The organism is Pseudonocardia sp. MH-G8 (assembly GCF_002262885.1).
Classification (GTDB): Bacteria; Actinomycetota; Actinomycetes; order Mycobacteriales; family Pseudonocardiaceae; genus Pseudonocardia.
This window is the reverse complement of the sequence record NZ_NKYF01000024.1, coordinates 114,396-156,031: the sequence shown is the minus strand read 5'-3', so window position 1 is coordinate 156,031 and position 41,636 is coordinate 114,396. Positions and strand designations below refer to the sequence as shown.

General features: G+C 73.5%; 43 protein-coding genes (1 of these 43 only partly in view). 21 read left to right on the top strand and 22 right to left on the bottom strand.

From position 1 onward, the window contains the following. The first annotated feature begins 412 nt into the window (after window positions 1-412). Complete coding sequence (locus tag CFP66_RS35965; protein ID WP_094929800.1) at window positions 413-1,048, top strand: LysE family translocator; 636 nt, start codon at window positions 413-415, stop codon at window positions 1,046-1,048. 202 nt (window positions 1,049-1,250) lie between these two features. Here the strand turns inward: CFP66_RS35965 and CFP66_RS35960 are convergent, their stop codons facing one another. Then, complete coding sequence (locus CFP66_RS35960) at window positions 1,251-2,156, bottom strand: MerR family transcriptional regulator (RefSeq protein WP_094929799.1); 906 nt, start codon at window positions 2,154-2,156, stop codon at window positions 1,251-1,253. Window positions 2,157-2,227: 71 nt separating this feature from the next. On the opposite strand from CFP66_RS35960, the gene CFP66_RS35955 reads away from it, so the two are divergent. Genes CFP66_RS35955 through CFP66_RS35940 form a run of 4 tightly spaced genes read left to right on the top strand, consistent with a single transcriptional unit; the run spans window position 2,228 to window position 4,758 of the window. Then, complete coding sequence (locus CFP66_RS35955) at window positions 2,228-2,935, top strand: M50 family metallopeptidase (protein WP_233159992.1); 708 nt, start codon at window positions 2,228-2,230, stop codon at window positions 2,933-2,935. Between the two features lie 10 nt (window positions 2,936-2,945). After that, window positions 2,946-3,356, top strand: coding sequence for a nitroreductase family deazaflavin-dependent oxidoreductase (locus CFP66_RS35950; RefSeq protein WP_094929798.1), 411 nt, complete (start codon window positions 2,946-2,948; stop codon window positions 3,354-3,356). A 14-nt stretch (window positions 3,357-3,370) separates the two neighbouring features. Further along, complete coding sequence (locus CFP66_RS35945; protein WP_094929797.1) at window positions 3,371-3,808, top strand: heme-binding protein; 438 nt, start codon at window positions 3,371-3,373, stop codon at window positions 3,806-3,808. After that, window positions 3,805-4,758: a DMT family transporter gene (locus CFP66_RS35940; protein WP_094929796.1), complete on the top strand. Its 954-nt coding sequence runs from the start codon at window positions 3,805-3,807 to the stop codon at window positions 4,756-4,758. Before CFP66_RS35945 ends, CFP66_RS35940 begins: the two co-directional genes overlap by 4 nt. A gap of 3 nt (window positions 4,759-4,761) precedes the next feature. On the opposite strand, the gene CFP66_RS35935 is transcribed toward CFP66_RS35940, so the two are convergent. Continuing rightward, window positions 4,762-5,235, bottom strand: a complete 474-nt coding sequence (locus CFP66_RS35935; RefSeq protein WP_094929795.1) for a DUF1992 domain-containing protein — start codon at window positions 5,233-5,235, stop codon at window positions 4,762-4,764. A 50-nt stretch (window positions 5,236-5,285) separates the two neighbouring features. Here CFP66_RS35935 and CFP66_RS35930 point away from each other — a divergent pair, with 50 nt between their 5' ends. Beyond that, window positions 5,286-5,645: a cupin domain-containing protein gene (locus CFP66_RS35930; protein WP_094929794.1), complete on the top strand. Its 360-nt coding sequence runs from the start codon at window positions 5,286-5,288 to the stop codon at window positions 5,643-5,645. A 61-nt stretch (window positions 5,646-5,706) separates the two neighbouring features. On the opposite strand, the gene CFP66_RS35925 is transcribed toward CFP66_RS35930, so the two are convergent. From CFP66_RS35925 to CFP66_RS35910, 4 genes are read right to left on the bottom strand one after another with little or no spacing between them, the layout of a single operon-like run. Beyond that, a complete protein-coding gene (locus CFP66_RS35925) occupies window positions 5,707-6,510 on the bottom strand; it encodes a TauD/TfdA family dioxygenase (RefSeq protein ID WP_158228333.1) in 804 nt (267 codons plus the stop codon). A gap of 36 nt (window positions 6,511-6,546) precedes the next feature. Further along, window positions 6,547-7,332: an ABC transporter permease gene (locus tag CFP66_RS35920; protein WP_094929792.1), complete on the bottom strand. Its 786-nt coding sequence runs from the start codon at window positions 7,330-7,332 to the stop codon at window positions 6,547-6,549. Beyond that, window positions 7,329-8,267, bottom strand: coding sequence for an ABC transporter permease (locus tag CFP66_RS35915; protein WP_094929791.1), 939 nt, complete (start codon window positions 8,265-8,267; stop codon window positions 7,329-7,331). Before CFP66_RS35915 ends, CFP66_RS35920 begins: the two co-directional genes overlap by 4 nt. Window positions 8,268-8,313: 46 nt before the next feature. Continuing rightward, window positions 8,314-9,849 carry an ABC transporter substrate-binding protein gene (locus CFP66_RS35910; protein WP_233159990.1) on the bottom strand — a complete coding sequence of 512 codons (1,536 nt, stop codon included), beginning with the start codon at window positions 9,847-9,849 and terminating at the stop codon, window positions 8,314-8,316. Between the two features lie 183 nt (window positions 9,850-10,032). Here CFP66_RS35910 and CFP66_RS35905 point away from each other — a divergent pair, with 183 nt between their 5' ends. Then, entirely contained in the window at window positions 10,033-11,295 is a 1,263-nt protein-coding gene (locus CFP66_RS35905; RefSeq protein WP_094929790.1) for an MFS transporter, read from the top strand. Between the two features lie 51 nt (window positions 11,296-11,346). Here the strand turns inward: CFP66_RS35905 and CFP66_RS35900 are convergent, their stop codons facing one another. From CFP66_RS35900 to CFP66_RS35890, 3 genes are all read right to left on the bottom strand, one after another. After that, window positions 11,347-12,138 carry a putative protein N(5)-glutamine methyltransferase gene (locus CFP66_RS35900; protein ID WP_198961889.1) on the bottom strand — a complete coding sequence of 264 codons (792 nt, stop codon included), beginning with the start codon at window positions 12,136-12,138 and terminating at the stop codon, window positions 11,347-11,349. A 140-nt stretch (window positions 12,139-12,278) separates the two neighbouring features. Further along, window positions 12,279-12,881 (bottom strand): response regulator transcription factor, encoded by a 603-nt coding sequence (locus CFP66_RS35895; protein ID WP_094929820.1) that lies wholly within the window; start codon window positions 12,879-12,881, stop codon window positions 12,279-12,281. A 59-nt stretch (window positions 12,882-12,940) separates the two neighbouring features. Then, window positions 12,941-14,077 carry a sensor histidine kinase gene (locus CFP66_RS35890; protein WP_094929788.1) on the bottom strand — a complete coding sequence of 379 codons (1,137 nt, stop codon included), beginning with the start codon at window positions 14,075-14,077 and terminating at the stop codon, window positions 12,941-12,943. A 107-nt stretch (window positions 14,078-14,184) separates the two neighbouring features. Here CFP66_RS35890 and CFP66_RS35885 point away from each other — a divergent pair, with 107 nt between their 5' ends. From CFP66_RS35885 to CFP66_RS35875, 3 genes are all read left to right on the top strand, one after another. Then, window positions 14,185-15,516, top strand: a complete 1,332-nt coding sequence (locus CFP66_RS35885; protein WP_094929787.1) for a hypothetical protein — start codon at window positions 14,185-14,187, stop codon at window positions 15,514-15,516. Window positions 15,517-15,561: 45 nt separating this feature from the next. Next, window positions 15,562-16,677, top strand: a complete 1,116-nt coding sequence (locus CFP66_RS35880; protein ID WP_094929786.1) for a S9 family peptidase — start codon at window positions 15,562-15,564, stop codon at window positions 16,675-16,677. A gap of 289 nt (window positions 16,678-16,966) precedes the next feature. Beyond that, window positions 16,967-17,710 (top strand): FkbM family methyltransferase, encoded by a 744-nt coding sequence (locus tag CFP66_RS35875; protein ID WP_094929785.1) that lies wholly within the window; start codon window positions 16,967-16,969, stop codon window positions 17,708-17,710. 9 nt (window positions 17,711-17,719) lie between these two features. On the opposite strand, the gene CFP66_RS35870 is transcribed toward CFP66_RS35875, so the two are convergent. Together CFP66_RS35870 and CFP66_RS35865 are read right to left on the bottom strand one after the other, a co-directional pair. After that, window positions 17,720-18,310 (bottom strand): DinB family protein, encoded by a 591-nt coding sequence (locus CFP66_RS35870; RefSeq protein WP_094929784.1) that lies wholly within the window; start codon window positions 18,308-18,310, stop codon window positions 17,720-17,722. A 563-nt stretch (window positions 18,311-18,873) separates the two neighbouring features. Then, window positions 18,874-19,998 carry a thermonuclease family protein gene (locus CFP66_RS35865; protein ID WP_094929783.1) on the bottom strand — a complete coding sequence of 375 codons (1,125 nt, stop codon included), beginning with the start codon at window positions 19,996-19,998 and terminating at the stop codon, window positions 18,874-18,876. A 190-nt stretch (window positions 19,999-20,188) separates the two neighbouring features. Here CFP66_RS35865 and CFP66_RS35860 point away from each other — a divergent pair, with 190 nt between their 5' ends. Both CFP66_RS35860 and CFP66_RS35855 read left to right on the top strand, forming a co-directional pair. After that, the gene (locus CFP66_RS35860) at window positions 20,189-20,698 is read left to right on the top strand and encodes an SRPBCC family protein (protein ID WP_094929782.1); all 510 of its coding nucleotides are present in this window, start codon (window positions 20,189-20,191) and stop codon (window positions 20,696-20,698) included. Next, window positions 20,698-21,744 (top strand): LLM class flavin-dependent oxidoreductase, encoded by a 1,047-nt coding sequence (locus CFP66_RS35855; protein WP_094929781.1) that lies wholly within the window; start codon window positions 20,698-20,700, stop codon window positions 21,742-21,744. The genes CFP66_RS35860 and CFP66_RS35855 overlap by 1 nt, the downstream gene beginning before the upstream one ends. A gap of 25 nt (window positions 21,745-21,769) precedes the next feature. On the opposite strand, the gene CFP66_RS35850 is transcribed toward CFP66_RS35855, so the two are convergent. Beyond that, window positions 21,770-22,447, bottom strand: a complete 678-nt coding sequence (locus CFP66_RS35850) for a hypothetical protein (RefSeq protein ID WP_094929780.1) — start codon at window positions 22,445-22,447, stop codon at window positions 21,770-21,772. Between the two features lie 128 nt (window positions 22,448-22,575). Here CFP66_RS35850 and CFP66_RS35845 point away from each other — a divergent pair, with 128 nt between their 5' ends. Continuing rightward, window positions 22,576-23,901 (top strand): MFS transporter, encoded by a 1,326-nt coding sequence (locus tag CFP66_RS35845; RefSeq protein WP_233159988.1) that lies wholly within the window; start codon window positions 22,576-22,578, stop codon window positions 23,899-23,901. Beyond that, complete coding sequence (locus CFP66_RS35840; RefSeq protein WP_094929779.1) at window positions 23,894-25,162, top strand: hypothetical protein; 1,269 nt, start codon at window positions 23,894-23,896, stop codon at window positions 25,160-25,162. The genes CFP66_RS35845 and CFP66_RS35840 overlap by 8 nt, the downstream gene beginning before the upstream one ends. 9 nt (window positions 25,163-25,171) lie before the next feature. Here CFP66_RS35840 and CFP66_RS35835 read toward each other — a convergent pair whose 3' ends face one another. The 5 genes from CFP66_RS35835 to CFP66_RS35815 all read right to left on the bottom strand — a co-directional run bounded on the left by CFP66_RS35835 (window position 25,172) and on the right by CFP66_RS35815 (window position 29,679). After that, window positions 25,172-25,615 (bottom strand): L,D-transpeptidase, encoded by a 444-nt coding sequence (locus CFP66_RS35835; RefSeq protein WP_094929818.1) that lies wholly within the window; start codon window positions 25,613-25,615, stop codon window positions 25,172-25,174. Window positions 25,616-25,688: 73 nt separating this feature from the next. Next, the gene (locus tag CFP66_RS35830; RefSeq protein WP_094929778.1) at window positions 25,689-26,471 is read right to left on the bottom strand and encodes an IclR family transcriptional regulator; all 783 of its coding nucleotides are present in this window, start codon (window positions 26,469-26,471) and stop codon (window positions 25,689-25,691) included. A 52-nt stretch (window positions 26,472-26,523) separates the two neighbouring features. After that, window positions 26,524-27,420, bottom strand: coding sequence for a carbohydrate ABC transporter permease (locus tag CFP66_RS35825; RefSeq protein ID WP_094929777.1), 897 nt, complete (start codon window positions 27,418-27,420; stop codon window positions 26,524-26,526). A 1-nt stretch (window position 27,421) separates the two neighbouring features. Then, window positions 27,422-28,372 (bottom strand): carbohydrate ABC transporter permease, encoded by a 951-nt coding sequence (locus tag CFP66_RS35820; protein ID WP_094929776.1) that lies wholly within the window; start codon window positions 28,370-28,372, stop codon window positions 27,422-27,424. Further along, the gene (locus CFP66_RS35815; RefSeq protein WP_094929775.1) at window positions 28,372-29,679 is read right to left on the bottom strand and encodes an ABC transporter substrate-binding protein; all 1,308 of its coding nucleotides are present in this window, start codon (window positions 29,677-29,679) and stop codon (window positions 28,372-28,374) included. Before CFP66_RS35815 ends, CFP66_RS35820 begins: the two co-directional genes overlap by 1 nt. A 237-nt stretch (window positions 29,680-29,916) precedes the next feature. On the opposite strand from CFP66_RS35815, the gene CFP66_RS35810 reads away from it, so the two are divergent. The 5 genes from CFP66_RS35810 to CFP66_RS35790 are packed head-to-tail and all read left to right on the top strand — an operon-like array spanning window position 29,917 to window position 34,414. Further along, window positions 29,917-30,729 (top strand): SDR family NAD(P)-dependent oxidoreductase, encoded by an 813-nt coding sequence (locus CFP66_RS35810; RefSeq protein ID WP_094929774.1) that lies wholly within the window; start codon window positions 29,917-29,919, stop codon window positions 30,727-30,729. Then, entirely contained in the window at window positions 30,726-31,880 is a 1,155-nt protein-coding gene (locus tag CFP66_RS35805; protein WP_094929773.1) for a mandelate racemase/muconate lactonizing enzyme family protein, read from the top strand. Before CFP66_RS35810 ends, CFP66_RS35805 begins: the two co-directional genes overlap by 4 nt. Beyond that, a complete protein-coding gene (locus CFP66_RS35800) occupies window positions 31,867-32,745 on the top strand; it encodes a RidA family protein (RefSeq protein ID WP_094929772.1) in 879 nt (292 codons plus the stop codon). Before CFP66_RS35805 ends, CFP66_RS35800 begins: the two co-directional genes overlap by 14 nt. Then, on the top strand, window positions 32,742-33,509 hold the full coding sequence (locus CFP66_RS35795) for a creatininase family protein (RefSeq protein ID WP_143517470.1): 768 nt from the start codon (window positions 32,742-32,744) through the stop codon (window positions 33,507-33,509). The genes CFP66_RS35800 and CFP66_RS35795 overlap by 4 nt, the downstream gene beginning before the upstream one ends. Next, on the top strand, window positions 33,506-34,414 hold the full coding sequence (locus CFP66_RS35790; protein WP_094929770.1) for a dihydrodipicolinate synthase family protein: 909 nt from the start codon (window positions 33,506-33,508) through the stop codon (window positions 34,412-34,414). The genes CFP66_RS35795 and CFP66_RS35790 overlap by 4 nt, the downstream gene beginning before the upstream one ends. A gap of 2 nt (window positions 34,415-34,416) precedes the next feature. On the opposite strand, the gene CFP66_RS35785 is transcribed toward CFP66_RS35790, so the two are convergent. Continuing rightward, window positions 34,417-34,737 carry a metalloregulator ArsR/SmtB family transcription factor gene (locus tag CFP66_RS35785; RefSeq protein WP_094929769.1) on the bottom strand — a complete coding sequence of 107 codons (321 nt, stop codon included), beginning with the start codon at window positions 34,735-34,737 and terminating at the stop codon, window positions 34,417-34,419. 76 nt (window positions 34,738-34,813) lie between these two features. Between CFP66_RS35785 and CFP66_RS35780 the strand changes: the two genes are divergently transcribed. Further along, window positions 34,814-36,757, top strand: coding sequence for a heavy metal translocating P-type ATPase (locus CFP66_RS35780; protein WP_143517469.1), 1,944 nt, complete (start codon window positions 34,814-34,816; stop codon window positions 36,755-36,757). Window positions 36,758-36,829: 72 nt separating this feature from the next. Here the strand turns inward: CFP66_RS35780 and CFP66_RS35775 are convergent, their stop codons facing one another. From CFP66_RS35775 to CFP66_RS35760, 4 genes are all read right to left on the bottom strand, one after another. Beyond that, entirely contained in the window at window positions 36,830-37,711 is an 882-nt protein-coding gene (locus tag CFP66_RS35775) for a siderophore-interacting protein (RefSeq protein WP_094929767.1), read from the bottom strand. 109 nt (window positions 37,712-37,820) lie between these two features. Beyond that, the gene (locus CFP66_RS35770) at window positions 37,821-38,252 is read right to left on the bottom strand and encodes a Dabb family protein (RefSeq protein ID WP_094929766.1); all 432 of its coding nucleotides are present in this window, start codon (window positions 38,250-38,252) and stop codon (window positions 37,821-37,823) included. Window positions 38,253-38,264: 12 nt separating this feature from the next. Beyond that, complete coding sequence (locus CFP66_RS35765; protein WP_094929765.1) at window positions 38,265-39,131, bottom strand: SDR family oxidoreductase; 867 nt, start codon at window positions 39,129-39,131, stop codon at window positions 38,265-38,267. A gap of 27 nt (window positions 39,132-39,158) precedes the next feature. After that, a complete protein-coding gene (locus tag CFP66_RS35760; protein ID WP_233159986.1) occupies window positions 39,159-40,592 on the bottom strand; it encodes an MFS transporter in 1,434 nt (477 codons plus the stop codon). A 124-nt stretch (window positions 40,593-40,716) separates the two neighbouring features. Between CFP66_RS35760 and CFP66_RS35755 the strand changes: the two genes are divergently transcribed. Next, window positions 40,717-41,636, top strand: the beginning of a protein-coding gene (locus CFP66_RS35755) for an AAA family ATPase (RefSeq protein WP_094929763.1). Its footprint extends 1,759 nt past the window's final position; 920 of the gene's 2,679 nt are visible here — the first part of the coding sequence; it begins with the start codon at window positions 40,717-40,719; its stop codon lies off the right edge, out of view.

The window sequence follows — 41,636 nt, the reverse complement described above, 5'->3', positions numbered from 1 at the left end:
ATCCGATGCCTCAAACGCTACGTCGCCCGCGAGGTCTACACCGCCCTAACCCACAGCCACCAAGATCTTCAGATCACGGGTTGACTTCCATAGGAGCATCGGGAGGGGGGCGCGCCTCCACCCGCGAGTCGGGGCCTGGCGCGCGCGTGTCGCGCCGTCCGGGCCGGGTGTTCGGGCGGTCGGCGATCGCCGTGATCGTTTCGGGCCGCACGTGATGGTGGTGGACACCGCGCTCAGGTACGTCTCGCGAGCGGTGATCGCTCCGACCCGCACGTGAGCGTGGTTGGTGGAACCGTCAAGTACGGATCGAAGCGATCACCGCCGGGGCGGTGTGATCGCGGCCGGCCCGAGCCCGTTGATCGTGCCCGGCAAATCAGGAGGCGGTGCGCCGCCACCTGGCTAGGGTCGGGTCATGCCCTCGGTGGAGACCCTTCTCGCGTTCGCCGTCGCCTGCATCATTCTGGTGATCATCCCTGGTCCCAGCGTTCTGTTCGTCGTCGGCCGCGCGTTGGCGCACGGCAGGCGGGCCGCCCTCACCGGTGTGGCGGGCAACACCACGGGCGCCGCGATGGTGGCGGTCGTGGTCGCGCTGGGGTTCGGGGCGATCGCCGCCCAGTCGTCCACGGTGTTCACCGTGCTCAAGCTGGTCGGCGCCGCCTACCTGGTCTACCTGGGTATCCACACCATCCGAGCGCGCGGTGACCTGATCGCCCGGCTCGGCGAGCCCGCCGGCCCCGCCGACCGCCGGATGTTCTGGCAGGGCGTGATCGTCGGTTTCACCAACCCCAAGCTGCTGGTCTTCTTCGCGGCCGTCCTGCCGCAGTTCGTGGATGTGGAAGCGGGCAGCGCGACCACCCAGATGTTGGTGCTCGGACTGCTGTTCGCCGTCATCGCCGCCACCCTGGACAGCGTGTGGGGCCTGGCCGCCGGCACCGCCCGGTCCTGGTTCGCGACGTCGCCGGGGCGGCTGCGGTGGATGGGCGGGATCGGCGGCACGTCGCTGATAGTCATGGGCGCGGGTCTCGCCCTCACCGGCCGCAAGGACTGACGGCCGAACGCGCACCCGCTCCACCCGGAGGCGGAACGGGTGCACGTTCGCGAGCGTGCCGACTCCCGCCACAGGATCCGCGCGACCCGCAGTGCTCGAACGCCCGACTCGCGTGCTCCACACCCCGACTCGCGGAGGCCCGGGCCCCGACTCGCGTGCACGGAGGCCCTGACTCTCGGAGGCCAAGGCCCCGACTCGCGGGTCAGGGGTGGGCGCGCAGGGCTGCGCTGAACCACTCGAACGGCTCGATCTGCGCCGGGGCGCGTCCCCAGCCGTTCAGGATGCCGAGCAGGTCCCAGTAGCGGGACACCCGGCGGTCGGTGAAGGTGTCGATCGTGTCGGCCAGCTCGTCGCGGGCCGCCGCGTCCATGCCGGGCTCGATGATCCGGGCGAGAACGGCCTGGCCCTCGGGCGAATCGGGCGCGGTGCCGGCGGCGACGGCGCCACCGGCGTGCTCGACGACCGGCGCCGGGTCGAACTGCGGCGGCTCGGCGTCGGCCTGGGAGCCGGCGACGGCCATCTCCCGGGCCCGTGCGCGGAACGCCGGGTCGCTCACGAGCTCGGCGAGCTCCACCCACGCCTCCACCTGCTCGGTGGTCGGGTCGTCGGGCAGTGCGTTCGGGAGCGTGCGCATGTTCGTGGCGATGCCCGCTCCGGGTGCGTCGGGGTCGGTGCCGGCGAACGTGGCGTCGACGAACTCGTCGATCATCTGCTGGCGCTCGCTGGCGGAGAGCCGGGCGAGGTCGTTCATGAGTGCTGCCTTCCGTGCGGTGGGAGCGCCCCGGGCGAGCAGCGTGCACACGGCACGCTGGGTCCGAAGGGCGCGGATCTGGTTGTCGATGGCCTGCACGTGCGAGGCCGCCACGTCCTCGACGCTGCGCCTGCGCTCGAGCACGAGGCGGATGTCCTCCAGGCCCATGCCGAGCTCGCGCAGCGTGCGGACGAGGTCGAGCCGGGCGACGGCGCGGCCGTCGTACCGGCGGTAGTTGCTGGTGGTCCGGTCCGTCTCGGGCAGGATGCCTTCGTCGGACCAGAACCGGATGGTGCGCACCGGTACGCCCGAGCGGCGGGCGAGCTGCCCGATCGTCAGTAGGGTCGTTTCGGCCATGGGAAGATCCTCGACTCTCCAGCGGCTGGAAGGTCAACACGGAATTTCGCGAGCGTGCCAGACTTGCTCGTGTGGGGGACGGGGCGACGGCACTGCAGCAGGTCGTCGACACGGCCACGCTGCTGCTCGACGAGCGGCCCGCCGTGCTCCTCGCCGCGGCGCTCGCGCTGCTGGCGGTGCTGTGGTCGGCGTCGTGGCGCTGGACCCGCACCGTCGTGACCATCGCCCACGAGGGCGGGCACGCCCTCGTCGCGGTGATCGCCGGGCGCGGCCTCACCGGTATCCGGCTGCATGCGGACACCTCCGGCCTGACGGTCTCCACCGGTGCCCGCCGCGGCCCCGGCCTGGTCTTCACGTTCCTCGGCGGCTACCCGGCGCCGTCGCTGCTGGGGCTCGGCGGTGCCGCGCTCGTGGCAGGGGACCGGGCAGCCCTGATGCTCTGGATCGCGATCGCCCTGCTCGTGGCCACGCTGGTGCACGTCCGCAACTTCTACGGCGTGTTCTCGGTGCTGGCCACCGGCGCGCTGGTGGGAGCGGTCGCGTGGTGGGGCGAGCCCCGGCTGCAGGAGGGTTTCGCGGCGGCGCTGTGCTGGTTCCTGCTGTTCGGCGGCATGCGGGCGGTGCGCGAGCTGCAGCGCAGCCGCCGCAACTCCGGTGCCTCGGACGCGGACATGCTCGCCGGTCTGACACGCGTGCCACGCGGAATGTGGGTGTTGCTGTTCGGGTTGCTCGCAACAGCGACGGCGATCGTGGCGGCCTGGGTGCTGCTTTTCACATGAGGAGAGAACAATGAGCGACTTCAACCAGCAGATCATCGACGAGTTCCGCGCCAACGAAGGTCGTGTCGGCGGTCCTTTCGCCGGCGCCCCGATGATCCTGATCCACCACATCGGCGCGAAGTCCGGCACGGAGCGGGTGATCCCGCTCGTACAGTTCCCGGAGGGCGACGGCCGCACCATCATCGTCGGGTCCGCCGCGGGCGCCCCGACGCACCCCGCCTGGTTCCACAACCTGAAGGCCAACCCGAAGATCGTCGTCGAGGTCGGCACCGAGAAGTACGAGGTGGTCGCGGAGGAGGTCACCGGGGCCGAGCGCGACGCGTTGTGGGAGCGCGTGGTCTCCGAGGCCCCGGGCTTCCGCGACTACGAGGAGAAGACCGACCGCACGATCCCACTGCTGCGGCTCACCCGGGCGGCCTGAGGCAGGATCAGGGCATGCCCATCACCCTCGACCAGGCCCAGACCATCGTGCGCGCCGCCCTCGACCACGGCACCCAGCAGGGGTTCCAGCCTCTCACCGTCTCCGTGCTCGACCCGGGCGGTGCGCTCGTCGCGCTCGGTCGCCAGGACGGCTCCGGCTACCTGCGGCCCGACCTCGCCACCGCGAAGGCCTGGGGGCTGCTGGGCATGGGCATGACCAACCGCGCCCTCGCGGCCCGGGCCGCCGACTCCCCGGACATCTACACCTCGCTCGTCGGGCTCGCCGGCGGCAAGGTCGTCTCGGTGCCCGGTGGCGTGCTCGTCCGCGACGCCGACGGCGCGCTGCTGGGCGCGGTCGGCATCAGCGGCGACGCCTCGCTGAACGACGAGGCCGCCGCGGTGGCCGGCATCGAGGCCGCCGGCCTCGTGGCGCAGACGGGAGCCGAGGACTGACCACCACGACCGACCGCACCGCCGCCGGGCTCGCCCTCGCGGTCGTCTCGGCGGTGACGTTCGGGCTCTCGGGCCCGTTCGCGAAGGCGCTCACGGACGCCGGCTGGTCGGCCAGCGGCGCGGTGCTCGTCCGGCTGGGCGGCGCGGCCGCGATCCTGCTGGTGATCCTGGCGATCGTCCGGCCCGGCGTGCTGGCGGCGCTGCGGGCCGACGGTCCCGCACTCGTGCTCTACGGCGTGCTCGCCACGGCGGGCGTGCAAGTGGCGTTCTTCAACGCACTGCAGTACCTGCCGGTCACGGTCGCGCTGCTGCTGGAGTACACCGGTCCGATCCTGGTGATCGCCTGGGTCTGGGCCGTACGCAGGCAGCCGCCGAGCAGGCGCACGCTGGCGGGCGCGATCGTCGCGCTGTTCGGCCTGTCGCTCGTGGTGCAGGTCTGGAGCGGAGTCGCGCTGCAGTGGGAGGGCCTGGCCTGGGGGTTCGCCGCCGCCGTCTGCCAGGCCTCGTTCTTCCTCGTGGCCGACCGCGCCGGCAGTTCCACGCCGCCGCTCGTGCTCGCCGGCGTCGGGATGACCGTCGGCACGGTCGTCGTGGCGCTGCTGGGGCTCATCGGGCTGCTCCCGATCGTCATCGACACCGCGGCCACGGACGTGCTGCTCGCGGGCGTCGACGTCGGCTGGCCCGTCGCGGCCACGCTGCTCGTCGTGGTCTCGTCGGTGATCGCCTACCTGACGGGCGTGGCCGCGATCGCCCGGATCGGTGCCTCCCGCGGCTCACTCGTGGCGCTGCTGGAGGTGGTGGCCTCGGCCGTGGCGTCGTGGCTGCTGCTCAACCAGGTGCCGACGCCCGTGCAGCTGCTGGGTGGGGCGCTGATCCTCGCGGGCGTGGCCCTGACCAGCACAGCAGCGACGAAATCGGCCAGCCCGGCCGCACTCGCCGTCGAACCCTGAGGCTCACGGCCGCCGGAGGCGGCGCCACCAGGGGACGTGGGGTGGTTGCGGGGCCGGCGCTGCGGGTGCGGGCGGTGGGGCCGGGCGGTGCTGCCGCCAGCCCGCGACGATCGTGTCGGCGTCGACGAGGCGCACCGGCACCGCCGGCCCGGACGGGGCGCGCAGCCACTGCGCGATCCGCCGGTTCAGCTCGGCCACGGCGCCGCGGACGGACTCCTCGGTGGGCAGCGCGCGGACGGTGTCCGGGAGCCGCTCGGCCTCCTTGCGCAGCTGCAGCGGGGTGGGGAGCATCGCCTCCGAGGGAACGCCCTCGCGCGCGATGTATCTCTTGATCCACCAGTTCTCGTCGTCGGGGCCGTCGAGCCCGGGCAGCGGCTTGCCCTTGCCGGGGAGGTCGGCGAAGTCGCCGCGTTCCTCGGCCATGCGGATCTGCTTGTCGATCGTGGACTCGTAGCGGGCCCAGTACGCCTCGTTCATCCCACGCCTCCCCGGCCACCGACGGTACCGGGTGGAGGAGGATCTGCCGCGTGCCCAGACTGATCGAGAGCCCCAGCCGCGTGACGGCGGCCGGCGAGCCGCCCAAGACGATCGACGAGTACGTGGGCCGGGTGAACACCGGCGACGCACGGCTGTCGATGGCCCACATGCGCAGCCCCTCGGGCTGGTCGGAGCCGGGGCAGCGGCCGGAGTTCGACGAGTTCACCCTCGTGCTGCGGGGCGCGTTGCGCGTCGAGCACGAGGGCGGTGAGCTGACCGTCGCCGCAGGCCAGGCCGTGCAGACAGCGGCGGGGGAGTGGGTGCGCTACAGCTCCCCGGGCGCGGAGGGCGCCGAGTACGTGGCGGTGTGCCTGCCCGCGTTCGCCCTGGACACGGCCCACCGCGACTGAGGCCTGACGCAACGAACGGCACCCTCGTCAGCCAGGAAGCAACGAAAGTGCCGTTCGTCCCTCAGAAGGCGTCGGTCGTGCGGACCGTCAGGACGTGGAGCTTCCGTTCTCCTTGGTACGCGTCTCGGCCGTGCAGGTAGCGGTAGTTGTCCAGGACCAGGAGGTCGCCCGCGTCCATCCGGAAGGCGGCGGCGCAGTCCTGCGCGGTGGCGAGCACGTCCGCGTACTCCTCGAGGAAGGCGAGGTGCTCGTCCCAGCGTGGCTCGCGTGGCACCGGGGCGGCGTAGTCGCTGGCCCGCACGGCCCGGCGCCCGCCGCGGGTGTGCTCCACCATCCGACGCACGAGCGGGGTGGCCGGCACACCCCGCGCCGGGTTCACCCACGCCCCGAAGTAGTCGACGTCGCAGCCGGTGAGGAACGCGTGCAGCTCCGGACGGGCGGTGCGCAGCGCCTCGACGAGCGCGTAGCCGTCGAGCAGCACGGAGTCGCCGCCCTCGCGGGCCGGGGCCGTGCACAGCATGAGCAGGTAGTCCTCGTCCGGGTGGCGCAGGCGGACGTGTTGACCGTGGACGTCCACGACGACGTTCGCTCCGTCGCTGTGGATGCCCAGGCGTGCCGCGTCGACGCCGTGCTGGGCGCGGATGCCGAACAGTTCCCGGAGCCGGCCGCCCAGCAGCCGCGCCGCGGCGACGACCAGCTCCTCGGGGTCGTCGCCGCTGTTCGGCACGATCACCGCCCCGTCGCGCTCGAGCACGGCCCGCGCCACGCCGCCCTGGGCTCGCGCGGGCACGATCCCCAGATCGCCGACCAGCACCTTCAGCTCCGGCCGCACCGTCCCGCTACGCCGTCCGTCGTTCCCGGCCACGCCACCTCCTGGCTGTCGCAGATATGTGGCAGCAGCCTACGCGGCCCAGCGCCGCTCCAGGGCCCGGCCGAGCAGGACGACCACCAGCGCGACGGCGACGATCGCCGCGGCCGGCACGAGCACCAGCCCCGGCCGCAGGAACAGGTACGGGCGCGCCTCGTTCAGCATCGCGCCCCACTCGGGCGTCGGGGGCTGCGGTCCGAGGCCGAGGAACGACAGGCCGGCCACGGTCAGCAGGGTGTGGGCGAAGCGCATGCAGGCGTGCGCAGCCAGCGGGCGGATCGCGTTGGGGAGAACGTGGCGGGCGAGGATGCGCCGGTCGGTGGCGCCGATCGCGAGCGCGCCCTGCACGTACTCCGCGCCGGCCTCCCGCACGGCCAGGCCCATGGCCAGGCGGGCGAACGGCGTCCACCCGGTGACGAGCACCGCGAGCAGCAGCGTCGCGACGCCCGGACGCAGCACCGTGGCGAGCACCAGGCCGATCACCAGCGACGGCACCGCGACCAGCACGTCCACGACCCGGCCGAGCACCTGCGCGAGCGCTCCGCCGCGGTAGCCGGCAGCGAGCCCGACGGTGGTGCCGAGCACGGCGCAGACGGCCACCGCGAGCACGGTGAACCCGACCGAGATGCGGGCGCCCGCGGCGAGGCGGGCGAGCACGTCGCGGCCGAGGTGATCGGTGCCCAGCGGGTGCGCGGGTGAGGGCGGCGCGAACCGGTGGGCGAGGTCGTTGCCGAGCGCGTCGAGCGGGAGCAACGCGGCCACGAGCAGCAGCACGCCGAGCCCGGCGGCCACCGCGACCAGTGGCGGGACCCGCCTCACGACGCCTCCCGTGCCACCGGATCGGCGGCGAGCGCGACGGTGTCGGCGACGGCGCTGGCCACCACCGCCACGGCGACCACCAGCAGCAGGCCCGCCTGGAACACCGGCAGGTCCTGCCCCAGCACCGCGTCGTAGAGCAGCCGGCCCAGCCCGGGCACCGCGAACACGACCTCGACCACCACCGCGCCCCCGAGCAACCCGGCGAAGAACACACCGGACAACGACGTCACCGAGGTCAGCGCGAGCCGCGCCCCGTGCGCCCAGAGCACCCGCCGCTCGCTCACCCCCTTCGCGCGGGCGAGGGCGACGTGCGGCCGCGCGAGGACGTCGAGCATCTCGGCGCGGGTGAGCTGCGCGGCGAGCGCGGTGGGGAACAGCGCGAGCGTGAGCGCGGGCAGCACGGCGTCGGCCGGATCGCCCCAGCCGGTGGCCGGCAGCACCGGCAGCGCCACGGCGAAGACCAGGATCAGCACCGGCGCCAGGATGAACTCCGGCACCGCCACCCCGAGCACCGAGGCGCCGGTGACGACCCGGTCGAGCACCCCGCCCCGCCGGCGCGCGGCCTGCACCCCGGCCGGGATGCCGACGGCGGCGGCGATCGCGAGCGCCAGCGCCGCGAGCAGCGCCGAGACCCCGAGCGCGTCGAGCAGCTGCGGGGCGACGGGCGCGCGCGTGGCGAACGAGAGCCCGAGATCGCCGCGCAGCACCTGCCCCAGCCACGTCAGGTACTGCTCGGGCAGCGGGGCGTCGAGCCCCAGCTCGCGGGCGAGCCGTGCGGCCACGGCGGGATCGGGCACCGACTCGGCCGTGCGTGCCCGCAGCACCGCCCGCACCGGGTCCACGCCCGCGAGTCGTGGCAGCAGGAACACCACGACCGACGCAACCAGCAGCACCACCGGCAGCGGCGCCAGCCGGCGCAGCAACGTGCCGAGCACGGGTCCCCCTCAGCTCAGCTTTGTCCGTTCACTCCGCAAGCTCCGCTCATCCAGTGGCCGACAGCTCCGCGGTGACCAGTGCCTTGCCGGTGGGGTCGGCCGTGAAGCCGACGACGCCGCGTGCGGCCGCGCTGTCCTGGCTGTGCACGAGGTGCACCCCGACCGCGTCGGCCACGAGCTGCTGCGCGGCGCGGGCGAAGACCTCCTGGCGCTCGACCGGCTCGGTGACGCCCGACAGCCCGGCCACCAGCGCGTCGAACGCCGGCGAGCAGTACCGGTCGAGGTTGTAGGAGCCGTCGCAGGTGTAGTCGCTGGTCAGCACGCCTGCCGCATCGGGCACGTCGGTCAGGTAGCTGCGGGAGAGCAGGAACATGTCGTAGCTCCCGGCGAGGACCTCCGCCTCCTGCGTGGCGTACTCGCCCACCTGGATCTCGGCGTTGATCCCCACCTCGGTGAGCATCGCCTGGACCGCGGTGGCCAGCACAGGCAGTTCGGGGCGGTTCGGGTAGGTCCACAGCCGCACGGTGAGCGGGTTGCCGGGCCCGTACCCGGCCTCGGCCAGCAGCGCGGTGGCGGCGGCCGGGTCCGGGGGCGGTGGTGCCGCGGTCGACCCCCACGGCACCGCAGGTCCGAACAGGTCCGACGCCGGCAGCGCCGCGCCCGCGAGGGCCTGCTCGGCGAGCGCGGTGCGGTCGATCGCCTGCTGGACCGCGCGCCGGACCCGCATGTCGGCGAACGGCGCCGCGGACTGGTTCAGGAACAGGGTGACGGTGCGGGGCGCGGCGACGGTCTGCACCTCGACGCCGTCGGTGGCCGACAGCTCGAGCACGGCCGGCTCGGGCAGGCCCTGGGCGATGTCGACGTCCCCGGCGCGGAACGCCAGCGCCCGGGCGGCCGGGTCGGGCACGTACTCGGCGCGCACGGTGGCGAGCTGCGGCCGTCCACCCCAGTACGCGTCGTAGCGCTCGAGGCTCGCGGCGCCCGGGTCGGTGGTGGTCAGCCGCATCGGGCCGGTGCCCGTGCCGAGCACCGCGGGCGGCCCATCGCCCTGGTAGGCCGACGGCGCGAGGATCGCGGTGTTCGGGCTGGTCAGTCGCAGCGGCAGGATCGGGTCCGGGGCGCTCGTGCGCACCAGGACGGCGGCGTCGCCCTCGGGTTCGGCCACCAGCCCGATGCCCCGCACCGCGCGGGGCGGCGCGGCCACGCCGGCCACCCAGTTCAGCGCCGCGGCGGCGGCCTGGCCGGTCAGCGGGGTGCCGTCGTGGAAGGTGACGCCGGGGCGCAGCTCGAAGCGCCAGGTCTGAGGGTCCGCCCGGGCCCAGGACGTGGCGAGACGGGGGACGGGCTGCCCGTCCGGGCCCGCGGCGACGAGCGTCTCGGTGGCGCCGAGCTGGGTGAGGACGAACGCGTCGTCGGTGTCGAGGGCGTAGCCGGAACGCGGGGCGAACTGCATGGCGATCGTGAGCTCGCCGTCGGGCACCGGCTCCCCGGTCGGCTGCGGCGCTCCGCAGGCGGCGGCCAGCAGGACCGCGAGCAGCGCGACGACGGCGCGTGGCAGCGCCGGGGGACGGGCACGGAGCACGGGGGGCCTCTCGGCGGGGCGTCCGGACGATCGGACGCGGCGGGACCGGCAGCGGCGCCGGGATCGACTCGACCCAGATCATCTGATCGGGTGAGCAGGCTGTCAAACGTGTGCACGGACGTGCATGGGTGCGCTGGGGCCGGTTTGTCGCCCCTTGGCCGCAGATGCTAGTTATTGGCGATTATGGATCCCTCGACCGGACTCCGCCGCTGGCGCCTGCTCGGCGGGCTCGGCCGGCTGCCCCCGGTCATGCGGCTGCTGGTGCTCACGCAGCTCGCGTTCAACGTCGGCTTCTACATGGTCGTGCCCTACCTCGCGGTCCACCTCGCCGAGGACCTCGGGCTGGCAGGCGGAGTCGTCGGGCTCGTGCTGGGCCTGCGGACCTTCAGCCAGCAGGGCCTGTTCGTCATCGGCGGCACCCTCGCCGACCGGATCGGTGCCAAGCCGGTGGTGCTGGCCGGGTGCGCGCTGCGCGTGCTCGGCTTCGTCCTGCTGGCCGCGGCCGGCGGTCTGGTCGGCGTCATCGCCGGCGCGCTGCTCACCGGCTTCGCGGCGGCGCTGTTCTCGCCCGCGGTCGAGTCCTCGCTCGCGCGGGAGGCGGGCGAGCGCTCGGGCGAGGGCCTGGTGCGCGCCGACGTCTTCGCGATGTTCGCCGTCAGCGGCCAGGTCGGTGCCGTCGTCGGCCCGCTGGTCGGCACGCTCCTGCTGCTGGTCGACTTCCGGGTCTCGTGCCTGGTCGCCGCGGTGGCGTTCGTCCTCATCGGGCTCGCGCACCTGCACTGGCTGCCCAACCGCCCCGCGCAGCACGCCGGCGAGCCCGTGCTGGCGGGATGGGCGGAGGTGCTGGGCAACAGGCCGTTCCTCGCGTTCGCGGCGGGGTACGCCGGCTACCTCGTCTGCTACAACCAGCTCTACCTCGCGTTGCCCGTCGAGCTGGTGCGGGCGACCGGCAACCAGGCGGCACTCGGCTGGCTGTTCGCGCTCGCCTCGCTGCTCGTGATCACCGGGCAGCTGCCGACCACCCGCTGGATCCGCCGGTTCGACACCGGCCACGCCATCGTCCTGGGCTTCGCGCTGATGGCGCTCGCGTTCGTGCTGGTCGCCGTGGCGGCACTGCTGCCGACGCCGTCCGGCCCGCTCGCGCTGTGGTCGGCCGTCGGTTTCGTGGTGCTGCTCACCGGGGGCCAGATGATCACGCAGCCGCTGGCGCAGGACCTCGTGCCCCGGCTCGCGGGGGAACGCCGGCTCGGCGCGCACTTCGGCGTGCTGTCCTCGGCGGGCGGCGTCGCCGTGCTGGTCGGCAGCACGGCGGCGGGCACGCTCCTGGACCCGACGGTGGCGCCCCCCGCCCTGGCCTGGCTGGCCCTGGCCCTGATCCCCGTGGCGAGCGCAGCAGCGATAGCGATGCTGGCCCGCCGAGGCGCCCTCCACGTCCCCGCTGCCTGACCCGCCGCACCTTGGAGCCTTACTGAAGATTGTGTGCGCTCACCATTCGCATCATGGCTCCGACGTGCGGGGTGGGCGGGTGGCGATGACGGCTGTCGCGTCTCGTTCCTCGTCCCGGACGACCTGCGCGTGCAGGCCGGCTGCTTCCATCACCGCCGCTGTGTGCGGGGACTGGGCCCCGCTCGTCTCGATCAGCAGGTGCCCGCCTCCCGCGAGCCAGAGCGGTGCTGCGGCGATCACCCGTCGCTGCACGTCGAGGCCGTCCGCGCCGCCGTCCAGCGCGACCAGCGGTTCGTGCAGGCGCGCCTCGGGCGGCATCATCCCCACCGCCTCGGTCGGCACGTAGGGGGCGTTGGCCACCAGGACGTCGACGCGGCCGCGCAACGACACCGGGAGCGGCGCGTCCAGGTCGCCCTCGTACACATGGGCGCGGGGCACGTTGCGGCGGGCGCAGCGCACGGCGACCGGGTCGATGTCGGCGGCGTGCAGGTCGATGCCCGGGACTGCGGCGGCCACCGCGGCACCGACCGCGCACACCCCGCAGCACAGTTCCACGACCGCGGAGCCGGGTGCGGCGAGCGCCGCGGCTTCGCGGGCCAGCAGCTCGGTGCGCCGGCGCGGCACGAAGACGCCGGCCTCGACCGCGAGGCGCAGCCCGGCGAACTCGACCCAGCCGAGGAGGTGTTCGAGCGGCTCACCGGCGGCGCGCCGGTCGACGAGCGCGTCGAGCTCGGCGGGCGTGCGCGCGGCGTCGTGCAGCAGGCGCGCTTCGTCCTCGGCGAAGACGCAGCCTGCGGCGCGCAGGCGGCCGACGACGTCGGGGACGGCGGAAGGGGTGGACACGAGGGTCTCCAAGGGGGTCGCGAGGACGCTCCCGGAGCCGCCTATCCGGCGGGACGAGGGGGGAGCGCCCGATCGGGCCGTGCGTTGATCGGTCTCACCTCCTCGTGCTGTCGCCGATGGGGCCTGCGGACATTAGCCGGTCACGGCTCGCCCGCCCGGAGCAGGCCCGTCTCGTAGGCCGCGATCACGGCCTGCACCCGGTCGCGCACACCCAGCTTGCTCAGCACGTTGCTGACGTGGGTCTTCACGGTGTGATCGCTGACGACAAGCTCGGCGGCGATCTCCGGGTTGGACAGCCCCCGGCCGAGCAGGACGAGGACCTCGCGTTCGCGCTGCGTCAGCACGTCCAGCCGGTGCGCGGGCGGGTCGGACCGCAGCGTCGTTCGCACGGCCTGGTCGATCAGCCTGCGGGTCACGGCCGGGGCGAGGAGGGCGTCGCCCGCGGCAGCCACCCGCACGGCGTGGACGAGGTCGTCGCGCCGCACGTCCTTGAGCAGGAATCCGCTGGCCCCGGCGCGCAGCGCCGCGTAGACGTAGTCGTCCTGGTCGAACGTGGTCAGCATGACGACCTTCGTGGCCGTCTCGGCGCACACCGTGCGGGCGGCCGCGATCCCGTCCACCCGCGGCATCCGGACGTCCAGGAGCAGGACGTCGGGCCGCAGCTGCCGCACCGCGGCCACGGCCTCGACCCCGTCCGCAGCCTCGCCGACGACGTGCAGGTCGGGCTGGGCGTCGATGATCATGGCGAAGCCTCCGCGCACCAGCTCCTGGTCGTCGGCCACCACGACGGTGATCGGCGCCGTCACGGCGCGCCGTCCGCCGCCGGGAGCCGCACCTGCGCCCGGAACCCGCGTCCTCCCGGGCCGGGTCCGAACCGCGCGGTGCCGCCGCACGCCGCGACGCGCTCCCGGAGGCCGAGCAGGCCGTGGCCCGGTTCCGGGCGGGAGCGGGCCGCGCCCGTGCCGTCGTCGCTGACGCTGATCACCAGCTCGTCGTGCGCCCAGTCCAGACGGACCTCGACGGCCGTGGCCTCCGCGTGCTTGAGCACGTTGGTGAGCGTCTCCTGGACGACGCGGTAGGCGGCGACCTCCGCGTCCGGCGCGAGCGGGCGGGCGTGGCCACTGGTGACCAGCCGCACCGCGGGCCCCGTGCGCGACACGTCCGCGACCAGCTCCGGGATGCGGGCGAGCCCGGGCGCCGGGTCCCGTGGCTGATCCGGCGACCGCATCAGCCCGAGGATGCGCCGCAGCTGCGCCTGCGCCTCCCGGCCGGCCTCGCCGATGGCCTCGAACGCCGCCTCCGCCTTCTCCGGCGCGGTGCGCAGCGCCACCGGGCCCGCCTCGGCCTGCACGATCATGACGCTGACGCCGTGGGCCAGCACGTCGTGCATGTCCCGGGCGATCCGCGTGCGCTCGTGCGCGGCGGCCCGCTCCCGCGCCAGCTCGAGGTAGGCCCGGTTCTGCACGGCCGAGCGCCCGAGCGCGTACGCGGCGAGCGTGGTGAGCGCTCCCCGGACGAACGTCGTGAAGGACGCCGACAGCGCCCCGCTGACCCCGAGGCAGAGCGCGAGCGCCCGCTTCCACGGCGGCGACAGCGTGGCCACCGTGTAGGTCGCGACGAGCCAGCCGTACCAGATCGGCTGTTCGGGGATGTCGGGGTCGTTGAGCGCGTAGGCGTACGAGGAGGCCAGCACCGTCATCAGCACGGCCAGGGGGTAGCGGCGCCGCAGGATCAGCGGCAACGACGCGCCGAGCACCGGCAGGTACTCGGCGACGGTCCACGCCTGCGGCCCGGCCAACCGCTGGGTGAACAGGAACGGCACCGACTGCCCGATCAGCACGGCCAGCACGATGGCCGCGTCGACGGCGAGTGGCGGGGGAGTGCGCCGCCGTGCCCATGCCCGGAGCCGCTCGCGCGTGTGGGCGTCGGGACCGGGCACGCAGGAAGTATCCCCCGTCCGGGCGAGGCGGAGATCGCCGACGACGGCGATGTGCCGCCGCGGTTCTCCCGCGAGGCTTCGAGCTCCCCGCTCTCCTGGAGGTTCTCGTGATTCTCGCCGCCGTGCTGGCCGCCGCCCTGGCCGTGGGTCCGGGCCCCGACGGGTCGCAGGTCGTGGCGACGCAGGACGTGACCATCACGACCACCGACGGCCAGCAGCTCGGCGGACGGATCTTCCGACCCGCGGGCGACGGCGGCGAGCTGCCCGGCATGGTGCTGGTGCACGGCTCCGGGGGCGGCAACCCGTGGGAGAGCCTGACCGCCGAGGCGGAGGCGTTCGCCCGGCAGGGCATCGTGGTGCTGGCACCGGACAAGCGCAGCGTCGGCTACTCCGGGATCCACCGGGACTACGCGCAGCTCGCCGGCGACACGCTCGCCGCGCTGGACGTCCTCGAGGCACAGCCGGGGGTGGCGCGCACCGGACTGTGGGGCATCAGCGAGGGCGGCTGGGTGGCGCCGATCGCGGCGGCGCGCGACGAGCGCGTGGAGTTCGTGGTGACGGTCGGCGGGCCGGGGTGGTCGCCGCTGCGCTCGCAGATCTGGAACGCGGCCAACAAGCTGCACCGCGCGGGCGTCGAGGGATCCCTGCTGCACACCTACCCGTCGACCTTCCACCGGCTCGCCGCCGATGCCGGTCTGTTCGCCGCGGCGCACCACGACCCGCAGCCGTGGCTGCGGCGGCTGGACCTGCCGGTGCTCGCGCTGTGGGGTGCCGAGGACGAGCAGGTGCCGCCCGCCGACAGCGCGGCGCGCTTCCTGGAGACCGTCCCCGGCAGCCTCACCGTCGAGTTCTTCGCGGGGGCGAACCACTCCCTGCACCCCGGCACCGCGGAGGGCATGGACCTGAACTCCCTGACCCCGGGTTACGCGGACGTGGTCGGCCGGTGGGTGCGGGCGGTGGCCGCGGGCGAGGTGCCCGCGGCCACCGCCGAGCCGCTGCCGGCCCAGGCGACGCCGAGCGTCGAGCCGGCGCGCTCGGCGTGGTGGGAGTCCTGGCAGGTGCAGGTCGGGACGGCGGTGGTGCTGCTGCTCGCCTTCACGACGCACCTCGTGGCCGCGCTCGTCGCTCGTCGACGCGTCCGGTGCAGTTGGCCCGCGGTGACGCTGGCCGCCTCGGGGGCCACGGCGATCGTCGGCCTGGTCCTGTCGCTCCTGTCGCTGCTGGCGTCCTCGGGCTGGCAGGGCGTCGACACCGGTCCGCTGGTGCTGGGCAGGCCCCTGCCGTGGCTGGGCGCCCAGTTGCTCAGCGCCGTGGCGCTCGTGGCCACGGTGGCCGCGGTCTCCCGCTGGCGCTCCGCGCTCCTGCGCGATCGCCTCGTCACGGTCGCGGGCGCGCTGTTCGTGCCCTGGGCGCTGTACTGGGGTCTCCTCCTCCTGTGAGTATCTGTTATACATCTAGTAGAACAATGAGGAGGTGAGGACCTGATGCTCACAGGGACGAGGATCGTGCCGGCGCTCGTGGCGTCGGTGCTCGCGCTCGCCGGCTGCGGGGACGCCGTTCCCGCGCCGGCCGCCGCCGAGCCGCCGCTGCGGAACGAGGACGTGAGCTATCCGGGCGACGGCGTCGAGCTGGCCGGCACGCTCGCCCTGCCCGCGTCGCAGCGCCCGGCGCCTGCCGTCCTGCTGATCTCGGGGAGTGGTCCGCAGGACCGCGACAGCGCGCTGTTCGGCCACCGGCCGTTCCTGGTGATGTCCGAGGCGCTCACCCGCGCCGGCTACGCGGTGCTGCGCGTCGACGACCGCGGCGTAGGTGGGTCCGGTGGGGTGCTGGACAAGGCGACCTACGGCGAGCTCGTGGCCGACATCACCGCGGGTGTGGAGTTCCTGCGCGCACGCCCGGAGGTCGATCCCGCGCAGGTGGGGCTGCTCGGGCACAGCGAAGGCGGGGTCCTGGCGCCGCTCGCGGCAGGGCAGACCGGTGCGGCCTTCGTCGTGTCGCTGGCCGGGCCCGCGGTGTCCGGGGAGGAGGTGCTCGTCGCGCAGAACCGCACGCTGTTCACGCAGCTGGGCCGGCTCGCGGACGCCGAAGCGCAGGTCGCCTACGTGCGCGAGCTGACCCGGTTGCTGCGAGTCGGCGACACCGACTCCGCCCGGGTGCTCGCCCGCCGGGAGATCGGGCGGCAGCTGGAGCTGATGCCCCCCGAGCAGCGGCCGACTCCGGAGCAGATCGAGGCGCAGCTGCCGGTCACGCCGTACTTCCGCTCGCTCGTGCTGCACGACCCGGCGCCGTCGTTGCGCGCGCTGAGGGTGCCGGTCCTCGCCGTCTACGGCGGCAAGGACGTGCAGGTACCCGCCACGCAGAGCGCGCCGGCGGCGCGGGAGCTGCTCGCGGCCGGTCCGGACGCGACCGTCTGCACGTTCCCGCAGCTCAACCATCTGATGCAGCCCGCGGTTACCGGCGCACCCGCCGAGTACGCGTCGATCCCGACGGCCATCGATCCCGAGGTGCTCGACCTCGTGAGCGGCTGGCTCGCCACCCGCTTCGCGACCGACCACGGCCTGGCGCCGCCCGCACTGCCCGCGGTCTGCACCCGGGCCTGACCGGTGATCTTTGCGAGATCCAGCTCTGCGTCCTCGGTGGGGCGATCCGCTCGATCTCGCAACGATCATCGGCTGCGGATGGATCTTCGGCGGGGTGCGGGCCGGTGGGCCCGGCCGCGCCCAGTGCCCCCCACCGGAAGTCCGCCGAACAGTTTCGGCGGCCCAGCTCCACGCTGCGCGCACCGGTCGACGACCCGGTACGAGGGTCGCCGCCCGGCACACGCAGCGAGAACCTGGATCCACCGACTTGCCCAGCGGACTTCCGGCGGGGGGACACTAGGATCTGGCGATGCTGGGCCGCGCACGGGGCATCGTCCGTTCCCTGGTCATCTACCACGGCCAGCCCGCCAAGCACCGGCGCGCGCTGGCGCTGTACGGCGGGTTCCTGGGGCCGGGGGACCTCGCCTTCGACATCGGCGCTCACGTCGGCGGCCGGGTGCGCACCTGGCGGCGTCTTGGGGCGCGGGTCGTCGCGGTCGAGCCGCAGCCGGACTGCCTGCGCGTGCTGCGCCTGCTCTTCGGCCGCGACCGCGGGGTCACCCTCGTGCCGTCCGCGGTCGGCGCCACGGCCGGGCGGGCGCGGCTGGGCGTCTCCACGGCGACGCCGACGGTCTCGTCGCTCTCGCCCGCCTGGCGGGAGTCGGTGGCCTCGGACCGCAGCTTCGCCCGCGTGCGCTGGGACCGCTCCGTGGAGGTCGAGGTGGTGACCCTCGACGGCCTCATCGCCGCGCACGGCGAGCCCGCGTTCTGCAAGATCGACGTCGAGGGCTTCGAGGCCGAGGTCCTGGCCGGGTTGAGCCGGCCGCTGCGCGCGCTGTCGTTCGAGTACCTGCCCCCGACGCACGACGCGGCGCTGGCGGTGCTCGGTCGTGTCGAGGAGCTGGGCGCGGGCGGCTACACCTACAACTACTCGCCGGTCGAGACCATGCGGTTCGCGTCCGAGCGCTGGCTCGACGCGGCCGAGCTGAGGCAGCTGCTCGAACGGATGCGGCCGCTGGGCCGTTCCGGCGACGTCTACGCGCGCCTGAGCTGACGCCGCAGATCAGGATGCGGCGTCGCGGGCGGCCTGCTCGATCTTCGCGACGTAACCGGCCCACCAGGCGGCGTCGCCCACATCGTCGTGGTCGGCGCCGGCACGACCGTCGATCGACTCCCGGACGATGTCGGCGTGCCCCGCGTGCTGGGCCGTCTCCGCGACCACCCGGACCAGCAGCGAGCCGAGGGTGGTGTCCCGCCGCTCCTCGGGCCACCAGCCGACGTGGGCCGGTGCGCCCAGGCCCAGCTCCGCGACCGAACGGTCGGAGTGACGCCACGCGGACCGGTACAGCTCCACGGTCCCGGCGCGGCTCTCGCCTGCGGTGGCCCACATGTCCGCGCCGTCCCAGACCGAGCCGTCGGCCACCCAGGCCAGGGTCGGGCCCGGACGCCCGACGCAGTCGCCGAGGTAGCCGAACTCGACCCCGGCGAGGTGCTTGACCAGCCCGAGCAGGTTGGTCCCGCTCGGTGTCAACGGGCGGCGGGCGTCGTACTCCGACACCCCGTCCAGGGCCGACACCAGGCGTTCCCGCGACTCCTGCAGGTAGCGGAGCAGGTCGGACGCGATCGGGTCGGCAGCGGTCTCCGGTCCGGTCATGCCGCGACAGTAGCCGGGGCTCCGCATCCATGATCGGGGGTTCGGCGCGTCCCGGGCGGATTGAGCGTGTTGCCGAATTGGGGCCCGCGGACGCGCGATGGTGATCGCTGCGAGAAGTACCTGACGTCGCCGCGACAGCACCCACGCACTGCTCGGACCGATCATCCGGCCCTGATCGCTGCGAGAAGTACCTGACGTCGCCGCGACAGCACCCACGCACTGCTCGGACCGATCACCCGGTCCTGATCACCCCGACAAGTACACCACTGTCGCCGCGCCCGCCCTCAGGTACTGATCGGACTGATCACCCGGCCGTGATCGCTCCGACGAGGACGCCACTGTCGCCGCGCCCGCACGCAGGTACTGATCGGATCGATCACCGCGCGCCGCGTCCCGACCAGCAGCGTCGGCCACGGGTGGACGGTCGTGGTCGGCGATCGACCGGCCACCGCGTGCCGTGATCGACGCAGCGGCCGCGGTGCGGGCCTGACCGATTCGACAACAGGCTCGATTCGACCCGTTCTCGCACCGTCTCCACGATCATGGAGGTGTGCCGGGGAGGATCAGCACGGCTTCCAGGTCTTGCCGCCCGGCGCGTAGCAGCGCGGGCCCGTGTAGCCCGAAGGAGCGCCCGACCCGCCGGCGTCGGGTGCGGACGGCCGTGCCTCACCGTCCCCGCCGCTCCGGCTCTGCGACTGCGCCTCGCGGGCCTGCCGTTCCGCGGCTTCCCGGGCCTCCTGCCGGGCTGCGGCTTCCCGCGCCTCTCGTCGCTCCGCGGCCTCACGGGCCTGGCGCTGTTCCTCCGCGCGTCGCTCCTCGGCCTGTCGTTCCTCGGTGCGTCGCTGCTCCTCGGCCCGTCGCTGTTCCTCGACGCGCGCCGCCTCGGCCTCCTGCGCCGTCGCCGCTGCCTCGGCCTCCCGCAGGGCACCGGCCTCGCGTTCGGCCCGCCCCGCCGCGTCCCGGACGTCCTGGAGCAGGCGGTCCCGCTCGTCGGGGGTGAAGACGGCCCACGCGAGCCCCATCGCGTCCCGGACGAGCGCGTCCTCGAGGGCCCGCGCCGTCGTGACCGCCGCCACCGCCAGCGACGCGGACGTCGCGAGCTCGGCCGAGGACGCGCCAGGCGGCTGCGCGGCGGCTGCCGGCGCCTGCTCGGCAGCCGCGGTCACGGTGGCCACCTGCGCGGGCACCGTGCACGTGATCTCCGGCGAGAAGAGGCCGCGGCCCTGCGCGGCGGCCTCGTCGCGCGCCTGCTGCACCGGCGGGAGGAAGCGGTCGTTGTCGCCGACGACGAGCGGCACGGCCAGCCCGGCCCGGGCCATCTCCGCGTTGACGAGCGCTCCGTCCCGGGTCCGCACCCCGGCCAGCGTGCGGTCGTAGCCGTCGGTGCGTTCCTCGTCGAACTCGAGCACCACGGGCGTGCCGACGGGAAGCAGCTCCGCGAGGTGGGCGGCCGCCTCGGGCCCGAGGCACTGGACCTCGGGCCCGGTGATCTCGGGGGTGTCGATGTTGAGCATCCGGACGCGCTCACCGCGGCCGTCCACGGTCACGTCGATGGTGTCGCCGTCCACCACCTTCGTCACGACGGCCTGCGCGGTGGACGCGGGGGCGGCCTGTGCGACGACGACCGCCACGGTCGTCGCGCCGGCCGCTGTCAGCGCCAAGGCGCTGAACTTCAGGAGCGTCAGCACGGGTCGTCCTTCCCGACGGGCACGCGGGCCTCGGACGGTTCCGGCAGGCTGATCGGCGTGTGATCGGCGGTGAGTTCGTCCGCTCGGACCTGCTCGTTACAGCCGCGCCGACGGCGCCGCTGATCGGGGACTCGCCGGACGGGCCGCGGCCCGCGACGATGGGGGCACGACGATCGCGGAGGAGCTTGGCATGGAGTGGACCGGTGCCCGTTACGCCGACGGCCCGACGGCCGAGGTGACCACCTGGATCGACGCCCCGGCCGAGGCGGTCTGGCCCGCGGTGGTGGATCTCGCGGCGATGGCCGGGACGAGCCCGGAGCTGCAGGCGGTGGAGTGGCTCGACGGTGCAGGACCCGCGGTCGGGTCGCGCTTCGTGGGGCACAACCGGCACGAGGCGCTGGGCGAGTGGTCGGCCACCTCGCAGGTCGTGGAGTGCGCGCCGCCGCGCGTGTTCGCGTGGGCCGTGCACGACCCGGCCGACCCCTCGGCGACGTGGCGATTCACACTCCATCCCGAGGGCAGCGGCACGCGGCTGACCGAATGGGTGCGGTTGGGGCCCGGGCGCTCCGGGTTGAGCCAGGCGATCGAGAAGATGCCCGACAAGGAGCAGAAGATCGTGTTCGTGCGGCTGCGGGAGTTCGAGGCGAACATGACCGCCACCCTCGCCGGCATCAAGGAGCGGGCGGAGGGTCGCGGCTGATGCGCACGGCCACGACCGTCGAGGGCTCGGGCGGCGCGGGCTTCCGCGACACCGTCGAGTTCGTGTGCGAGGCGGAGAAGCTCGGCCTCGACGTCTGCTGGGTCGCGGAGGCCTGGGGCTCCGACGCGCCGTCGGTGCTGGGCTACCTGGCTGCGCGGACCGACCGGATCCTGCTGGGCTCGGGGATCATCCAGGTCGGCACGCGGACGCCGGTCGCGGTCGCGCAGGCGGCGCTCACGCTCGCCGACATGTCGCAGGGCCGGTTCCTGCTCGGCCTGGGGCCGTCCGGGCCGCAGGTGATCGAGGGCCTGCACGGCGTGCCGTTCGCCCGGCCGCTCACGCGCGTGCGCGAGACCGTCGAGGTCGTCCGGCAGGTCCTCGCGGGGGAGAAGGTCGCCTACGACGGGCGCACGGTCCGGATCCCGCTGCCCGGCGGGGAGGGCCGTCCCATGCGGGTGTCGGCGGCGCCGAACCCGGACATCCCCGTCTACCTGGCGGCGCTCGCGCCGGGGCTGCTGGAGCTGACCGGTGAGATCGCCGACGGCTGGCTGGGCACCAGCTTCGTGCCCGAGGGCGCCGACGCCTACTTCACCCACCTCGACGCGGGGCTGGCGCGCGCCGACCGGCACCGCCGGGACCTGGACGTGTGCCAGGGCGCGGAGGTCGCCTTCGCCGCCGACGAGGACGCGCTGCGCCCGATGCTGGCCGACCGGAAGCAGAAGCTGGCGTTCAGCCTCGGTGGGATGGGTTCGGCCGGCACGAACTTCTACAACGACGCCTACAGCCGCCAGGGCTGGACCGAGACCGCCGCGGCCGTGCGCGAGCGCTGGCAGGGCGGCGACCGCGAGGGCGCCGCCGCGCTCGTGACGGACGAGATGGTCCTGGCCACCACGCTGGTCGGTACCGAGGAGATGGTGCGCGACCGGCTGCGCGTCTGGCGCGGCGCGGGCGTCGACACCGTGCGGCTCTACCCCGCGGGCGACACGCTCGACGAGCGCCTGAGCACCCTGGCCCGCGCCATCGACCTCGTCCGCGCCACCGGTTGATCGTTGCGGACCCGGCTCGCAAGGATCATGCGGGCTGGGGCGCCGGATGGGAGCGGTCCGGGGCACGCAGCGTGCGCTTGCGCGCCACGACGGCGACGACCAGCGTCACGAGCGACAGCACCGGGGTCGGGAAGCCTACGGCGGTACCGACGGCGATGTCGACCAGCGGGGCGAGTACCGCGGCGGCGAAGTGCGCGGCCGACGCGGTCGGGAGGCGGACGGTGCGGCCGGTCCCGCGGTCGCGTGCCCACCGCGTCCGCGGTCCGGGCTTGGCGAACGAGAGCCAGGCCTGGAACCCGATCGCGCCCGCCATCGCCGCGGTTCCGACCGCGAGGGCGACCGGGGCGCTGCGTGCCTCGGCGGCAGCGCCGAGCGCGCCGGAGAGCAGGAAGATCCCGGCGTAGAGCTGGACGAGCGTGATGGCGGCCTTCGCCAGCACCCAGCGGTGGTGGGCGAGCCCCCACACGGTGCCGAGCGAGAGCATCAGCCCGGTGGACGCGGACGCGTTCGCCAGCGGCGCGAGCAGGACGGTGTCGAGGTGGTGGGCCATGGCCACCGCAGCGGCCGCGATCTGCGGGTCCTCGGTCGTGAGGCCGAGGGCGAGGAGGGCGAACAGCGACAGGGCCAGCGCCATCCAGCCGATCGAGGACACGGCGTGCGCCCACACGGTCAGGTGGCGCCAGCGGCGGACGGCTCGTGACATGCATCCAGCGTCCGGGACGGCGGGGCGTGCGGCATCGGGGACCGCCCCGACGGCGCCCCTGATCCTTCCTGATGCACCGGCGGCGGATCGGCGTCAGGATGTCGGCACCGCGACGGAGGGGGACGGACGTGGCCGAGCCGGCGAGCCGGGTGACGGGGGCGGGCAGCGACCCGCGGACGCTGCGCAAGGTGGGGGTCGCGAGTTTCGTCGGCGCCCTCGTCGAGTGGTACGACTACTTCCTCTACGGGCTCGCGGCCGCTCTGGTGTTCGGCGACCTGTTCTTCCCGGGCGGCGGCGGCCTGGTCGGCACGCTGTCGGCGTTCGCGACGTTCGCCGTGGGTTTCTTCGCCCGGCCGATCGGCGGCGTGATCTTCGGTCACATCGGCGATCGCGTCGGCCGCAAGTCCGCACTGGTCATCACGCTGCTGCTGATGGGGATCGCGACCTTCGGCATCGGCCTGCTGCCCGGCTACGACGCGATCGGGGTCTGGGCGCCGGTCCTGCTCGTGCTGCTGCGCATCCTGCAGGGCGTCGCCGTGGGTGGTGAGTGGGGTGGCGCGGTGCTGATGATGACCGAGCACGCCCCGGTGCGGCGTCGCGGCTTCTACGGCAGCTGGCCGCAGATGGCCTCCTCCGCGGCCCTGCTGCTGGCCACCGGGTTCAACGCCGCGCTGTCGGGCGGGTTGAGCGAGCAGGCCTACCTGTCGTGGGGCTGGCGGGTGCCGTTCCTGCTCTCGATCGTGCTGGTGGCGGTCGGCCTCGTGATCCGCCTGCGCGTGCCCGAGTCACCCGAGTTCACGGAGCTGAAGGAGAGCGGCGGCGAGGCAGGGCGTCCGGTCGTGGAGGCGCTGCGCACGCAGCGCCGCGCGATCGGTCTCGTGATCGGGATGCGGGTCGCGGAGAACGCGTGCGGCTACCTGATCAGCGTCTTCGCGCTCAACTACGTCACGAACGACCTCGGGCTGGCGGCCGGGATCGGGCTCGTCGCCACGATGGTCGCCGCCGTGGTCCAGTTCGTCATCACGCCGCTGTACGGGGCGCTGTCGGACCGCATCGGCCGGCGACCGGTCTACCTCTTCGGCGCCGCGTTGCACGTCGTCTTCGCGTTCCCGTTCTTCCTGATCCTGCAGACCCGCGACCCGGTGCTGGTCGTGATCGCGTTCGTGATCGGCTACGCGGTGGCGAACGGTGCCATGTTCGCCACCCAGCCCGCGTTCTTCACCGAGCTGTTCGGCACCCGGGTGCGCTACTCCGGCATCTCGCTCGGCTACCAGTTCTCGGCCATGTTCGCCGGCGGCCTGGCCCCGTTCATCGCCACCGCGCTGGTGGCGGTGTCGGGTGGGGCGCCGTGGCTCGTCGCCGGCTACTGGGCCCTCCTCGGGCTGATCACCCTGCTCACCACGCTCCTGGTCCGCGAGCAGCGGCCCGCCCCGCACGGAGGACGCAGTGCCTGACCCGACCCGCCAGGACGAACCCGTCGACGCCCGCTTCCGGGCGTTCCCGGACCTCGGGCTCACCCTCGGCGAGGTGCCGGAGGCCGGCTGGACGGTCGCGGACCTGCTGCTGCCCGTCGTGACGCTGCGGGAATCGGCGGTGGCCCACAACATCGCGCGCATGGCGGCGTGGTGCGCCGAGCGTGGGGTCTCGCTCGCCCCGCACGGCAAGACCACGATGGCGCCGCAGCTGTTCGAACGCCAGCTCGCCGCCGGGGCCTGGGCGATCACCGCGGCGACCATCGGCCAGGCGCGGCTGATGCGCGCGTTCGGCGTGCCGCGCGTGCTTCTGGCCAACCAGGTCGTGGACGCGCCCGGGCTGCGGTGGCTCGCCGCGGAGCTGCGGCGGGACCCCGGCTTCACGTTCCTGTGCCTCGTCGACTCGGTCGAGGGCGTGGAGCTGATGGAGGCCGTTCTCGCCGAGGCGGACGCCGCGCGACCGGTGGACGTGCTGGTCGAGCTGGGCGTGCCGGGCCGGCGGACCGGCGTGCGGGACCCGGCCGACCTCGTCGCCCTCGCAGAGCGGGTGGCCGCGAGCCGGTGGCTCGCGCTCGCGGGCGTCGAGGGGTACGAGGGGGTCCTGCCACCGTCTCGGGCCGCGGCGGCGGTGCGGCGCGTCGACGACTTCCTCGCCCGCCTGGTGGCAGCCGTGCAGGTCCTCGACGGGAAGGGCCTGTTCCGCGACCGCACCGAGTTGGTCGTCACCGCGGGCGGCAGCGCCTTCTTCGACCGGGTCGTGGCCGCGACGAGCCGGCTCGCGGGTACGAGCGTGCCGGTGCGGGCCGTGCTGCGCTCGGGCGGGTACGTCACCCACGACCACCTGTCCTACGAGCGCAGCTCGCCGCTGCGCGCCGAGGCGGCGGGCCCGGGGGAGCGGCTGCGGCCCGCGCTCGAGCTGTGGGCGCGGGTGCTGTCGACCCCGGAGACCGGGCTCGCCGTCGCCGGGTTCGGCAAACGGGACGCGCCCTACGACCTGGACCTGCCCGTGCCGCTCGCCCGTCGCGCCGCCGGGGCCGTCGCGGCCGAGCCGCTGGTCGGGGCCGCCGAGGTTGTCGAGCTCAACGACCAGCACGCGTTCCTCCACCACGACGGGCGGCTGCGGGTCGGCGACCTGCTCACCTTCGGCTTGTCGCACCCGTGCACGGCATTCGACAAGTGGTCGCTGCTCCCGGTGCTGGACGATGAGGACCGGGTCGTCGACGCGGTGCGCACGTACTTCTGACGCCCGCCGTCAGCGACGCACCTGGACCGCGTCGCCGGGGCGCAGCCCCTCGTAGAAGGCGGCCGCGGCGTCGGGGGAGAGCCGGACGCAGCCGTGCGAGCGGGAGTTCCGGTCACCCTCGTGGAACGCCACGCCGCTGGTCGTGAAGAACACCGCGTAGGGCATCGGCGTGTCGTCGTAGGCGCGGCTGCGGTGGTCGATGTCCTTGTAGGTCACCGCGAACGTCCCTGCAGGAGTGCGGTGGCCCTGGCCGCCGGACGCCACCGGGACCGGCCCGTAGGTCACCTCGCCCTCGTCCATCAGCCAGGCCGAGCCCTCCGACAGGTCCACGCAGGCGCGCGCCGTGGCGTCGCAGGATGCCGGGGCAGCCGCGGCGGAGCCCGCGCCGGTCAGCAGACCGGCCGTGGTGGCGCCGGCCAGGATCGCGCCGGCGACAGGGCGTGCGAGCCGCATCGAAGTGTTCTCCTCGTCCATCGGGAGCAATCGGATCTGAGGAGGCGTTCCCCCGATGGGGTGGGCTCATACGTCAGCCGGTGTGCACCTGCTCACCATCGGGTGCCGGGGTCGCGAAGCCCATCGCCGCATCGATCGCGGCGGCTGCGGCCATCAGGGGGCCTGCGGCCGACCGCATCAGGGGCTCGTCGAACCGGCTCGACGGCCCGGACACGCTCAGGGCCGCCACCTCGGACGGGCCGATCCGTACCGGCGTGGCGATCGTGTGCACCCCGCGGATGGTCTCGTCGAAGGCCATGGCGTAGCCGCGCCCGCTCTCCGCCTCGAGCTGGGCGACCAGGCCGGCCATCGTCGGCGGCTCGACGTGGGTGAACGCCGAGGCACCCGCTTCGGCGGTGAAGCGGCGCAGCTCGTCGCGGGGCATGGCGGCCAGCAGGACACGTCCCGCCGACCCGGCCCACAGCGGGTAGAGCCGGCCGAGCTCCGCCTTCGCCTTGAGCTCCGAGCGCGCCTCGATCTGCTCGACGTAGATCCGCGACGCACCGGCGCGGATCGAGAGCTCGATCGTCTCGTCCAGCTCCTCGTGCAGCCGGTGCATGTGCGGCCGCGCCTCGGCGCGCACGTCGACCCGTTCGAGGAACGCCATGCCGAGGGTCAGGGTGCGCGGGCCCAGCCCGTAACGGCGGGTGGCGAGGTCCTGCCGGACGAGGCCGCTGGGCTCCAGCGCCTGCAGAAGCCGCTGCGCGGTGCTCTTCGGCACGTCGATGAGCTCGGCGAGCTCCCGTGCGCTGAGGTGGCGTTCCACCTCGGAGAGGGCGAGGAGCACCTCCGTGGCCTTGCGCACCGACTCGTTCATCGCGTTCCCCGCCCGAGCACGCCGGACCTTACCCCGGAGGAATTCCCGGCCACTACTTCCCCGATCCCATGGTGATGCCTTCCACGAGGCGGCGGCCGAACCACGCGTACAGCGCGACCATCGGGAGCACGAGGATGCACACGCCCGCGAAGAGGCTCCCGTAGTCGGCCCCGGAGAACTGCATGCTCGCCATGAAGTTCAGCAGCGCCAGCGAGAGGGTGTAGTTCTCCGCGCTCTGCAGGAACACGAGTCCCAGCAGCGTCTCGTTCCAGATCGAGATGACGTTCAGGATCAGCACCGTCAGGATCCCGGACCGGGCGAGCGGGAGCATGATCTGCCAGAAGCTGCGCCACGCCGCCGCGCCGTCGAGCGCGGCCGCCTCCTCGACCTCGGCCGGCAACGACCGGAAGAAGCCGGTGAGCAGGAACACCGTGAACGGGACGTGCGTCGCGGAGTAGAGGATGTAGAGGCCGAACAGGCTGTTGACGAGCCCGACGTCGGCCATCATCGCGAACAGCGGGATCACGGTGACGTGGGCCGGGATGCCCAGCCCGAGCACGAAGAAGACCGAGATCGGCCCGGCCGAGCGCGTGCGCACCCGGCTCAGCACGTACGCGGCGGGTGCGCAGACGGCGGTGGCGGTGACCGCCCCCGCGAGCGCGAGGAGCACGGTGTTCGCCGTCGCCCGGGCGAACCCGCTCTCCGCCCACGCCCGCACCCAGTTCTCCACGTGCAGCGTGGTCGGCAGGCCCCACGGCTGGGCGAAGATCTCCGCGGTGCTGCGGAACGACGCGATCAGCAGGAACGCGAAGATGGCGAGGTTGAACGCCACGATCGCCCACACCAGCGCGCTGCCCACGGTCCGTCCCGGGGTGAACCCCGTGCGGGGGGAGCGGGGACGACGCCGCCGCGGTGCCGGCGCCGGGCGCGTGGGCCGGTCGATGGACACGTCAGAACTCAACGGGATCCCTCCGGAGCACGCGCCGCAGGACGACCACCAGTACCGAGAACAGCGCGAGCATCAGCATCGCCGACGCCGAGGCGTAGCCGAACATGTAGGACGGGCTGCGGCCGCCGAACGACTCGCCGTAGACGAAGAGCGCGGAGTTCCACACGGCGGGCGGCGGAAGGTCGGCCGTGGTGCCGCCGAATGCGTAGATGAACTCGAAGATCTTCAGGGAGCTGATCGTCCAGAACGTGGCGGCCACCGTGATGACGTCCCAGGACAGCGGGAGGGTGACGTGGCGCAGCCGCTGGAACGCATTCGCCCCGGCCAGGAGGGCGTCCTCGTAGAAGTACGTGGGGATGCGGTCGACGCCGGCGAGGATGATGGTCACGTACAGCCCCGTGGACAGCCACACCGTACCGAGCAGGATCATCGGGAACAGGTTCGCGTCGTCGAGCCACGGGATCGGGTCGGTGCCGAACAACGCGTTCAGGATCGCGTTGACCACGCCGTTGTACTGGAACAGGAATCCCCACACGATCGACAGCACGATCGCCGACACGATGTGCGGGAAGAACAGCACCGAGCGCACGAACTTGCGCCCGCGCATCTCCCGGATCAGCATCGTGATCCCGAAGCTGAGCACGAAGATGGCGCCGCCCGCGACCACGAGGATCACGAGCGTGTTGACCAGGGCGGTGTGGAAGGTCGCGTCCGACAGGAGCGCGACGTAGTTGCCGAGGCCGCGCCACTCCATGTCGCTCACGCCGTCCCACCGGTGGAAGCTGATCCACAGGGCCGCGATCGACGGGACGATCACGAACGCCAGGTACAGCAGCAGCGCGGGCACCAGGAACGGGATGTAGAGCTTGCGGCGCTCGCGCTCGAGGACCGACCCCGCGGACGGCGCGGCCTTGCGGGTGCGCCCGCCCGCGGCCGGAGCGGCGACGGCCATCAGCCGTTGGCCTTCCAGTAGTCGACCTGCTTGGCCTTGATCTGCTCGACGAACTGGTCGGCGGTGATGCCGCCGGTCAGCAGCTGGGCGCTCAGGGGCTGGAAGCTCTCCCGGGAGAAGTCGGCGTACGTGGCGGCGACGCCGTCGGCGATCGGGTGCAGCTCCTTGCCGCTCACCAGCTCGTTGGCGTCGACGAGCTGCGGCGGGACCGGGAGGTCGCTGCGGGGCGTGAGGTTGTTCGCCTCGGTCGAGATCTTCGCCAGCCGGTCGGCGTTCAGGAAGAAGGCCATGAACTCCTTGGCGGCGCCGGCGTTCTCCGCCGACTTCGGGACGGCGAAGCCGATCGCGCTGGCGGGCAGCGAGTCGTCGCTCCCGAACGTGGGGAAGTTGAACGAGCGGTACTCGACGCCCTCGGCCGCCACGCTGCCGGTCTCGGTCGGGGCCCAGCTGCCCATGTACAGGAAGTCGGCCTCGCCCTGCGCCCACCGCGACTGGACGGCCGGGAACTTGCTGCTGTCGTAGCCGGGGATGAACCAGCCCTGCGCGGCGAGACCGGCGATCTTGCCGAGCGCGTCGCGCACCTCCGGCCGGTCCCAGCCGGCCGCGTCCGGCTGGGACACCAGCTCGCGGAAGCCGCCCGGGCCGAGGGTGCGCACGAGCGCGGTGCTCGTCCAGTACTCGGTGTACCCGGCGATGTCCGCGTCGAGCGCCAGCGGGTTGCGGCCCGCCGCCTCGGACGCGGCGAGCACCTGGGTGAACTCCTCCCAGGTGGCCGGTGGCTGCGCAGCGACGTCGGGGAGCCGGGCGGCGTCGTACCAGAGCGTGTAGGCGATGACCTCGTACGGCACGAGGAAGCGGGCGCCCTCGTCGGTGGTGGTGAACGGGTCGTACTTGGCCGGGACCACCTCGCCGACAGTCTGCTCCTCACCGGGGACGGGCATGTCGTAGACGTCGGCGAGGTCGGTGTACTGGTCGTTGCCCACGATCGCGTTCTTGATCGTGAAGTACTGCTGGTCGACCAGGTCGGGGACGTCGCCGCCGCGCAGGGCGGCCACCAGCTTGGTCACGTTGTCCCGGCCCTGCCACTCGACCTGGACGTCGACACCGGTCTCCTGCTCGAACTCCGCGATCGCCGCGGCGACGACCTTCCCCTGCGGTTCGCTCTCCTGCCACATGGACCAGTAGGTGAACCCGTCGGCGCCCCCGGCACCGCCTTCGTCGCCCGCGGAACACGCGGTGAGCACCGCGCTCAGCGCCGCGGTCGCCAGGAGGGCGGTCGCCGTCGTCAGCCTCGGCCGGTAGCGCATGTGCAGCTCACCCCAGTCTCAGAATGGGACATTGTCCCGCGAACGGCTGCGAACCTAGAGGCGTGGGTCTGGCGCTGTCAACGGCGCGGTGACCCTGTTTTCCCAGGTGACTGTCCTATTGCTGCAGCATGTCCGCCCGGTGGCGGAAAGGTGGATCGAGTGGACGCGGCCCGTTGACAGGCGCGAAGAGGTCCATAGGATGGCTTCGCGTCCTACCCAGCGGGACAAGGAGGATCTGTGAACGGTGTCGCGGGCACACTCGCCGGGCGGGCGGTCCTGATCACCGGCGCCACCGGTGCCGGGATCGCGTCCGGCATCTGCCGCGCGCTGGCCGACGCCGGCGCGCGTCTGGTCGTCAACGGGCTCACCGGCGACGACGTCGCCGCGACCGTCGCCCGCCACCCGGGCGCCGTGGGCGTGGTCGGTGACGTGTCGCGGCCGGATGACGTCGAACGCGTCGTCGAGGAGGCCACCGCGCAGGTCGGGCCGCTCACCGGGCTGGTCAACAACGCGGGAGTGGGGCTGAGCACCCCGTTCGACGAGGTCGACGAGGCGCAGTTCGACCACGTCGTCGGGATCGACCTGCGCGGGGTCTGGCTGGTCTCGCGTGCCTTCGCGCGGCAGTGTCCCGGGCCGCCCGGCGCCATCGTCAACGTGTCGTCGGTGCACGCCCGGAGCACGATCTCGGGCTTCGGGATCTACGCGGGTGCGAAGGCGGGTGTCGAGGGGTTCACCCGGGGCTGCGCTGTCGACCTGGGCCCGCGCGGGGTGCGCTGCAACGCGATCGCGCCCGGCTACGTGCCGGTCGACCCCGCGCTGGCCGACCGCGCCCACGCGGTGGAATGGATCGATCGGCACACCCGGGATGAGCAACCGCTGCACCGGCTCATCGAGCCGATCGACTGCGGCTGGGCCGTGCGCTTCCTGCTGTCGGAGGAGAGCCGCTGCATCACGGGTCAGGTGCTCACCGTGGACGCCGGGCTCACGGCGCGGCTGTACGACGGCGAGACCACCGCCCGCACCCATGCCGACCGGGCAGGCCGCTCGTGACGGGCAGCGCGATCGTCTCGATCCGGGCCACCGAGGTCGTCGTCCGCGCGCACCCCGGCGCGATCGACTCACCGTCGGTGCACCGCCCGCTGCACAACAAGCCGTGGCAGGGCGCCGCAGGCTGGTCCGTGCAGTTCGACGAGATGCCGAAGGTGGTGCTGGAGCTCGAGTTGCGCGACGGCACCGTCGGCCTCGGTGAGCTCTACCGCGCCCACGACTGGACCGTGATCGACGCGTTCGCCCGCTCGCTGGTCGGCGTCGACGTCCGGGCACTGAGCCTGCAGGAGCTCCCGCTGGCCCGCACCCACGAGTACGACGGGTTCGAGATGGCCGTGTGGGACGCGTACGCGCGCTCGCTGGGCGTGCGCGTCGCCGACCTGCTCGGCGGCCCGCTGCGCGACCGGGTGCTCACCAGCGCGTGGTCCAGCCACCGCACGGTCGACGAGATCGGCGAGCTGGCCCGCGGCTTCCAGCAGGAGGGCTTCTCGACGCTCAAGCTGAAGTGCTCGCTCGAGGACGACGTGGTGGGGTGGGCGGCCGCGATCGCCGAGCACGCGCCCGGCCTGCGCCTCGTGCTCGATCCCAACGGCCGGTTCGAGCGGCTCGCCGACGCCCGCCGGATCGGCCTGGCGCTCGCCGAGATCGGCAACGTCGCGTGCCTCGAGGACCCGCTGCCGCACTGGATGCTCGACGCGTGGACGCAGCTGCGCGCCGCGGTGCCGATCCCGCTGGCGCGCCACATCTCGCTCGCCTACCCGCAGTTCGCCGACCGGGGCAGCGAGGCCGTGATCGCGCAGCGCTTCGCGATCGCGGACATGTTCAACTTCACCGCGGGCCTCGCCGACTTCCAGCGGTTGGACCACTTCGCCGACCTCGCGGGCGCGCCCTGCTGGCACGGCTCGCAGGTGGACCTGGGCATCGCCGAGGCCGCCTACGTCCACTCGTGCGCGGCGGCCCGCTCCGCCACCCTTCCCAGCGACGTCTTCGGGCGCCGGATCCGCTCCCACGACCTGCTGCGCGAGCCCCTGCGGATCGAGGCCCCGCACGTCCTGCTGCCGGACGGGCCGGGGCTCGGCGTCGAGATCGACGACCACGCGCGGGTGGCCCACCGCGTCCACGAGAAGGAGTACACCGCCCGTGACCGCACCTGAGTCGCCGTTCCCCGCCGATCCCGACCGGCACGAGATCGGGTCGATGCTCGTCGAGCGGGACATCGCAGCCTACGTCGCGGGGGACTGGTCGCGGGTCGCGGACGACTTCGTCGACCATGCGGAGTTCCTCGCCGTCGACGCCCGCACGCGGTCGAACCCCGACTCCTGGCGGCTGGGCCGCACCCTGGACGGCTACCGCGACGCGTGGCTCGCCGGCAGCGCGCGCCTGCGGGCGCAGACCTCCCCGGAGGAGCTCGGCGCCGCCCTGCACGACCTGACCACCCTGCGCGACATCGAGATCCGCGGCGACGACGCGATCGCGCACAAGAAGTTCGACGGCACGGTCCCGCAGGGCGACGGCGGCGCGGCGCGCCTCGACCGGCAGACGCTCTACCTGTGCCGGCGCGTCGACGGGCGGTGGCGCATCCGCGGCTTCGTCGGCTACCTGCCGAACGTGGCGCAGGCGCAGCCACCGTCTCCGGCCGGCAAGCAGGTCCCGGCGGGCGCGCGGCAGCACGCCACGGCGGGCCCGTACTCGCCGGTGCTCGAGGTGAGCACCGACCGGCTCGTCGTGATCTCGGGGCAGGCCGCCCTCGCGCCGGACGGCTCGGTCGTCGGCCACGACGTCGAGGAGCAGACCCGGGTGACCCTGGAGAACTGCCGCCGTCAGCTGGCCACCGCCGGGTGCGACCTGGCCGACGTCGTGAAGGTCAACATCTATCTCACCGACATGGCGATGTGGGAGCGGTTCAACGCCGTCTACCGCGAGGTGGTCCCGGAACCGCGTCCCGCGCGCACGGCGGTGGGCACCGCGCTGCTCGACGGCCTGCTCGTCGAGGTCGAGATGTGGGCCACCCGCCGATGACCTACTGGGAACACCTGACATCGGCACGGATCGACGCGTTCGACCGCTGCGTGCCGGCCGTGCTCCCGCTCGGCGCGATCGAGCAGCACGGCCCGCACCTGCCGCTGGCCACCGACCGGCTGCTCGCCGACCACTTCTGCCGCGAGCTCGACCGGCGCCTCGGCGACGACGTCCTCGTCCTGCCCACGGTCAGCGTCGGCTACTCCCGCCACCACGACGACTTCCCCGGCACGCTGTCGCTCTCCCACGAGACGCTGTTGCACCAGGTCGTCGAGATCGCGGGCTCGGCGCTGCGGCTCGGCGTGCGGAGCCTGCTGCTCGTCAACGCCCACGGTGGCAACGAGGGCGTGGCGCAGGTCGCGCTGGAGCAGCTCGGCTACTCGTGGCCGGACCGCACGATCGCGCGCACCACGTGGTGGCAGGTGGCCTCGGACGCCCTGCTGGAGCTCACCGAGACCGGGCCGGGCGGGGTCGGGCACGCCTGCGAGCTGGAGACCTCCCTGCTGCTGGCCGTGGCGCCGCACCTCGTCGACACCGCGGTCGTGCCCGAACGCGAGAACGAGTCGCCCTTCGCCTGGGACACCGGCGACATGCTGCGCGGCGCCCCCGCCACGCGCTACCGGCGCTTCGCCGACGTCTCGTCCACCGGGGTATTCGGGGACCCGCGGGCGGCGTCGCGGGAGAAGGGCGAGCGGATGAGCGGGATCGTGGTCGAGCGGCTCGCCGAGATCGTCCGGTCGCTGCGCACGGAGGCGAAATCATGATCAGCGGGGTCTGCCCGGTCCTCGAGGTTCCCTTCACCGCCGCGGGTGAGGTCGACGGCGACGGCTTCGTCCGCGTGGCCGAGCACGTCATGGGGGCCGGCGTCGGCGGCGTGATGTTCCCCGGCTTCGCCTCCGAGTTCCCCAAGCTCGACGACGCCGAGCGCAGCCGGCTCACCACGCTGCTGCTGCGGGCGGGGCACGCGCACGGGGTGCCGGTGGTCGTCTCCGTGCCCGACCACGCCGCCGTCGTCGCGATCCGGCGGGCACGGGAGGCCGTCGACGCCGGCGCGGCGGCGATCAACATCCTGCCTCCGCACCTGTTCGCCCCGTCGCCTGCGCAGGTGCGCCACCACGTCGAGGCCGTGCTCGACGCCGTCGCCGGCACGCCGGTCGTGCTCCAGTACGCGCCGGCCCAGACCGGTACCGCCCTGGACGCCGCGACGATCCGGGGCCTCGCCGAGGGCCACGACGCCGGGCTGCAGGTCAAGGTGGAGGCCGTGCCCCCGGGCCCCGTGATGAGTGCGCTGGCGGCAGGACCCCGGCCGGTCGGGTGCCTGGTGGGCTACGCGGGGGTCCAGCTGCCGGACGCGCTGCGGCGCGGCGCCGTGGGCGTGCAGCCCGGGTGCTCGTTCGTGGAGGTCTACGTCGAGATCTGGCGGCTCTGGCACGCCGGGCACGCCGTCGACGCGGAGGCCCTGCACCGGAGGCTGCTGCCCTACATCGCCTACTGGATGCAGCACGTCGAGCTGATCGTCCAGGCCGAGAAGACGATCTCCTACCGGCGCGGGCTGATCGCCGACGACCACTGCCGCGTTCCCGGCCGGCCGCTGGACGGCCCCGAGTCGGCCGACGTGGACCGGTTCCTGGAGGAGTTCTCCGACCTGCTGGTGCCGCCGCGGGCCTGACGTCAGCTGGTGGCGTGGTCGGCGTGCATCAGCACCTGCGTGAGCAGGCGGTGGACGTGGTCGTCGGCCGCGGAGTAGTAGATGAAGGTGCCCTCGCGGCGGCCCTTCACCAGGCCGGCGAGGCGCAGCTTGGCCAGGTGCTGGCTGACCGCCGTCGGTGCGGCGCCGGCCAGCTCGGCCAGGCACGCGACGGACGACTCACCCTGCAGCAGGGCCCAGAGCACCTTGATGCGGGTGGGGTCGCTCAGCATCCGGAACGTCTCGGCCGCCAGGTGCACCTGGTCGTCGTCGGGCATCGCGAAGTCCGGCAGCGACTCGTGCATGGGGGCAGGGTACTCGCGCTTCCCGGGTATTCTACTGCTTGCGTATCTGCGTGAGTGCGCAGTTATGCTGCCAGTCATGGCACTGGATCTCGACCTCACCGCCGGGCCGTCCCGTGGCGTGCTGCCGCGTCGCCGCGGGGCCTGGTCGCTGCCCGAGGTGCGGTGGGCGACGCTCGCGACGGCGCTGTTCGCGCTCGGCCTCCTGGCCCAGCTGGCCGGTGCGCCGGCATGGGTGTGGTGGACGTTCCACCTCGCCTGCTACGCCGCGGGCGGCTGGGGTCCGGGCCTCGCCGGGCTGCAGGCGCTGCGGGAGAAGGTGCTCGACGTCGACCTGCTGATGGTCGTGGCCGCGATCGGCGCGGCCGCGATCGGTCAGGTCCTGGACGGCGCGCTGCTCATCGTCATCTTCGCGACCTCCGGCGCGCTGGAGGCCGTCGCGACCAAGCGCACCGAGGACTCCGTCCGCGGCCTGCTCGACCTGGCCCCCGAGCGAGCGGCCCGGCTGAACGGGCACGGGGGTGAGGAGGTGGTCGACACCGCAGACCTCGTGGTCGGTGACGTGATCGTGGTGCGGCCGGGCGAGCGGGTGGGCGGTGACGGCCTCGTCGTGGACGGCGCGAGCGACGTCGACCAGGCGAGCATCACCGGCGAGGCGCTCCCGGCGGACAAGGTTGCGGGCGACGAGGTATTCGCCGGCACGCTGAACGGCCGCGGCGCTCTGCACGTGCGGATCACCCGCCCGGCCGCGGACACCGTGGTTGCGCGGATCGTGGCGATGGTGGCCGAGGCGAGCGCCACGAAGGCGCGTACCCAGCTGTTCATCGAGAAGATCGAGCAGCGGTACTCGGTCGGGATGGTCGTCGCCACCCTCGCGCTGTTCGTGGTCCCGCTGCTCCTCGGCGCGGCGCTGCAGCCGACCCTGCTGCGGGCGATGACCTTCATGATCGTCGCTTCGCCCTGCGCGGTCGTGCTGGCGACGATGCCGCCGCTGCTGTCCGCCATCGCCAACGCCGGCCGCCACGGCGTCCTGGTGAAGTCGGCGGTCGTGCTCGAACGGCTCGCCGGTGCCACCGTCGTCGCGTTCGACAAGACCGGCACGCTCACCGAGGGCACACCACGGCTCGTCCGGGTGCACCCGCTCGGGGGTACGGACGCCGACGCGGCGCTCGTGCTGGCCGCCGCGGCCGAGCGCGGCTCGGAGCACCCGCTCGCGCGTGCGGTCGTCGCCGCGGCGCACGACGCCGGCCTCGACGTGCCGGTCGCGCAGGACTTCTCGTCCGCACCCGGGCGCGGCGTCGTCGCGCGTGTCGGGGGGCAGCGCGTCGAGGTGGGCAGCCCGGCCCAGCTCCCGGCGCAGGACGAGCGGGTCCGTGAACTGGTGTCCGAGGTGGAGGGTGCCGGGCAGACGGCGGTCGTGCTCCGCGTCGACGGCACGGTCACGGCCGTCCTCGGCCTCGCCGACACGGTGCGGGCCACGGCGGCGGAGACCGTCGCGCGGCTGGCCGCGCTGACCGGCGCCCGTCCCGTCCTGCTCACCGGCGACAACCCGCGCGCCGCCGCCCGCCTGGCCGCCGAGGTCGGAATCGACGACGTGCGCGCCGGACTGCTGCCCGAGGACAAGGTCGCCGTCGTGCGCGAGATGGAGGCCGCGGGACACCGCGTCGTGGTGGTCGGGGACGGCGTGAACGACGCCCCGGCGCTGGCGGCCGCGCACGTCGGCATCGCGATGGGGCGCGCCGGCTCGGACCTCGCGCTCGACACGGCCGACGCGGTGATCACGCGCGACGAGCTCGCCACGGTGCCCACCGTCCTCGCCCTGGCCCGGCGGGCCCGCCGGCTCGTGGCCGCGAACCTCGCGATCGCCGCCACGGTGATCGCGGTACTCGTGGCCTGGGACCTGTTCGGCACGCTGCCGCTGCCTCTGGGAGTGGCCGGCCACGAGGGCTCGACGATCCTGGTGGGCCTGAACGGCCTACGCCTACTGAGCAGGTCGGCCTGGGCCCGCGCCGCCACCACCTGACACCCTGACGCACCTCGGAGCCATCCTGCTGATCCTGCGCCCGAAAAACAGCAGTACGGCTCCAAGGTGTGGTCAGGGTTGCTCGGTGAGCTCGGCCATCACCTCGGCCGCCTCGGATTCCTCCTCCGGCGTGGGCCCTGCGTCCTGCGTCATGTGCAGGCGCCAGTAGCCCGCGAAGGCGATCTGCCTCTTGTCGACGCCCCGCTCGCCCACGAGGTGGCGACGGAGCGCGCGGACGGCCGAGGCCTCGCCCGCGAGCCAGGCGTACACCGCACCCGCGGGCAGGTCGGCGGCCCGGACCGCCTCCACCAGGGCGTCCGAGCGGCCCGCGGGCACGTCGCCGCGGTGCAGCCAGCGGACGCGCGCCTGCGCCGCGGTGGGCAGCGGCTGCTCCTCGCCCGCGTCGGCGACCTCGACGAACACTTCGGCGCGCTGCCCGGCCGGCATCGCCTCGAGCAGGGCGCCGATGGCGGGCAGGGCGGTCTCGTCGCCGGCGAGCAGCGTCCAGTCGTGCGGGCCGGGCGTGCGGAAGTGGCTGGCTGCGGGGCCGACGAGCGCGATGACGTCACCCTCGCCGGCCTGGGCCGCCCACCGGGAGGCGGGGCCGGTGGTGTCGCCGTGATCGTGCAGCACGAAGTCGACGTCGATCTCGTTGCGTTCCGGGCGGTGGCGGCGCACCGAGTACGTGCGCATCCACGGCCTGCGCTCCTCGGGGACGGCGAGGTAGGCCTGGTACCAGGACATGCGCACGGCCATGCCGTCGCCGCCCGCCGGCGGCGCAGGCACCTCGGTGACGTCGTGCCCGGGCCGGGGGAAGAACAGCTTGACCTGCTGGTCGGGGGCCAACGGGGTGTAGCCGCTGAGATCTCCGTGAAGCGTCACCCGCGCCATCTGCGGGGTCACCCGCTCGGTCCTGCGCACCTCGAGCAGCCATCGGCCCAATCCGCCCGCCATCGACGCCTCCTCCTATTGGTGAGGCTCACCTTAGTTCGGCGTCGAGTGGGGAGGAAAGGGGAGGCGGGCATCGCACGCGACCCACCGGGCTGAGGGTCGGTCCTCACGGTCAGGTCTCGCGCGCGGCACCCCGGGACTGTCCGGGTGCGGCGCTGCCGCTGTACTCGCCGACTCCGGCGACCAGTTCGGCGATATCGGGCACGTTCTCGAACCTGCGACGGTGGATGTCGGCGATCTGCTTTCCCACCTCCGGGTCCGGGTCGTCGACGATGTCGTACGACACGAACTTGTCGACCAGCGGCAACCCGACCCGGTCCATGGCCAGGTGCGCCGGGTGGTTCATGTACTCCTCGTAACTCTCGAGGTCGGCGAGGACGGACACCGCGCCGTATTCGAACTCCCCTCCGAAGTCGGGCCCGACGATGCGTTCCTCGATGGCGGGGATGGCATTGATGTGCTCGCGCATCTGCGCGAGAGCGGCCTCCTTCTCCTCCTCCGCGACGCCGGGCCTGACCGTGAACCGAATGCAGTGGTAGATCATCGACTCTTCCTCTCAGCGGGCGTAGGCCACCGAAGCGAACGCGGCGGCGTAATCGCGGGCGAAATCGGTGATGTCGCGGGCCGGGTTCCCGGTGATGTCGGCGACGGCCGTGTGCACCTCGGCGGCTTCGCCCCGGGCGTAGTGGGCGTAGTCCTCGACGAGACCGGCGAGTTGCCACGGTGGGAGCACGCCGGTCAACGCGGCGGTGAACTGCTCGGCGGACGAGTCCTGGAAGGCGATGGCCCGCCCGGTCGCGCCGGAGAGGGCGTGGGCGATCTCGTCGTGGGTCACGGCGCGGGGGCCGGTGAGCGTGTAGGTGCGGCCGGCGTGTCCCGTGCCGGTCAGCACGACGGCAGCGGTGTCCGCGATGTCCCTGGCGTCGATGGCGCTGACGGCCGTGTCGCCGATCGGCGCGCCGAACCAGCCTTGCGCGATGGTGCCGGCGAACCCGAGCAGGCCCTGCATGTAGAGGTTGGGGCGCAGCACGGTGTGGTCGAGCCCGAGTTCCTGTACGTGGGCCTCGACCTCTGCGTGCCAGCGCAGGAACCGCACCGGCGAGTCGGCGTGTGCCGCGTACTGGGAGAGCAGCACGAGCCGGTGCACACCGGCGTCGCGGGCGATGTCGGCGAACCGGATCTGGAGCGCAGCGGCGTCCTCGGCCGAAGGGCTGTTGAGGAAGGCCGCGTCGACGCCGTCCAGCGCGGCGGCGATCGACGCCGGATCCCGCAGGTCGGCGACCACGGTATCGGCGCCGGGGACCGGGTGGTCGGGGTTGCGGGTCATCGCGCGGACGGCGGCGCCGCGGGACCGCAGGGCGGTCACCAGCGCGGATCCGACCGTCCCGGTCGCGCCGGTCACGAGCACGGTGGGTGCGTTCATCGTCGGTTGTCCTTTCTGCGAAGGAGGTCAGCGGGCCGCGGTGGCCGGCGCCGGCTGTGTCGTGGCAGCGGGGATGAGCGACAGTGCGAGGGCGATGAGGCTGAGCGCGACCTGGCCGAGGAACGCGGTCGTGAACGAGATGTCTCCGTGCTCTCCCGCGGCGCCGATGGCGATCCCCGCGAGCGCGGCGAGCCCGACCGCGCCGCCCAACTGCTGCGCGGCGTTGATCAGCCCGCTGAGCAGGCCGGATTCATCTTCCGCGCTGTCGCGCACCGCCATGGCGAAGGCGTTGACGAGACCGAGTCCGAGGCCGGTGCCGATCAGCAGGAACGCGCCCAGGAGACTCACCGAGAAGCCGCTGGTCGTCGGGTCCAGCGCCAGCCACAGGAAACCGACGAGCAGCACGACGAGCGCGACCGGCAGCGCGCGGCCCAGCCCGATGCGCTTCGCCAGCACGGGCGCGGTGGCGCTGCCCACGATGATCATGACGGCGATGGGGATCTGCGTCATCCCGGTCGCCAGCGGGCTCATCCCCAGTACCTCCTCCTGGTACTGGGGCAGGAAGAAGAACAGGCTCGTCAGCGCGCCGCCGAGCAGCAACATCACCGCGTTCGCCGTGACCACCGACCTCCTGCTGAAGACGGCGAGCGGGACCAGGGGGTGTGTGGAGCGCTGCTCGGCGATCACGAACGCGACCAGGGAGGCGAGGCCGACTCCGAGGCCGACGAACGTGGTCGGCGCGGTCCATCCGGCGTCGGAGGCGGAAACCATGCCCAGCGCGAGCCCGGAGATCCCGACTGTGATGGTGACGGCGCCGAGCGCGTCGAACCGGCCGGGCCGGCCAGGGATCGACGGCACCGAGCGCCACACGATGATCGCCCCGATGATGCCGAACGGCACCGGGGTCACGAACACCGCCTGCCAGCCCAGCAGCTGGGTCAGCGTTCCACCGAGGAAGACGCCGATGAGACTGCCGGCACCCGCCACAGCGCCCCAGATCCCCATCGCACGGGTGCGTTCCCCGGGAGACGAGTAGAGAGCGAGTACGAGAGCGAGCGCGGCCGGCATCACGATCGCGGCCCCGACCCCCTGCCCGATCCGCCCGGCGATCAACATCGGACCGCTGGTGGCCAGCGCGCAGAAGGCCGATGCCGCGAGGTAGACGGCCATTCCGGCCAGGAACACCCTCCGGTTCCCGAGCACGTCGGCGAGCCGGCCACCGATCAGCAGCAGACCGGCGAATGCCACCAGGTTGCTGTCCACGACGACCGTGAGTTCTGCTGCCGTGAGCCCGAGGCCCTCGCGGATCGTCGGCCCGGCCAGGTTCACCATCGCGCTGTCGAGGATGACCAGGAACATGGCGGTGGCCAGGCCGACCATCGCCACCCCACGGGACACCGGCGGGTGGGCGTTCAGGGCAGTGGGTGCGGCGTCGGTGCGCATCGCGTCGTCCTTCCTCATGCCACGACGATCGCGCGCGCACACCCCGGTTCGCGTCGGCGACGGTCGCCTACTCACCGGCTGCCTACTCACCGGCTACCTACTCGGCGGCTGCCGCGGGCGGCATCCCCCATAGGGTCCGACCGTGCCCACGACGTCGGTTCGCCCGCTCATCGGCCGGAGCGAGGAGATCTCCCATCTCCGCGCGCTCGTCGCCGCGGCGGAGCAGGGCGACGGTGGTGTGCTCGTGCTCCGCGGAGAGCCGGGGATCGGCAAGAGCACGCTGCTGGACCACGTCGAGCACGCGGCACGGGAGAAGCTCCAGATCATCCGCGCGTCCGGCTCGGAGTTCGAGGCCGAGCTGCCGTTCGCGGCACTGCACCAGCTGTGCGTTCCTGCGCTGGCGCACCTCGACACGCTGTCGGCTCCCTACCGCGACTCCCTCATGGTCGCGTTCGGGCTGGCCGAGGGCACACCGGACCCGTTCCGCGTCGGCCTCGCCGCGCTCGAACTGCTCGCGGCCGCCGCGGCGGGGCGGCCCCTGCTGTGCGTCGTCGACGACGCACACTGGGTGGACAGCGCCTCGGCCAGGGCGTTGACGTTCCTGGCCAGGCGCATCGCGGCGGAGCCCATCGCGATCGTGTTCGCGGCCCGCGACCAGGTACCCGTCCGCGGGCTGGACGAGCTGCCCGGGTTGACCGTGGATGGCTTGAGCGACACGGATGCGCGGGCGCTGCTGGCCCGGGAGAAGATCACCACGCTCGACGAACGGGTGCGTGATCGCCTGCTCGCCGAGTCCCGCGGCAACCCACTCGCCCTGATCGAACTGCCGAAATCCGGTGGTTTCGCACTGCCGACGCCGTCGCCGGTGCCGGGCCGGATCGAGCGGAGCTTCCAGGTCCGGATGGCGGCGTTGCCGCCGGACGCGCGGCTGCTGGTGATCCTCGCGAGCGCCGACCCCACCGGCGACCCGGCGCTGGTGCGGGCGGCCGCGCAGCGTCTGGACATCGACGTTCCGGCCGCGAGCGCCGCCGCCGAAGCGTCCGGGCTGGTGGTGTTCGACAC

Excerpts from the sequence above, each read along its gene's own strand:
- CFP66_RS35965 (WP_094929800.1), top strand. The coding sequence starts at position 413 with ATGCCCTCGGTGGAGACCCTTCTCGCGTTCGCCGTCGCCTGCATCATT.
- CFP66_RS35960 (WP_094929799.1), bottom strand. The coding sequence starts at position 2,156 with ATGGCCGAAACGACCCTACTGACGATCGGGCAGCTCGCCCGCCGCTCG.
- CFP66_RS35950 (WP_094929798.1), top strand. The coding sequence starts at position 2,946 with ATGAGCGACTTCAACCAGCAGATCATCGACGAGTTCCGCGCCAACGAA.
- CFP66_RS35945 (WP_094929797.1), top strand. The coding sequence starts at position 3,371 with ATGCCCATCACCCTCGACCAGGCCCAGACCATCGTGCGCGCCGCCCTC.
- CFP66_RS35935 (WP_094929795.1), bottom strand. The coding sequence starts at position 5,235 with ATGAACGAGGCGTACTGGGCCCGCTACGAGTCCACGATCGACAAGCAG.
- CFP66_RS35905 (WP_094929790.1), top strand. The coding sequence starts at position 10,033 with ATGGATCCCTCGACCGGACTCCGCCGCTGGCGCCTGCTCGGCGGGCTC.
- CFP66_RS35895 (WP_094929820.1), bottom strand. The coding sequence starts at position 12,881 with ATGATCATCGACGCCCAGCCCGACCTGCACGTCGTCGGCGAGGCTGCG.
- CFP66_RS35880 (WP_094929786.1), top strand. The coding sequence starts at position 15,562 with ATGCTCACAGGGACGAGGATCGTGCCGGCGCTCGTGGCGTCGGTGCTC.
- CFP66_RS35875 (WP_094929785.1), top strand. The coding sequence starts at position 16,967 with ATGCTGGGCCGCGCACGGGGCATCGTCCGTTCCCTGGTCATCTACCAC.
- CFP66_RS35870 (WP_094929784.1), bottom strand. The coding sequence starts at position 18,310 with ATGACCGGACCGGAGACCGCTGCCGACCCGATCGCGTCCGACCTGCTC.
- CFP66_RS35860 (WP_094929782.1), top strand. The coding sequence starts at position 20,189 with ATGGAGTGGACCGGTGCCCGTTACGCCGACGGCCCGACGGCCGAGGTG.
- CFP66_RS35855 (WP_094929781.1), top strand. The coding sequence starts at position 20,698 with ATGCGCACGGCCACGACCGTCGAGGGCTCGGGCGGCGCGGGCTTCCGC.
- CFP66_RS35850 (WP_094929780.1), bottom strand. The coding sequence starts at position 22,447 with ATGTCACGAGCCGTCCGCCGCTGGCGCCACCTGACCGTGTGGGCGCAC.
- CFP66_RS35835 (WP_094929818.1), bottom strand. The coding sequence starts at position 25,615 with ATGCGGCTCGCACGCCCTGTCGCCGGCGCGATCCTGGCCGGCGCCACC.
- CFP66_RS35830 (WP_094929778.1), bottom strand. The coding sequence starts at position 26,471 with ATGAACGAGTCGGTGCGCAAGGCCACGGAGGTGCTCCTCGCCCTCTCC.
- CFP66_RS35820 (WP_094929776.1), bottom strand. The coding sequence starts at position 28,372 with ATGGCCGTCGCCGCTCCGGCCGCGGGCGGGCGCACCCGCAAGGCCGCG.
- CFP66_RS35815 (WP_094929775.1), bottom strand. The coding sequence starts at position 29,679 with ATGCGCTACCGGCCGAGGCTGACGACGGCGACCGCCCTCCTGGCGACC.
- CFP66_RS35795 (WP_143517470.1), top strand. The coding sequence starts at position 32,742 with ATGACCTACTGGGAACACCTGACATCGGCACGGATCGACGCGTTCGAC.
- CFP66_RS35790 (WP_094929770.1), top strand. The coding sequence starts at position 33,506 with ATGATCAGCGGGGTCTGCCCGGTCCTCGAGGTTCCCTTCACCGCCGCG.
- CFP66_RS35785 (WP_094929769.1), bottom strand. The coding sequence starts at position 34,737 with ATGCACGAGTCGCTGCCGGACTTCGCGATGCCCGACGACGACCAGGTG.
- CFP66_RS35780 (WP_143517469.1), top strand. The coding sequence starts at position 34,814 with ATGGCACTGGATCTCGACCTCACCGCCGGGCCGTCCCGTGGCGTGCTG.
- CFP66_RS35775 (WP_094929767.1), bottom strand. The coding sequence starts at position 37,711 with ATGGCGGGCGGATTGGGCCGATGGCTGCTCGAGGTGCGCAGGACCGAG.
- CFP66_RS35770 (WP_094929766.1), bottom strand. The coding sequence starts at position 38,252 with ATGATCTACCACTGCATTCGGTTCACGGTCAGGCCCGGCGTCGCGGAG.
- CFP66_RS35765 (WP_094929765.1), bottom strand. The coding sequence starts at position 39,131 with ATGAACGCACCCACCGTGCTCGTGACCGGCGCGACCGGGACGGTCGGA.
- CFP66_RS35760 (WP_233159986.1), bottom strand. The coding sequence starts at position 40,592 with ATGAGGAAGGACGACGCGATGCGCACCGACGCCGCACCCACTGCCCTG.